Origin of the sequence: Kitasatospora sp. NPDC059722 (genome assembly GCF_042733235.1) — a bacterium.
Classification (GTDB): Bacteria; Actinomycetota; Actinomycetes; order Streptomycetales; family Streptomycetaceae; genus Kitasatospora.
Map to the genome: position 1 here is coordinate 102,897 of NZ_JBHWGD010000002.1, position 43,402 is coordinate 146,298.

Consider the following 43,402-nt stretch of genomic DNA (forward strand, 5'->3'; position numbering starts at 1 on the left):
GCCCCCCCGGGGGGCGCGGCGCCCCCCCGGGGGGGGGGGGGGGGGGGGGCGCGGGGGGGGCCGCGGGGGGGGGGCCCCCCCCCCCCGGCCCGGCACCGGCAGGCGTTACGCCTGGTAACCGAGGACCGTCATCATGCCCGTCTCGGCGTGGTAGACGTTGTGGCAGTGGACCATCCACAGGCCCGGGTTGTCGGCGTCGAAGTCGACGGCGAGCGTCGTGCCGGGCAGCACGATCGCGGTGTCCTTGCGCGGGCCGCCGCCCGCCGCTCCGACGAGCGCGAAGGTGTGCCCGTGCAGGTGGACCGGGTGCCACATGTCCGTCGAGTTCCGGAACTCCAGCCGCACCCGCTCCCCCGCCGCCACCGGGTGGCGCTGCGCGGGGTCGTACCTGCGGCCGTCGAAGGCCCAGTCGGCCTTCGCCATGCCTCCGGTCAGCTCCAGCCGCACCGTCCGGTCCGGCGCCTTGGCGGGCAGCCGGACGCCCGCGGCCGCCGTGAGCTGCGCGGCGGTCACCAGCCGGCCGTCCAGCTCGGCCGGGCGCACCGAGGCGTCGGGCGCGGCGCCGCCGCCGGTGCGCAGCAGCGCGAGCGCGGAGGCGCCCTTGCCCTCGGCGAGGGCGGTGAGGGGGAAGACGCCGTCCTTGACGGTCACCAGGACGTCGTAGCGCTCGCCCATGCCGAGCAGGAGCGCCCGGGTGGCGGCCGGCTCGACCGGGAAGCCGTCGGTGTGGGTGACGGTCAGCTCGTGGCCGCCGAGGGCGACCCGGTAGGCGGTGTCGCCGCCCGCGTTGATCAGCCGGATCCGGACCCGGTCGCCGGGCTTGGCGGTGAAGGTCTCGGGCGCGGTCGCGAGGCGGCCGTTGACCAGGTGGAACGGGTACGCGACGTCGCCCGCGTCACCGCCGAGCAGGTCACTGCGGGCACCCATGAGCATGCGCGAGGGGCCGGCCGTGCCCGCCGCGTCGTGGCCCCCCATGCCGGCCATGTCGTGCCCGCCCATGCCCGCCATGTCGTGCCCGCCCATGCCCTTGGACAGTTCGCTCAGGACGGCTTCGGGGGTGCTCCCGTCCACCCCGTCCAGCCAGTCGTCCAGGACGACGACCCACTCCTTGTCGTAGGCCAGCGGCTCCTTCGGGTCGTCGACGATCAGCGGCGCGTACAGCCCGCGGTCCTGCTGGACGCCGGAGTGCGGGTGGAGCCAGTACGTGCCCGGGCGGGTGAGCGCGAAGCGGTAGTCGAACGCTGCCCCGGCCCGGACCGGATCCTGCGTCACCCCCGGGACGCCGTCCATGTCGTTGCGCAGCGCGAGGCCGTGCCAGTGCAGCGAGGTCGGCTGCGGGAGGTGGTTGGCGAGGGTGAGCGCGAGCGTCTCGCCGGCGGTGGCGCGGACCTCGCGGCCGGGCAGCGCGTCGCCGTACGCCCAGCTGCGGACGGTGCGCCCGCCGAGGTCGAGGGTGGTCTCGGTGGCGGTGAGCGCGACCTTGCGCTCAGCCCCGGGGTTGCGCCGCGCCTCGGCGGCGGCGACCTCGGGACCGTCCGGACGGACGAAGCCGGCCGGCGCCGGAGCCTGCTTGCCGTGGTCCATGCCCTCCATGCCCTTCATGGAGTCCGAACAGGCGGCCAGGATCCCGGTCCCGGCAGCGGCGAGCGCCGCGCCGAGCACGGCGCGTCGAGAGGGTGTGCGCATGACGAAATGCACCTCGTGTGTAGGTGTGGGTCGGTGGACGTGCGAGGCAACCGCCACACGCCTACTGACGCAGCACCGACACCTCGGCGAGGACCGACCTCCCGCCCCGGGGCGGCGGAAGCGCCCGGACGGCGGCCAGCAGCAACGCCCGCACGGCAGCAGCAGAATCACCGGCCCGCCGCAACACGTACCCCCCGACGGCGAGCAGCACGAGTCCCCAACCGGCCGGCACGGCAAGGCAGACCGCCATCGGGTCCATCCCGCCGGGCATCCCGGGGTCGGCCGTGACGTCGTGCGACCGGTGCACCTGGACGGCGACATGCTCCCCGCCGTGCCGTCCTCCGTGCCCACCGGTCGGATGCCCGAGCGTGTGCATGGTCAGCACCCCGAACAGCAGGGCGGCGAGCAGAACTCCGCGCAGGACCCGCACCATGCCGTCCCGCACCGCCCACCTCCACTCCGCCATTTACCCCCACAGGGTATACCGCATCACCGTGTGACCCGTTGTTCGCACCCGTCCCGCCCCCGGTAGCATCCGGGCCGGGGGAGATCACGCACACCGACGCGCCCGACGGCGCGCACGTCGGGCTGCCCCGCGGCGGCCCCGTCCGGAGCCACCGGTTCCCGCGACACCCTGGAGCTGCACCCGATGGCCCTGCCACGACACCCGGCGACCCTCCTGCGGCGCGCGGGCCGCAGACTCGGCGCCGCCGCCACCCTGCTCTCCCTGGCCGTGGCGACGGCCGGGATCGGCGCAGCACCCTCGACAGCCGCCCCGGCAATAGCCGCTTCCGCCCCCGTCCCAGCGAACCTCACCGCCGCCGGCCCGTTCAGGGACTCCTTCCAGCAGGACCCGGCCCTCGACACCGACCCGCTGTACGGCCTGAACGTGGGCCTCGACCGACGGCAGAACGGCGTCCGGACCGCGTCGTGGACGCGCGTCTCCGGCCGCTGGGACACCACCACGGCACCGCCGCCCCACTACGTGCAGACGAGCCACCCCGCCCAGCCGAACCGCATGGTGTTCTCGCTCGGCGTCTCGGCCGTCATGCTCGGCGCCCCGGCCGTGGCCGACCAGGACGGCCGGTTCACCGTGTCCACGGTCGTCGACCCCGTCGTCGGCGACACCGCGAGCGCCGACTGGGCCTCGATCGTGCTCAGTCGCAGCCACCGCGCCACCGGCTACGTGACCAATTCCGACGTCGACCTCGGCTTCATCGTCTCCTCCTCCGGCAAGCTCTCGCTCTTCCACGGCGGGGGCGGCGAAACCCCGTTCTGGACGGGCACGGTGCCGGCCGCCGACAAGTACGCCGTCTCGCTGACCGTCTCCAGCGGCGCCGACCGGGCGCTCGCCCTGACCGTCAACGGCACCGTCTTCCCGGTCGCGGCGCCGGCCGGCGTCAACCGCTGGCCGAGCAGCGCGTTCCTCTACCTCGGGGCGTACCTGTCCGACCGGAACTCGGTGACCACCTTCGGCGACGGCGCCGGCACCGGCGTGAACGTCAGCCGGATCGACGCGAGCGCCACGGCGGGCGCCAAACCGTTCGTCGACACCTTCGACGGCTCCCCCGCCGGCGGCGACCACGGCCTCAACGACGACCTGAGCGCCCGTCAGCCGACCGTCGTCAGCGCCAACTACACTGCGGTGTCCGGCGTTCAGGGCCTCGCCGCCTCTCCGCCGACGGGCTCGGTGCGGGTCAACGACCCCGTCGCCCCGAACGCGCTCTCCTTCCCGCAGGGCACGGCCGCCGTACGGCTCGACAAGCCCGCCACGGCCGACCTTTCGGGCGCCTACACCGTCCACGCGCGCCTCACCCCGGCCGTCGGATCGACCGGCGGGACGGACGCGGCCTCGCTCCTCGTGAGCAACGGCTCGGGCAGCACCGGCGCCGTCGACGCCCGCGACGTGGCCCTGGGCCTCCAGGTCCAGGCCGGCGGCGCGCTGACGCTGTACCAGGGCGGCCGGCAACTCCCGCTCGCCGTCGGCTCGGTGACCCCGGCGTCGGACACCTACGACGTCTCGCTCGCGCTCGCGGCCGGAACGGCCGGGCAGGCGACCGTCACCGTCAACGGCACCACGGTGTTCGCCGGCCCCACCCCGGCCGCGCTCCCCCGCGACGGCTACGTGTACCTCGGCTCGCGGCGCACCACCCCCGGGGCCGTCGGCACGGCCGACGACCTGCGCGTCACCATGCTCGGCGGGCTCGACTACTACGGCTACTTCGACATCATGGATCCGCGCGACAACATCGACCACAGCCCCGAAGTGGCGCCGTGGACGAACATGAACAACTACATCGGCCAGGACCTCGCCAACCCCCGCTACTCGGGCTTCCTCGACTACTGCGGACCGGCCTCCTGCGTCCTCGACGTCTACAGCGTCGTCACGCTGAAGGACGCCCAGGGCAACATCACCGGGCCCGACCCGAACGCGGCGGCCAACCTCGCCGCGCTCCGCGGGCGGATCGGCTCCAACCTCGACAAGATCTCCATGATCTACCTGCTCGACGAGCCGTACTACCACGGCTTCACGGCCGACCAGGTGCAGACCGAGGCCGACCAGGTCCGGGCCGCCTTCCCCGACAAGCCGATCGCCTACACCACCGACGCCTACAACCTCACCCGGCCCGTCCCGCGCGCGGCCGACTTCGTCGGCTTCGACCACTACTGCGCCGGACGCGGCCGCCTCCAGCAGGAACTCGCCACCCTCCAGGGCGCCCTCGCCTCGCCCGACCAGCACCTCGTGCTCTTCCCCGAGTCCTTCATCACCGGCCTCGACCACCCGAACGGCTGCGAGAACTCCACCGACGCGGCCCTCGCCGCCGACAACGCCGACTACCGCGCGATGGCCGCCCAGAACCCGCGGATCGTCTACCTCCAGAACTTCCGCTGGCTCGACTCGAAGCAGCCGGGCACGATGCCGCTGACCACCGCGCGCCAGCAGGCCATCGGCAAGGCCGTCATCAACGCCACCCCGGCCGGCCCGGCGACCGGCGTCGGCGTCTACCGCCCCGGTGACCGCACCGTCAGCGAGAACAGCCACAACGACACCCTCCTCGGCGTCGGCTCGGTGGCCGGCCTCGTCACTGGGCCCGACGACGTCGTGCTGACCGGCCACTGGAACGGCCCCGGCACCGACACGGTCGCCGTCTACCACCGCGACACCGCGACCTTCGTCCTCACCGACGACAACGCCACCCCGGCCGCCACCGTCCGCTTCGGCGTCACCGGCGACATCCCCCTGGTCGGCGACTGGAGCGGCCGGGGCCGCACCACCGTCGGCGTCTACCGCCCGAGCGACCAGAACTTCTACCTCAGCGACGACAACGCCACCCCCACGTACACCGTCAAGTACGGCAACCCCGGCTGGACCCCGCTGGTCGGCAACTGGAGCGGCACCGGCACCACCACCATCGGCGCCTACGACCCCACCACCCAGATGTTCTACCTGCGCGACTCCAACACCCCCGGCGACGCCGACCACCGCTTCAAGTTCGGCAACCCCGGCGACACCCCCGTCAAGGGCGACTGGGACGGCACCGGGATCGACACCGTCGGCATCTACCGCTCCACCGACCGCTCCTTCTACGCCTCGGCCAACGAGGGCACCGTCATCCCCTACGCCGTCGTCTTCGGCAACCCCGGCGACATCCCCCTGACGGGCAACTGGGGCTGACCCCCCGACCCGGAACGGCCCCTGAGACACACCCCCTAAGGGCGTAGACACGGGAGCCGGCGGGCATCGCTGGTCGTAGGGTCCAACCGCCGCTCGTGAGAAGGTGCCAACCGTGAAGGTTATCGATCTCGTTCTCAATATCCTCTGGTTGATCTTCTGCGGCATCTGGATGGCGATCGGCTACGTCATCGCCGGAATCATCTGCTGCGTACTGATCATCACCATCCCGTTCGGCATTGCCTCGTTCCGCATCGCCGGCTACGTGCTGTGGCCGTTCGGGCGGACGGCGGTCGAGCGGCGGGACGCCGGGGCGGCGTCCTGTGTCGGGAACGTGATCTGGCTGGTGTTCGCGGGGTGGTGGCTGGCCCTCGGGCACCTGATCACCAGCATCCCGCTGTTCCTGTCGATCATCGGGATCCCCTTCGGGTGGGCCAACCTCAAGATGATCCCGATCTCCCTCACCCCGCTCGGGCGCGAGATCGTGTCGACGGACCAGCGCTTCGCCGGCTGGTAGGGGAACGGGCGCGCGACGGCCGACGAGGAGTGAAAAAAAGCAGGGCGCGGGCGGGGGCGGCCCCGACAGCATGTCGCAGGGGAAAGACGCCCCCAGCAACGAAGGGTGCGGAGGGGGGGGATGGGGGGGGGGCGAGTGTGGTGGCGGGTCACCCGGGTGGCGCGGTGTGGTGGGGTCGGGGCGGGCGCCGGCGCGCGGTGTATTAAACCCGTGGGCGCCCGTCGGCGTTCCTACAGGTCCAGGATGCCGATGGCCATGTCGCGCATCTCGACCTTGCGGATCTTGCCGGTGACGGTCATCGGGAACTCGTCGACGACGTGGACGTAGCGCGGGATCTTGAAGTGGGCGAGCCGGCCGGTGCAGTAGGCGCGGACGGCTTCGGGGGTGAGGGGTGCGGCGCCCTCGCGCATGCGGATCCAGGCCATCAGCTCCTCGCCGTACTTGGGGTCGGGGACGCCGATCACCTGGACGTCGAGGATGTCGGGGTGGGTGTAGAGGAACTCCTCGATCTCGCGCGGGTAGAGGTTCTCGCCGCCGCGGATGACCATGTCCTTGATGCGGCCGGTGATGGCGAGGTAGCCGTCCTCGTCCATGACGGCGAGGTCGCCGGTGTGCATCCAGCGGGCGGCGTCGACGGCCTCGGCGGTGCGCTCGGGCTCGCCCCAGTAGCCGAGCATGACGGAGTATCCGCGCGTGCAGAGCTCGCCGGGTTCGCCGCGCGGGACGGTGCGGCCGGTGGCGGGGTCGATGACCTTGACCTCCAGGTGCGGGCCGACCCGGCCGACGGTGGAGACGCGGCGCTCGACGGAGTCGTCGGTGCGGGTCTGGGTGGAGACGGGCGAGGTCTCCGTCATGCCGTAGCAGATGGAGACCTCGGCCATGCCCATCCGGTCGATGACGTCCTTCATGACCTCGGTCGGGCAGGGGGCGCCGGCCATGATGCCGGTGCGCAGGCTGGAGAGGTCGTGGCGCTCGAAGTCCGGGTCGGCGAGCTCGGCGATGAACATCGTGGGCACCCCGTAGAGGGAGGTGCAGCGCTCGGCGGCGACGGCGGCGAGGGTGGCGCCGGGCTCGAAGGAGGGGGCCGGAATGACCGTGCAGGCGCCGTGGGAGGTGGCGGCGAGGTTGCCCATGACCATGCCGAAGCAGTGGTAGAAGGGCACCGGGATGCAGATCCGGTCCTGCTCGGTGTAGTCGAGCAACTCGCCGACGAAGTAACCGTTGTTGAGGATGTTGTGGTGCGACAGCGTCGCGCCCTTGGGGAAGCCGGTCGTGCCGGAGGTGTACTGGATGTTGATCGGGTCGTCCGGCGCCAGTTCGGCCCCGCGGACGGCGAGGGGCTCGGGGTCGGCCCGGCGGCCGACGGTCAGCAGGTCGTCCCAGGCCGCACTGCCGATCAGGACGACGCGCTCCAATTCCGGGCAGCGCGGCCGGACTTCGTCGATCATCGCCGCGTAGTCCGAGGTCTTGAAGGACGGCGCCGCCACCAGCAGCCGGATCCCGGCCTGGTTGAGCACGTACTCCAACTCGTGCGAGCGGTAGGCCGGGTTGACCGTCACCAGGATCGTGCCGAGCTTGGCGGTGGCGTACTGGGTGAGCGTCCACTCGGCGCAGTTGGGGGCCCAGATGCCGACCCGGTCGCCCTTGGCGATGCCGAGGGCGAGCAGGCCGAGGGCCAGCGCGTCGACGTCGGCGGCGAGTTCGGCGTACGTCCAGCGGCGGGCGGTGGCGCGGTCCACCAGGGCGTCGCGCCCGGGGAAGGCGCGGACCGCGCGGTCGAGGTTCTCGCCGATCGTGTCGCCGAGCAGCGGCACGTCCGCGGTGCCGGATGAGTAGCTGCGACTGGTCGACGTGGTCCGCACGTGCTGCCTCCTGGCTGGGGATCGCGAGGGTCGGGGACCATGGTCCCGATCCCGCACCCCCGGCGCCACCCCCGAACGGGGGTACGGCCCCGGCCCGGACACGGCGAAGGGCCGCCCGCCGGAGTCGGCGGACGGCCCAGGGCCGTCGTCAGGCGTTGATGCAGGTGTTGCCGAACGCCGGGTTCAGGATCGAGACCACGCCGATCGAGTTGCCACAGACGTTGGCCTCGACGTTCACCGGGATCTGGATCTGGTTGCCGGACAGCACACCCGGCGAGCCGAACGCGACACCGTTGGCGGTGGCGTCGCCGGCCGCGGCGGTGCCGGCCCCGGCCAGGACGCACATCGCGGCGAGGGCGGTGGCGGCGAGGGTGGTGCGAATACGCATTGCGTCACTCCTTGTGAGGGTGGCGAAAAACCGTGTGACGATCACACTCGCCCCCGATCTCACTCGATCCGGTGCCCGAAATGCCGGTATTGCTCGCTACGACGGCGTGTCGTCCGACCACGTTACGTCACCGCTGCCCAGGGCCACGGAGGCGCGCGGGAGCATCGGCCCGTCGCCCCGCCGGGACAGCACCGTCAGCGCGCCGACCTGCGCGGACAAGCTGCCGAGCCGGGCCGCGCACTCGGCGGCGAGCTCCTTCGGGTGCTGCGTGCGGCCGAGCGACAGGTGCGGCGTGAAGCCGCCGGCGCGGCCGCGGCAGCGCGGGAAGCGCTCCAGGAGGTCCGCGTACAGCCGGACCCAGGGCGCGGACCCGGCGGCGGCCGGATCGAGCCAGACGGTCGCGTACGCGCGGTGCCGGAAGCTGCGCACCCCGCTCAGGCGGACCGGGAACGGCAAGGTGCGCGCCACGGCGGCGGAGAGCAGCGGGACCGCGCGGGCGAATTCACTCTCCGGGACGAATCCGAAGAGCACGTTGACGTGCGGCGGCCAGCGCCGGACCTGCGGGTCGTGCACCAGCCGGATCGCCTGGACGGCCGGCCACAGCTCGGGCGGCGGCAGCCAGGCGACGGCCGTGCGCGGTGTCGGCGGGAGGTCCAGGACGGCAGGACGGACGACGGCCCGGCCCGCCGCCCCGTCGTCCGTCCTGCCGTCCATGGGGCCAGGCTACGGACCCAGCCGCGCCTCCACCGCGTCCAGCAGCTCCCGGGCCGGGTGCAGGCCCGGCTCGGCCCGCAAGGCCCGGCGCAGGAGCACGCGCGCCGTCGGGTCGTCGCCCCCGCGGACGGCGTCGAGCGCCTCGTTGTAGTCGATCCGGCCCGCGTAGCGCAGCCGGACCAGGGCGACCAGGTCCTCCCGGCAGGACGGGCAGCGCAGGCTCTCCGGATCCGCCGGGACGGCGCACTGCGGGCAGGGCACCTCGATCGGCGGGACGGCGTCGTCGGGGTTCATCGGGGACCGGCCTCCTCGGGGCGCACCGGGCCGAGCGACTCCGGCGTCGGGTCGTTGCCCAGCTCCCGCTGCGCCTGGGCGTACAGCACCAGGAGCGCGGAGTTGTGCCGGTTGGCGGCCTCCATGTTGGCGGACTCCACGGCCGCGTCCAGGCCGCGCAGCTCGGCGATGATCTGCTGGGCGAGGCCGGGCGAGACCAGGTTCTGGCTCACGTAGACGTTGCACATGGTGAGCATGCGGAAGGTGTGGCCGAGCGAGTCGCACAGCTCGTCGGCGCGCTGGGCGGCGCGCATCGCGCCCTCCCAGTCGGCCGCCTCGCGGCGCAGCCGCAGGTCGGCGGCGACCGAGCGCAGGCGGTCGAGGTCGCTCGGGTCGAGGTGCTTCTCGCAGTAGTGGATGAACAGGCTCAGGTACGCCTCCGAACCGCGCACCCAGCGCTGGGCCTTGAGCTGGCGCTGGGCCCGCTCCAGGGCCTCGTCGACCGACTGGCCGCGGGTCTGGCCGGCCGCGAGGTCGTCGAGGGTGTCCATGAGGCGCTGGGCCTCGCGGAGTTCGGCCTCGGTGAGCTCGCCGCCCCAGCGGTCGGTGAAGGTCTCGATCTGCCGCTGCTGCTCCTCCACCTGGACCTTCAACTCGGGGTCGAGGGTGACCCGTTCGAGTTTGACGGTCTTCTCGCCGCCGCCCTGGATGCGCACCGACAGGGTGATGGTGCGGTCCCGGTCGAGGCCGAAGGAGACCGCCACGGGGGTGCGGCCGCCGAGGCCGGCGGGCAGGCGCAGGGTGAGGTGGCCGATCAGCTCGTTCTGCTGGGCGATCTCGTGTTCGCCCTCGTAGACGGCGACTTCGAGGCGCTGGCGGCCGCTGCCGGAGACGACGAATTCCCGGCTGACCGGCGAACTGGTCGGGTAGCTGGTGTTCTTGGGGATGATGACGGCGAGCCGGCCGTCGTTGAGCTCGATGCCGAGGTTCTTCGGGGTGATGTCGAACGGGTTGGTGACCTGCATCAACTCGCCGCATCCCGTGCAGACTTCGCTCCCGGGCCGGTTGACCACCCCGCAGGAGGCGCAGCGCAGGCCGACGTCCTCGGCGGCGCTGGAGGCGACCCTGGTCTGCCCGGGGGCGGCCGAGTTGAGCGGCTCGCCGCACAGTTCGCAGGCGGTGACGCCGGGGGCGGCCGGGGTGCCGCAGCGCGGGCAGTTGTCGCTGTGGGCGACGGTGGGCGCCTGGGACGGGGGCGTCACGGCGCCCGAACCGTCCAGCGCCTGGCTGCACTTGGGGCAGGCGGCGGCCTCGGCGTCGACCGGGACGTGACAGGTGGGGCAGGACACCCGGGGGCCGCCGAGCAGCGAGGTGGCGCAGTTGGCGCAGGCCGAGGCGGAGAGGTCGCCGGGCGCCCGGCACTCGGGGCACTCGACCTCGCCGACCAGCGCGGACTGCACGGCCGCGCCGAGCGCGACGCACTGCATCGGGTTGACGCCGCGCCGGATCCGGCGCGGCCCGAAGACCTCGCCCAGGCGCCGCGCCACCAGCGGGATCGCGGTGGAGCCGCCGACCAGCACGACCTCGTCGATGTCCCCGACGGTGAGGTTGGCCTGCATGATGGCCTTGTGGGTCAGCTCGATGGTGCGCTCGATGTGGCCCTCGATGAGCTCCTCGAAGCGGGTGCGCTCGAACTCCGTCTCCAGCACCAGCTGGCCGGCGCCGAGGCCGGGGAGGATGACCTCGGAGGACTCCTGGTGGGAGAGCTCGATCTTGACCGTCTCGGCGGTGGAGGCGATCTTCGGGCGGTCGCGCAGGTCGGGCTGGTAGTCCGAGCCGTACTCCTCGCGGATGTCGTCGAGCAGCGCGGTGGTGATCGCCCGGTCGAAGTCGTCGCCGCCGAGCAGGTTGTCGCCCTCGATGCCGAGCACCGAGACCGAGCCGGGCACCAGCAGCAGGATCGAGATGTCGAAGGTGCCGCCGCCGAGGTCGTAGACCAGGACGGTGCGGCCCTCGTCGCCGGCCTCCGAGGTGATCCCGTAGGCGAGGGCGGCGGCGGTCGGCTCGTTGATGATCCGCAGCACGTGCAGGCCGGCCAGCCGGCCCGCCTCCTGGGTGGCCGCGACCTGCCGCTCGCCGAAGTACGCCGGGACGGTGATGACGGCCCGGTGGAACGGCTCGCCGAAGCGCTGCTCGGCGTCCTCCTTGAGGCGGTGCAGGATGATCGCGGAGATCTCGATCGGGGTGTAGGAACGGCCGTTGAACCAGACGTTGACGTCGCCGTCGGTGCCGGCCGTGACCTTGTAGTCGACCTCCTTGAGGGCCGCCTGGACCTGCGGGTCCTTGAACTTGCGGCCCATGAAGCGCTTGACCGAGCGGATCACGTTCGCGCCGTCGATCGCGGTGCGGCTGCGCGCGGTGGAGCCGACCAGCAGCTCGCCCTTGCGGCCGGTGCCGACGACGGAGGGCGTGGCCTCCTGGTTCTGCCGGTTGAAGACGATCTCCGGCTCGCCCCGGCGCAGGTGGGCCACCACCGAGTTGGTGGTGCCCAGGTCGATGCCGAGTGTGCGGTACATGGTGTCCCCCTCTAGTTCTTTTTCCGCTTGCGGCGCGTACCGGAGCCCGTGCGGGCCCGCCGGGGCCTGGTGGGCGGCGTCTTCGGGCGGCCGGGGCCCGCCGACGCGGCGGGGCCGGGGCCGGGGTCGACGGGGTCGACGGGCTCGACGACGCGCTCGGGCTCGACGGCCTCCTCGGGCTTCGGCTCCGGGGTGAGCACCGCCTCCACGTACCCGGCGCCGAGCACGTACACGGACTCCGGCTCCGGCTCCGGCTCCGGCTCGGACACCGGCGCCGCGACCACGACCTGGGCCCGGCGCAGCACCTCGTCCCCCCAGAAGAACCCGGTGACGACCGTCTGCACGACCGTCTCCGGCGCCACCCCCGGCCGCGGCTCGGTGCCGACGATCTCGGCCAGCACCGGGTCCGCGGTCAGCCCTTCGAGCCGCATCGGCCGCACCCCGGCCCTGGCCAGCCGTCCCAGCAGGCGCCGCCTGGTCGCCTCGATCCCGGCGCCCCGCCCGAGGTGGACGAGCTCCGGGTCGAGGCCGAGCGAGGCGAGCGCGTCGTCCACCTCGACGAGCGCGCCGAGCAGTTCCTGCTGCGCGGCCCGGGCGGCCTGCGCCTCCTCCTCGCGCTTGCGCGTCAGCATCGAGGCGCGGAACAGCAGTTGAGTGAAGCTCTGCCCGAGGTCGAGCGCCCGGGCGCGCTCGGGCACCGGCAGCGGCGCCGGCAGCCGCCCGGGCAGGGCGGCCGGGGCCGGTGCCTGGTCCGATGCCTGGTCCGGCGCCTGGTCCGACGTCGGCGACGGGGCGGACGGTTCGGGGCTCGGGGCGTGGTGGGTGGTCATTCGGGGACCTCGATCTGCGGCAGCACGGACAGGTCGGCGGCGAAGCGGGCGGGGACGGGCGGTTCGGGGGCGGTGCCCGGCGGGGCGGGCTCGGCGAAGTCGGCGGCCAGCTCGGCCCGGTGGAGCGCCAGGAAGGAGGCAGCAGGCGGCGGCTGGGGCCGCTCGACGACGAGCAGCGGGTCGGCGAGGGCCGGCGCCAGCAGCCCGGCGGCGCGGTCGACCGGCTCCGGCGGGAGGGGCTGCTGGAGGTCCAGCTCCAGGCGCTTGTCCGGGTTGCGCAGCAGGGCGGCGGCCTCCTGGACCTGCTGGCGGGTGTGGCGACCGGACTTCGTCGCCGGGCCGACGGCGAGGAGGATCTCGCGCGCACTGGCGGTCGGCGGGACGCCCAGGATCTCGTACGGCGACGGTTCTTCCAGTGGCATGGCGCGGGTTGCTCTCCTTCGGCCGCGGCCCGGGACCGCGGTGTGGACGACGGCCGGGTCAGTACAGCGAGTTGATCTTGCGCTGGAGGGCGCGCAGTTCCGCGTCCTGCGGGTTGTGCTCGACGGCCTGCTTGATCAGCTGCCGGGCCTCCCGGTAGGCGCGGGCGTTGGCCCTGGCCACGGCGTGGGCACTGAGGACGATCCCGAGCTCGGTGTGCAGCTTCGCCGTGTCCTCCGCCGAGCCGGACAGCCCCAGCGCCTCCTCCAGCAGCCGGACGGCCCCGGGGTAGCGCCTCGCCTCGTACTGCTCGACGGCCTCGCTGCGCCACACGCTGACGGCCAGCTTGCGGACGTCGGCGGCCTGGCCGTCGTACTCCATCGCCTTGCGCAGCATCGCGGAGCGCTCGGCGAAGGGGCGGTCCTGGAGGTTGTCCAGCATGTGGTTGGCCAGCATGACGGCGACCCGGCGCGGGGCCTCCGTCTCGGCCCGGCCGGTGAACTCCGGGTCGGCGCGCAGGGCTTCGGTCATCCGGGACACCGCCACCGTGCTGCGGCCGGCCAGCGCCGCGGTGAGCGCGAGGCGGCGCAGCGCGAAGGCGAGGCCGAGCCGGTGGTCCGGGTCGGGGTTGAGGTCGATCAGCTCGCGCCACAGCTCCACGGCCTCTTCCAGCTGGCGGACCGGGGCGTCGGGCTGGGTGAGCTGGTTGGCCCGGTTGCCGAGCGCGGCGGCGAGGAACTGCCGGGCGGTCTGGTCGCCGGGGTTGAGGGTGAGGCTCTTGCGCAGCAGGGTGAGGGCGCGGGGGTAGTCCTTGGTCTCGTTGTTGATCTTCCGGGCCCACTGGGCGTAGGTGGCGCCGAGGTCGCTGCGCACGTCGGCGTGGTCGGGGGCCAGCGCCAGGGCGCGTTCGAGGAGTTCGGCCGCGCCCTGCTGGTCGTCGTCGCTGCTCTTGAGCAGGGCGCGGGCCGCGCGCAGACCGGACTCGGCGGCGATGCCGGGCGCGTCGGAGGGCAGTGCGGCCCCGGGGACGGCGTGGGCGCGGGTGAGGCAGTCGAGGGCCTCGCGCCAGTTCTGGTTGCGGTGGTGCCCGCGGGCCTCGTCGACCAGGGTCGCCACCAGCAGGCCGCGCCAGGCGTCGTCGCGCTGCGCCTCCGGTACGGCGTCCAGCGCCTCGACGGCGGCGGACTGGAAGCCCTGGATCAGGAGGTAGCGCTGCGGGCCGAGGGGTCCGAACAGGTCGAGCGCCTGGTCGAGCGGATGCGGCTCGGGGCGGGACGCGCGCTTCCAGCCCTGTACGGCCCGGTCGAACTGCTCGCCCCACCAGGGGAGTTCCGGTGCCGAGCGGAGGAGTCCGGTCAGCGTCGGACCGTGCGCGAGGTGGCCGGCCGTGGCCCGTCCGGGCCGACGGACCGTCAGGCCGGCCTGGACGAAGGCCTCGGCGCAGTGCGACTCCATGGCGAGGCGGAGCGTCCAGCTCGCCGCGTCCTCGCCGGTGCGGCCCTCGGCCTCGTCGAGCGCGCGCAGGTCGACGCGCAGCCGTTCGACGAGCGCGGCGCGCGCGGCGGCGACGCGCGCCGGTTCGGCCGGGCGGCCGGTGATCCGGGCGGACTCGGCCCACAGGGCGGGCAGGTGCAGGGCGGCGGCCAGGCAGCCGATCGTCCAGCGCCAGACCTGCGGATCGGCGGTCCCGCCCTCCGGACCGGGCGCGGTCGCCAGGCGGTACCCGGCGAGGCCGAGGGCGTGCAGCAGGCGGGCGTCGGTCGGGTCGGCGAGCAGCAGCGCGTGGTAGGCGTTCCAGGCCTCCCAGCGACGGCCCTCCAAGGCGTGCCGATGGGCCTCGTGCTCGGCCAGCATGCCGAGGGTGGCGGCGGCCTGCGGGTGGCCCGGCGACAGCCGCAGGACCTCGCGGAGGTCACCGGCGGCCGCACCGGGCTCGCCCGCGTCGAGGCGGCCCGCCGCGCGGCGGACCAGCACGGCGGCGCGCTCCCGGGCGGCCGCCTCCGGCAGCTCGGCCAACGCCTCGTCCAGCCGCCCGAGTTCGGCACGCAGCAGGGCGAGGTCGAGCCGGACGGGCGCGGCGGGGGCGCCGTCGCCGAACGCGTCGGCCCAGGCGGCGAGCACCGGCTCGGCCTGCTCGGGCACACCGGCGCGGCGCGCGCAGTCCAGGACGGCCCGCAGGGCGGGGCCGGCGCAGCGGACGCAGCGCGGGGAGGCGGCGTCGGCGGGCCGGTAGAGGTGCGCGTCGCACGCCTCCCGGCCGCAGCCGCCGCACGAGCCGGTGGCGGGGGCCTCGCAGACGGGGCAGTCGGCGGGCGGGGCGGGGACCGGTTCGGACGCGGGTGCAGGCGCAGGGGCGGCCGGACCGCCCGCCACCGGGCCGGTGGCGTACGGGTTCGGCGCAGCACCCTGCGTCGGGCCGTCGGCCCCGACCGGTCCGGTGACGTACGGGTTCACCGGCCCGCCGGTCACCGGGCCCGTCGCGTACGGGTTCGGCGCAGCACCCTGCGTCGGGCCGTCGGCCCCGACCGGTCCCGTGACGTACGGGTTCACCGGCCCGCCGGCCACCGGGCCCACGACGTGCACGGCCGGGACCACGCCCGGAGCGGCGCCCGGGCGCACAGCCGCCGTGGCGCCGTCCGCCGCCGCACCGGTGCACCCGACGCAGCGCGGCACGCCCGCCGTACCGCGCGCCTCGCCCGCCTCGCCCGCGCGGTCGAAGTGCGCGTCGCACGTCTCGCGCCCGCAGCCGCCGCACACACCGGACGCCCGACGCCCGCAGATCGCGCACCCGACGGACGGCACCGCAGGAACGGCACCGGGCGCGGCCGCCCCCGGAACCGCCCGCGGCGGCGGGACCGCACCCGAACCGGCGGCGGGCACAACGACGCGCGGCGCAGGCGCCGACAGGAAGTGCCGGTGCCACTCCAGCGCCGTCGCCCAGTTCCCGGCGCGCTCCGCGAGGGCCGCGCGCAGGCGGGCGACGGCCGGGTCGCCCGCCGGGTCGGCGTCCAGCGGTGCGAGCAGGGCGACCGTCTGCACCGGGCGGCCGGCCAGGAGCGCCGCGGCGGCCAGGTGGTAGCGGTCGCGCGGGCCCGCGTGGGCGTCGATCAGGCCTGGCAGGGTCTCCGTCGCGCCCCCGGCCAGGGCGAGCGCGGCCCGCAGCCGTCCCTGCCGGGCACCGACCGCGCCCGGGAGGCCGTCCGCGAGGGCGAGCGCCTCGGCCGCGCGCGTCCGCGCCTCGGGGCGGTCGCGGCCCGTGACGAGCAGGTGGGCCGCCTCGCGCAGCGCGGCCTCGCGCAGGGCGGGCCGGTAGCCGGGCGCGTGCGGGTCGTCGTCGGCGGCCCGCTGCCACAGCTCGCGCGCCGCGGTGGGGTCGGTGGCCAGGCTCCGCCGGGCCAGCCGGTCGCGGACGACGGCCAGCCACGTGCGCAGGTCGCCGTCGCGCAGCCACTCGAAGGCGGTCAGCGCGCTCGTCAGGTCGCCGGAGCGGACGCCGGCGAGGCCGTGGTGGAACGCGGCGATCCGCCCCCACCGGGAGTCGTCGCCCGCCTCGGCGCGCAGCAGCGGCTCGGCCTCGGCGGTCCGTCCGGCGGCGAGCAGGGCGGCGCCGAGCCGGACGCGGGCCGGGCGCCAGCCGGAGTCCAGCTCAAGACCGGCGCGGTAGTCGGCGGCGGCCTCCGCGGCGCGGTCGGCCCGCTCGTGGACCAGGGCCAGGCCGAACCTGGCCGGGGCGAAGGCGGGTTGGGCGGCGAGCGCGGCGGTGAACTGCTCCTCGGCCTGGTCGTCGGCGCCGAGCAGCAGCGCGAGGCGGCCGAGCGCGTAGCGGGGGCGGGGGTCCCACGAGGCCTCGCCGGCGGCGGCCTGGAAGTCGCCCCAGGCGGCCTCGGTCTCACCGAGCCGCTGGCGGGCCAGGCCGCGGAACAGCAGGCTCTCGGCGCGCAGGGCGGGTCCGCGGGACCACCGGTAGGCCTCGCCCGGCGCGCGCCGCAGCGCCTCGTCGAAGGCGGCGACGGCGGGGGCGTCCCGGTGCAGGGCGAGGAGCTGCGCGCCCCAGCGGAACCACAGTTCACCGCCACCACCGGGCGCGGCCGACGCGAGCAGGGCCTCGGCCTCCTCGGCGCGCTCGGTGCCGCGCAGGACGGCCGCCCGGGCCAGCACTGGCCAGTCCCGGCCCGGCAGGGCGGCGAGGACCTCCGCGGTGGCGCCGTCGCGCTGCTCGGGCGGGCCGTCGTGGCACAGGCGCTGGAGCCAGTCCAGGGCCCGGGCCGCCGCCTGGGCCTCGGCGCCCGGCTCGGCGCCGCCGGCCGTCGCCCGCAGGAAGGCGAGCACCGGCGCGAGGGAGCCGGCCGCAGCCGACATCCGCTCCTCGGCGAGGCGTTGCAGGCTCCACCGGGGCAATTGCCGGGCCGGGTCGGCGAGCAGCGGGAACGCCTCGTGGTGCAGGGCCAGGGCGGCCTGCGGGTCACCGATGGCGACCGTGGCCTCGGCCTGGCCGAGCAGGGCGAGGCCGCGCTGCTCCGAGAGCGCCCCGGGCGCCCCGGCGAGCCGGCCGGCCAGCTTCGCGTAACGCCGCCTGGCCTGCTGCGCCTTGCCGGCCGCGAGCCGCTCGGCCGCCCCGGCCAGGGCCTTCGCCACCGCCTGCGGGTCGAGCGCCCGCCGGCGGCGGACCACCAGGACGCCCGCCACAGCGGCCAGTGCCACCACGATCAGCACCACCGCGAGCTGCGCCATGCACCGTCCCCCTGTGCTCCCCGACCGCCCCCATCATGATCAAATAGGCATGTTCGATCATGAGTTGACGCTATTTCATGATGTTGCTCGGCGAGCATCAGGATAGGCCCTCGGCGGGGCCGCCGAACAGGAACGAGCACTATCCTGGGCACCGCGAACAGCCGGGCCGCCGTCGGTGGCCCGGCGTCAGGCAGCAAACGGGGGTGGCGTGTCCGAGTCGCGTTGGGTGCCCGGGCTCCGGTTCGGGCCGGAGTTCGACCCCGAGCAGTACGAGCTCCTCGAATTCCACCACCGGGGCGGGGAGGCCGAGGTGTGGCGGGCCGTTCGTACCGGCCACAACGGGCGCAAGGAGCTCGTCGCCGCCAAGATCATGCTCGAACGGGACCCGTCCGAGGTCCGCCGCTGGCTCGGCCGCTGGGACGACGTCTCGCACAACGCCCACCGCCTCGGCATCACCGACCTCGTCGTACCGAGCTTCCTCCTCGGCCCCTCCCCGCACCGGCCCGGCTCCGCGCCCACCAGCGGGCTGCTCGCCTACCAGATCTCCCCCTGGGTCGACGGCGTCCCGCTGCACACCTGGGCCGGTGCGAACCGCGCCGGGCCCTCGGCGGCGGCCGAGGTGCTCGCGCGGCTGTGCCGCATCGTCGACGAGTTGCACCGCAAGCGCTGGGTGCACCGCGACATCTCCCCCGCCAACGTCCTCGTCGACGCGGCCGGCCAGGTCAAGCTCATCGACCTCACCTTCCTCGCCCCGCTCGACCACACCCTCACCGTCGCCGTGTTCACCCCGGGGCACGTGCCGCCCGAGGCCGAGCAGGTCGGCGGGTTCCCGACCACCGCCAAGGACCTGTTCGCCGTCGGCACCCTGGCCCGCGCCCTCCTGCTGCCCGACCACGGCCGCCTCGACCACCGGCTGGCCGTCGAACAGGCCCGCGCCGAACTCCTCGCCGCCGGCTACGGCGAGGAACTCGCCGACTGGGCCTGCGAACCGCTCGCCCGCGACCCCGACCGGCGCCCCGCCCCGCTCGGCCCCTGGGCCGCCCGCGGACGCGAACTGCTGCGCGCGCACCGGCCGCGGCCCCGCACGACCGGCCTGGCCGTGCTGCCGGGTTCGGCCGGCACCCCGCTGGTCGCCGCCGCGCGGGCGGACGGAGGCGTCCTGCTGGCGGGCGCACAAGGGCTTCCGCCCGGGCAGGGGCCGGAAGCCGTACGGGAGTTGGTGTGCGGACGGGCCGGGCTCCGCAGTGAACTCGTCCTGTGCGCCGAGGACGGCACCGGCACCCTGTGGGTCGGCACCACGACGGGCTGGTGGGAGGCCGCGCGCGGCGTCACCGGCCTCGCGGGCGGCGTCGACGCCACCGGCGAACTGACCGTCTGGACGGCCGCCGGCGGCGCGCTGCAGTCCTTCCGCTGGGCCCCCGGGCGCACCCTCACCGGCCGCGAACTGCCCGACTGCCCCGCCGACCGGGTCCTCGCCGCCGTCGAGGAGCGGCCCGGCGCGTGGCTCGTCCTCGTCGAGCACCGGGACCGCGCCCTGTGGTGGCGCACCGGCACCGGCACCGCCCCCACGCCGCTCGGCCCGTCCGGACCACTCCGCGCCGCCGCCCTCGCCCGCACGTCGGCGGGACCGCAGGCCGCCACGCTGCGCGCCGACGGCTCCGTCCAGCTGCACACCCTCGGCGCCGCCGGCCACGCCCCCGAGGTCGGCGACGGCGAGCCCGCTCACGCCCTCGCCCTGGCCGGCCACCGCGGCGGGCCGACGCTCGCCCTGGCCGGCGAGGGCGGCGTCCGCCTGCGCACGGCCACCCCGGCCCGCCACCCGCGCTGGTGGCGCCCCACCCTGCGCCCGGCGACCCGCGTCGCACTGGCCGTCGGGGACGACTGGCGGCTGTGCCTGGCGGCCGTGGTCGAGGGCGAGCTGCAGTGCTGGCAGGAGGACACGGCCTACCGCTGGCAGGCGGTGGCGCTGCCGCCCCAGTGACTCCTGCGGGCCGCCGGCGGCGTGAATAGCCCGGCCGTCCCGACGCCGTGGGCCGTCAGCTCCTCGACCACGACCCGGAGCACGGCTGCGGCCATCAGCGGCATGACGGCGTCCTTGCAGTTCAGGGAGAGTTCGAGCGAATCCGGCCGCAGCGTCACGCCGTTGGGCGTGTAGCAGTCGGGAGCCTGGCAGAACTCCCGGAACTCGGCTTCACCGAGCTCCCTCCCGTCCTCGGTGACCCGGTACAGGCGCTCCCGAGCGGCCGTGAGCGCGGCCAGCGTCCGGGGGCCGTCCCCGTGCCGGACGGCGAGCCGCCACACCTGGTCGACCGGATACCCCTGCGACACGACGATCGGCAGGGTGTCGGGGTCGACCACGATCCCGTCCGGCACGCTCAGCGACGCGACGGCCCGGCGCTGCCAGTCCGCCGCCCGTCCGTCGAACGCGTCGTTGAAGGCACCGGCCGCACGCCACAGGTACACCGGACCGCCCAGCCGGACGGCCAGTTCGAAGCACCGCTCCACCTCCCCGCCGTCACCGCCCCCGAGCGCCGCCCGCCCCGACGCGAACGCGGCCTCGGCCCCATTGACCGCCATGCCACAGGAGTACCACGCCCCACCGACAACCGGCCCGCGGCGAACGCCGCCACGACCCCTCGGTCCGTCAACTCCACTGCCGGAAGCGGCCGTCCGGCTCGTCAGGCCTGGTCCGGGAGGGCGTGGGCCGGGCCCTCGACGGTGACGTAGGCCTCGCCCTGGGGCCAGGGGTGGGGGGTGTAGGCGATCAACGTGGGCGGGAGGGTTTCGGATTCGGGGCGGAGTTCGATCCGGTGGTCGTGGCCGCGGAAGTCGGACGTCACCACGTGGGCGCGGACGGAGTCGGGGGAAGCCTCGGCGCTCAGGCGGAGTTGATGGGGGCGCACCAGGGCCAGCGTCCCAGAGGTGACGGAGGCGGGCTCCGCCAGGGCCAGGGCCCCGAACGGGGTGCGGGTGGCCGGCACCAGGTTGGCCTCGCCCAGCACGCGCGCCACGGCGGCGTCGGCCGGGCGGTGGTACAACACGTCCGGCGTGCCAGCCTGGGCGATGCGGCCCTCGCGCAGCACCGCGATGGTGTCGGCGAAGGCCAATGCCTCGTCCTGGTCGTGGGTGACCAGGATCGCCGTCGTCCCGGCCTTCCGCAGGGTCGAGGCAACCTCGCGCCGCAACTCGGCCCGCAGCGCGGCATCGAGGGCCGCGAACGGTTCGTCCAGCAGCAGGAGTTGAGGACGAGGAGCCAGTGCCCGGGCAAGGGCGACGCGCTGCTGCTGCCCGCCGGAGAGCTGGTGCGGGCGGCGGTCGCCCAGGCCTGCGAGGCCGATCAGGTCGAGCAACTCGGCCACGCGGGAGCGGCGCTCCGCTCGCGGCAGGCCGAACCCGATGTTCCCGGCCACCGTGAGGTGTGGGAACAGCGCGCCGTCCTGCGGGACGAGGCCGATGTTGCGGCGCTCGGCGGCGACCCGGCTCCGCCCGTCGTCCAGCGTCCGCCCGTGCAGCACGACGCTGCCCGAGGCGGCCGGGTGGAAGCCGGCCACGACCCGCAGCAGGGTCGACTTGCCGCAGCCGGACGGCCCGAGGATGCAGGCGAGGGCGCCCTCCTCCACGCTCAGGTCGATGCCGGAGAGGACCGGGCTGCGCCCGTGGGTGGCGTGCAGATCGACGACGGACAGTCCGGTCATGAGTTCTTCCCTGGGCGGCCGAGGGTGCGGTGGGTCAGCAGGAGCACGGACGGGACGGACAGCGCGACCATGAGGGCCGCGTACGGCGCCGCGGCCCCGTACGCGAGTCCGCTGGTGTACACCCAGAACTGGGTGGCCAGGGTCTGGGTGCCGGTGGGACGCAGCAGCAGGGTCGCGGTCAGCTCGGTGGAGGCGGTGAGGCCGACCATCGCGACGGCCGTTCCGAGTCCGGGCAGGACGAGCGGCAGGGTGACGCGTGCGAGCACGGCGAGCGGCCGGGTGCCGAGCGAGCGGGCGGCCTCCTCGACGCCGGGCGGCACCTGGGCGAGGGCGGCGCGGACGGCGGTGAGGGCGAGCGGGAAGAACAGCACGACGTACCCGGCGACGAGCATCGGCGGCTGCTGGTACAGGGGTTGGGCGTAGCGGACGGCGAAGAACACGACCGACAGGGCGACCGCGATGCCGGGCAGCGCCCGGGTGAGGTAGGCGGCGCGCTCCACGAGCAGCGCGGGCCTGCTGCCGCGCCGCCACGCGTACAGGGCGACGGGGACCGCCGCCGCGGTGGCGACGAGGGCGGCGCCGAGCGCGTACCCGAGGGTGGCGAGGGTCGCGCCGACGACCGACGCGGAGGGCAGGGTCGTCGAACTGCCCTTCACCAGCCAGTACCCGAGCGCGTACACCGGCACGCCGAGCGCGACCCCGACGAGCGCCGTGAGGCCGGCCAGCGCCGGCGCCGTCCACCGGCCGAGGCGCACGGGCCGCGCGGTGCGGGCGACGGCGCCGTGCCGGGTGACGCGGGCGTTCCGTCCGGCCCAGGCCTCCAGGCCGACGAGCAGCAGCGCGAGCGCCACCAGCACGAGGGTGAGCAGGGAGGCGGAGGCGGCGTCGAAGCCGAGCTTGTACTGGGTGAAGACGGCGGTGGCGAAGGTGGTGTAGCGCAGCATCGCGAACGCGCCGTACTCGCCGAGCAGGTAGAGCGAGACGAGCAGGACGCCGCCGGCCAGGGCGGGCCGGGTGAGCGGGAGGGTGACGCGCCACAGGGTGGCGAGGCGGCCGCGGCCGAGCGAGCGGGAGACCTCCTCGGCGGCGGCGTCGCCGTGCCGCAGGGCCGCCGCCACGGGCAGGAACACGAGCGGGTAGAGCGAGCAGGTCATCACGAGCACCGCGCCCCAGTAGCCGTGCACGGAGCGGAACAGCGAGACCCAGGAGTAGCCGCGGACGAACTCCGGCACGGCGAGCGGCAGGGCGAGCGCGACGGTCCAGGCGCGGCGGCCGGGCAGGGTGGTGCGTTCGACCAGGTAGGCGGCGCCGAAGCCGAGGACGGCGGTGAGGAAGGTGACGGCGGCGGCCAGGGTGACGGTGTGCCACAGCAGGGTCGCGATCAGCGGGCGGCCGAGGAGGCGCCGGGCCTGGTCCCACCCGCCCTGCGCGGCCTGGGCGACGACGAAGCCGAGCGGCGAGGCGACGACGGCGACGACGGCCACCGCGACGGGCGCGAGCAGGCCGGCGGCCCGCCACCGCGCGGACGCGGACAGGCCGGTGGCCCGCCACCGCCGGAGCGGGGACGGGCCGTCGGCACGGACGGGTGCGGTCACTGGAGCAGACCGGCGTCCTGGAGCAGCGACAGCGCCTGCTTGCCGTCGCCGAGCTGGGCCGGGTCGGCGACGGTGCCGATGCCGTCCAGGGCGGGCAGGTCGGGCTTGCCCTGGACGCCGGTGACGAGCGGGTACTCGTAGCTCGCGGAGTTCGCGATGACGGTCTGGGCCGGGGCGCTCGCGAGGTAGGCGAGGAGGGCCTGGGCGGCGGCCTGGTGCTTGCCGCTCTTCAGCACGGCGGCGCCGGAGACGTCGACGAGGGAGCCCGGGTCGCCCTTGGGGAAGTAGTGCAGGGTGCTGTGGGTGCCGCCCGCGCCCTTCTCGTCGCGCATCCGGTAGAAGTAGTAGTGGTCGATGACGCCGCCCTCGACCTCGCCGCTGTTGATCGCGGCGGACAGGGTCTCGTTGCTGTCGTAGACCTTGGCGTTGTCCTTGAGGCCCTTGAGCCACTGCTTGGCGGCGTCCTCGCCCTTGGCCTTGAGGACCTGGGTGACGACGGGGGCGAAGTCGGTCTCGCTGGGGGCGATGCCGAGCCGGCCCTTCCACTCGGGCTTGGCGAGGTCCAGGACGGAGGCGGGCGGCGCGGTGTCGGCGCCCTTGCCGGTGGCGGTGAGGAAGGCGGAGGTGCGGGCCGAGATGCCGACCCAGTCGCCCTTCGGCGAGCTGTCCGTGGCCGGGACCGCCTTGAGGGTGTCGGCGGCGACCGGGGCGAGCAGGCCCTTGTCGTCGAGGACGGTCAGGGCGGGCGGGTTCTCGGCGTAGAAGACGTCGGCCGGGGAGGCGGTGCCCTCCTGGAGGATCTGGTTGGCGAGCTCGGCCTCGTCGCCGGAGCGCAGCTCGACCTTGATCCCGGTGCGCTTGGTGAAGTCGTCGGTCAGCGCCTTGACGGTCTGCTCGTGCTGACCGCTGTAGAGGGTGACGGTCTGGCCCGCGAGGGCCGTGCCGGAGGGAGCGGGAGAGCCGTCGGAGCCACTGGAGCCGGAGCTGCCGCACGCCGTGAGGGCGAGGGCGCAGGCGGCGACGAGGGACAGGGCCGCGAGGGGCCGGACGGTTCCGGGCATGGTGAGGGCTCCTCCGAGGTGGCGGGGGTTTCGGCCGTACGCACGCCTCCACGGCCCGGTTCGGGCCGTCGGGACGCTGGCTGCGGTGGCCTGACGGCACGAGAACCTAGGGCAGGGAAGGCTTGCCTAACAAGTTTCGGAGCGTCACATCTCGACCCGGTCTCGTCCGGGTCGCGCTTCGGTGGACAAACCGCCAAGGCCGGGCAAACCGGCCTTCAAGCGCAGGTCAGAGCGAGGGTGTACGACGGATCGTCAGCCGGGGGCTCCCGGAGGGTGGCTACCTTGCGTGACCGGCAGCCGGTCGTACCGGGACGGTCCGGCCCTGCCAAAGGGCCCCGGAACCAGGAGGTTCCGGGGCCCTTGCCACAAGCGGTCGCGCGGATCAGCGGAAGCGGCGGAGCCGGAGGCTGTTGCCGACCACGAAGACCGAGGAGAAGGCCATCGCGGCGCCCGCGATCATCGGGTTGAGCATCCCGGCCGCCGCGAGCGGCAGGGCGGCGACGTTGTAGCCGAAGGCCCAGAACAGGTTGCCCTTGATCGTCGCCAGGGTCCGGCGGGAGAGCCGGATCGCGTCGGCGGCGGCCATCAGGTCCCCGCGGACCAGGGTCAGGTCGCCGGCCTCGATGGCGGCGTCGGTGCCGGTGCCCATCGCCAGGCCCAGGTCGGCCCGGGCCAGCGCGGCCGCGTCGTTGACGCCGTCGCCGACCATCGCGACGACCTTGCCCTCGGCCTGGAGGCGCTTGACGGTGTCCACCTTGTCCTGCGGCATGACCTCGGCGATCACGTGCTCCGGCGCGATCCCGACCTCGGCGGCGACGGCCTCGGCCACCGCCCGGTTGTCACCGGTGAGCAGCACCGGGGTCAGGCCCAGGCGGCGCAGTTCGGCGATGGCGGCCGCGCTGGTCGGCTTGACCGCGTCGGCCACCTCCAGGACGGCCCGGGCCTCGCCGTCCCAGCCGACCGCGATCACCGTCCGCCCGGCCGCCTCGGCGGTCCGCTTGGCCGCGGCGAGGCCCTCGGGCAGGTACTGGGCCCACTCGTTCAGCAGCGCCTCCCGGCCGGCGACCACCGCGTGGCCGTCGACGACGCCCTGGACGCCGAGGCCGGGGACGTTCTCGAAGCCCTCGACCGGCGGCAGTTCGCCCGCCTTCGCGGCGGCGGTGGCGATCGCCCGGGCGATCGGGTGCTCGGAGGCGTGCTCCAGGGCGCCGGCCAGGCGCAGCGCCTCGGCCTCGGTGACGCCCTCGGCGGTGTGCACGGCGAGCAGGGTCATCCGGCCGGTGGTGACGGTGCCGGTCTTGTCGAGGACGACGGTGTCGACCTTGCGGGTGGACTCCAGCACCTCCGGGCCCTTGATCAGCACGCCGAGCTGGGCGCCGCGGCCGGTGCCGACCAGCAGCGCGGTCGGGGTGGCCAGGCCCAGGGCGCACGGGCAGGCGATGATCAGCACGGCGACGGCGGCGGTGAAGGCGGCGGTCCAGCCCTCGCCGGTGCCGAGCCAGTAGCCGAGGGTCGCGATCGCGAGGGTGATCACGACCGGCACGAAGACCGCCGAGATCCGGTCGGCGAGGCGCTGGGCGGCGGCCTTCCCGTTCTGCGCGCCCTCCACCAGCTTGGCCATGCGGGAGAGCTGGGTGTCCGCGCCGACCCTGGTCGCCTCGACGACGAGCCGGCCGCCCGCGTTGACGGTGGCACCGGTGACGGCGTCGCCGGCGGCGACCTCGACCGGGACGGACTCGCCGGTGAGCATCGACGCGTCCACGGCGGACGCGCCCTCGACCACGACGCCGTCGGTGGCGATCTTCTCGCCGGGACGGACCACGAACCGGTCCCCCACCGCGAGTTCGGCGATCGGAACCCGCACCTCGCGGCCGGCCCGGAGCACCGCCACGTCCTTCGCCCCGAGCTCCAGCAGCGCCTTGAGCGCCGCCCCGGCGGTCCGCTTCGAGCGGGCCTCGAAGTAGCGGCCGGCCAGGATGAAGGCGGTGACGCCGGCCGCCGCCTCCAGGTAGATGTTGCCCGCGCCGTCGCTGCGGCCGATGGTCAGCTCGAACCCGTGCCGCATGCCCGGCATGCCGGCCGTGCCGAAGAACAGCGCCCACAGCGACCACAGGAACGCGGCGCCGGTGCCGAGCGAGACCAGGGTGTCCATCGTCGCGGCGCCGTGCCGGGCGTTGGTGAACGCGGCCCGGTGGAACGGCCAGGCGGCGTAGGTGACCACCGGGGCGGCGAGGGTCAGCGACAGCCACTGCCAGTTGTCGAACTGCAGGGCCGGCACCATCGCCATCGCGATCACCGGGACGGCCAGCGCCACCGCGGTGATCAGCCGCTGGCGCAGCGGCGCCAGCTCTTCGGCTTCACCGGTGTCCTCGCCGGCGGCGGGGCCGACGACGGCCGGGGGCTTCGGAAGGGCGGCGGTGTAGCCGGTCGCCTCGACGGTGGCGATCAGGTCGGCGACCTCGACCGTGCCCTCGAAGCTGACCTTCGCCTTCTCGGTGGCGTAGTTGACGCTCGCCGAGACCCCGTCCATCCGGTTGAGCTTCTTCTCGATCCGCGCGGCGCACGATGCGCACGTCATGCCGCCGATCGAGAGTTCCACCTCCGTGGAGGCGGGTGCCTGCGTGCTCATCGTTGCTCCTCGCGTCCGTGGCGCTGCGGGATCGGTACCCGGGAGGGGTATCCGGTGACGCCGGGGCGGCGCCGGATTCCTTTATACCCCTGGGGGGTACCTGCCGCAAGACGTCGCCGGATACCCCCCATGGGTATTTCTGGAGCACGGGAACGTCTTGACTCGATACCCCATGGGGGTATTAACTCGGCGGCGTCGAACAGACCGGCGCCGGCCCGGCGCCCATCCCGAGTCCCGAGGAGAGAGCGTCATGAACACCGGCCAGACCATGAGCAAGGCCACCGCCACCATCGACCCGTCAGCCGCCGGGGCGACCGCCTCCTCCTGCTGCGGCTCGTGCGGCACCGGCGCCGCGGCCGCCCCGGCCCCCGCCGTCGCCGTCGCGGGCCGCGCGGTCTTCCAGGTGCAGGGCATGACCTGCGGCCACTGCGTCTCGTCCGTGACCGCCGAGCTGAAGAAGATCGACGGCGTCACCGACGTCGCCGTGGACCTCGCCACCGGCCGCGTCACCGTCGAGGCCACCGCGCCGCTCGCCGACGAGGCCGTCGCCGCCGCGATCGACGAGGCCGGCTACGACCTCGCCGGCCGCCTCGACGGCTGACGATCGGCACCCGCACCGCACCACGACGCGTCGGCCCCCGGACCGCCGCATCGAGGCGACTCAGTGGGCGAGCTTCACCGCGCCCGCCGTCATGGCCAGCCAGGCGCCGGTGATCAGCGCGATCGCCACGGCGAGCGGCAGGTGGACGGCACCGAAGAACAGGTCGAACACCCACCCCGCGAAGAAGAACGGCACCAGGCCCACGCCCCCGAGCCACCGGACGTCCTCGTCGATCCCCGGCAGACCGGCCACCACCAGGCCGGTGCCCACGGCGATCAGCAGCGCGAGCAACGCCAGGAGGCCGAAGCGGAATTGCGGGAACACCGACTTGTGGCCCCGGTACTCGACTTGGGCGACGTCGCCCCGCCAGACCTTCAGCTGCACGTACGTGCCGACGTCCGCGTCGTCGTAGAACGCCTCGCCGACGTCGTAGTCCTTGCCCCCGGGATCCGACTCGCGCGCCACCGTGAGGTTGTGGGTGGTCGAGTCCCCGCTGCGGCCCACCCACCGGTCCGTCACCCGGCCGCTCTCCAGCCGCACGCAGACCGACCCCGCCGGCGGGTTGCCGGTGCTGCAGACGGGGGCGCGGGTGTACGCGCCCACGTCCTGGTTCACGGCGACGGTCCGCTCGATGCCGAACCCGACCGCGCACAGGCCGATCACGAGGAGCACCCCGCGCGCCAGCACCACGAGGGCCGTCCGCCATGCGCGCCGCGGCCGTGCGTCCCTCACGTCCCCCACCGTCCTCGCCACCCCCTGCTCCCCCTCGGGATGATGCCAAACAACGAGCGGCCCGGGGCCGGAACCCCGACATCCCCCGCCCTTTCCCCCAGGGGTCCCGCACCCTTCCGTACGACCACGGTGGGAGCCGGTCCGGCACCTGAGGTGCACGGACGCCGTCCGGCGCGCCACCGAGGATGGAGAGGCCAACACCGGCCCCCACACCCAGGAGCGTGACCCATGGCCATCCGACGAAACGCGGTGATCGGCGGCGCGGCGGCCCTGATCGGACTCGGCGCACTCGCCGCCTTCGCCGTCCCGACCCTGAACGGCCTGCGGGAGGGCCGGCACGTCGAGGAGTCCGCCTACGCCACCGGCGCCAAGGCGAAGGCCGACCGCACGTCGATGCCGGCCTGGCTCCCCGACAGCGCGACGACCGTCAACTACCGTATGTCCACCACGGGTTACGACCGTCTGCTGGCCGCCACCGTCCCCGACGGCCGGCTGCCCGAGGGCTGCACCCCGGGCGAACCGCGCGGCGGCGTCAACCTGACGGCGGCCTGGTTCCCCGGCGACACGCGCGCCAAGGCGACGGCGAGCTGCGGCAGCTACGACGCGGCCCTGGTCGGCGACCGGCTGTACGCCTGGCAGGACCACGCCGTCGAACTCGCGGCCCTGCGGGCGGGTTGAGCCCTCCCCCGTTGAACTCCCCGCGCGCTACGGCGCCTTGAGCAGGGGTAGGACGACGTCGTCGAGGATCTCGTCGACGACCTGATCCGACGGCACGCCGCCGCCCAGGAGGAACGCGTCGCGCAGGAGGTCGAGCGGGAGGGAGGCCGTGCGCGGGTTGATGCGCGCGGCGTTGATCTGCCCGCGGTCGGCGGCGCGGCGCATCATCGCCTCCAGCGCGTCCACCGCCCCGAAGGCCGTCAGCCCGGCGCGGAACCGCGCGCGCAGCTCGGGGTCGCGCATCAGGTCGATGAGGAAGCCGTGAACGGCGTCCGTGGGCAGGTCGTCGAAGCGGTGCAGCAGGCTGAGCAGGAAGGCGGCCAGGTCGGCCCTCAACTCGCCGGTGTCCGGCGGTTCCTGGAAGTCGGGGGCGTTGCGGCCGAGCGCGGCGATGACGAGGGCGGGCCGATTGGGCCACCGGCGGTAGAGGACCGGCTTGCTGGTCCGGGCGCGCGCGGCGACGCCGTCCATGGTGAGCCGGTCGTAGCCGTGCTCGGCCAGTTCCGCCCACACCGCGTCGAGGATCGCGCGCTCAAGCTCGTCGCCCCGCCGGCGTGACGCCCGGCCGACTTCCACCCCGCCCACCGCTGCTCTGCCCATCACCGGATCCCGTAGATACGTTGCGTTTCTTATGGGGGCCAGTCTACAGTCGGAAGCAAGAAACGCGCCGTATCTTATGGGCCCGTACCCGAGGGAGACCGCCATGCCTGGCTCCGAAACACAGGTCGAAACCACCGACGTCCTCGTCGTCGGCGCCGGACCGGTGGGCCTCGCGCTCGCCGTCGGCCTGGCCCGCGCGGGCGTCGACTGCCGGATCGTCGAACGCGACCCGGACTTCCGCGACCGCGGCGTGCGCGGCAAGGGGGTCAACCCGAGGACGCTGGAGGTGCTCGACGACCTCGGCGCCGCCGACGGGATCCTCGCCCGCAGCCTGCTGAACCCCAAGCTCCGCACGTACGAAGGCAGTCGGGTCGTCCACGAGGTCGACCCGGTCGCCGCCAACACCGCGACGCCCGACCGCCCGTACGCCGGCATGGTCCTGCTCGCGCAGCACCACACCGAGGCGGTGCTGCGCGACCGGCTCGCGGAGCACGGCGGGAAGGTCGAGCTCGGGACGGAACTCGTGGACTGCGCCCAGGACGGCGAAGGCGTGCTCGCGACACTCCGCCGTTCCGACGCCGGCACCTCCGCGATCCGCGCACGGTACGTCGTCGGCTGCGACGGCGGGCGCAGCACCGTCCGCAAGCTCACCGGCATCCCGTTCCTCGGCGAGACCTGGGAGGAGGAGCGGTTCATCATGGCGTCGATGCGCATCGACGGCCTCGCCCCCGACCGGAGGCACATCTGGACCGAGGCCCGGGGCGGGGCGGGGGCCCGCGTGGCGCGCGGGCGGGCGCACCACCGACCGCCCGCTCCCCGGCTGCACCGTACTCGGCGTCTCCGGGGATGAGGAGCGCATCATCCCGCCGACCACCCCCCCCCCCGGCCTCGCCCCCGACCGGATGCACATCTGGAACGACGCCCGGTTCGGCGCCGGCGCCCTCGCCATCGTGCCGCTGCGCCAGGACGACACGTGGGCCGTCCACGCCGCCGTCATCCCCGACGAGGACGGCGTGCTGCCCGCGCCCACCCTCGACACCTTCCGCCGCGTCTTCGCCGAGCGCGCCGGCCTGCCCGGCGTCACCCTCCACGACCTCACCTGGGCGAGCACCTGGCGCCCCACCGTCCGCATGGTCGAGCGCTACCGCAGCGGCCGGATCCTGCTCGCCGGCGACGCCGCGCACTGCCACTCCGCGGCCGGCGGACAGGGCATGAACACCGGCATCCAGGACGCCCACAACCTGGCCTGGAAACTCGCCGCCACGCTGCGCGGCGCCCCGGACGCCCTCCTCGACAGCTACGAGGCCGAGCGCCTGCCCGTCGCCCGCGCCGTCCTCGCCGCCACCTCCGCCCAGCACCGCACGCTCTTCTCGGACGGCGGAGCCCGGGCCCTGGCCGCCCAGTTCGCCGACCTGACGGCCACCGCGGGCGGCGACTTCACCGGCCTCTCCCTCGGCTACCGCGGCGGCCCGCTCGGCCGCGACCTCGACGACGCCACCGGCATCCGCGCCGGCGACCGCGCCCCCGACGCCCCCTGCCGCACCACCGACGGCCCCACCCGCCTGTTCGACCTGTTCCGCGGAGCGCACTTCACCCTGCTGAGGTTCACCGACCGCCCCGGCCCGCCGCTCCTCCCCCCGCTCCCCGGCCTCCGCGAGGCCGCCGTCCAGGACCCGGACGGCCACGCGCGCCGCGCCTACGGCCTCACCGGCGACGCCACCGTCCTCGTCCGCCCGGACGGCTACGTCACCCTGACGGCGGGCACCCCCGACGCCGAGCAACTCCGCCACCACCTGCGCCAGTTCGCCATCTGACCGACACCAGCGCGACGACGGGCGAATCACCCCCGGCCCTCGCTTCGCTCGGCCGGTGGCTTCGCCAAGGGGCCTCTTCTTCTGGTCGCTCGCTCATCATCGGATGATCAGGTGGTCGAGGTAGCCCTGCACGTTGCGGCGCGTCTCCGAGACGTGGTCGCCGCCGAACTTCTCGTTGACCGCGTCGGCCAGCACCAGCGCGACCATCGCCTCCGCGACGATGCCCGCGGCCGGCACCGCGCAGACGTCGGAGCGCTGGTGATGCGCCTTCGCCGGCTCACCCGTACGCACGTCCAGCGTCTGCAACGCCCGCGGCACCGTCGCGATCGGCTTCATCGCCGCACGCACCCGCAGCAGCTCACCCGTCGACAACCCGCCCTCGGTGCCGCCCGAGCGGCCGGAGGTGCGCTTCACACCCTCCGCCGTCGGGACGATCTCGTCGTGCGCCTTCGACCCCGGCACCCGGGCCAGCTCGAAGCCGTCCCCGACCTCGACGCCCTTGATCGCCTGGATCCCCATCAACGCAGCCGCCAGCCGCGCGTCCAGACGCCGGTCCCAGTGCACATGCGAACCCAGACCCACCGGCACCCCGTACGCCAGCACCTCGACCACACCACCGAGCGTGTCACCGTCCCGGTGCGCCTGGTCGATCTCCGCGACCATCGCCTTCGACGCATCCGCGTCCAGGCAGCGCACCGGGTCCGCGTCCAGCCGCGCCTCGTCCGACGGCAGCGGCAGCACACCGGCCGGCGCCTTCGCCGCGGCCAGCTCCACCACGTGGCTGACGATCTCGATCCCGCACGTCTCCTTCAGGTACGCGCGGGCCACCGCGCCCAGCGCGACCCGGGCCGCCGTCTCACGGGCACTCGCCCGCTCCAGGATCGGACGGGCCTCCTCGATCGAGTACTTCTGCATGCCCGCCAGATCGGCGTGGCCCGGACGCGGACGGGTCAGCGCCTCGTTGCGGGCCAGGCCCGCCAGCACCTCGGGATCGACCGGGTCGGCCGACATGACCTGCTCCCACTTCGGCCACTCCGTGTTGCCGACCATGACCGCCACCGGGCTGCCCATGGTCAGACCGTGCCGGACACCGCCGAGGAACGTCACCTCGTCCCGCTCGAACTTCATCCGCGCGCCACGACCGTAACCGAGCCGGCGACGCGCCAGCGCGTCGGCCACCACGGCGGTGGTGACCGGTACACCAGCGGGCAGGCCCTCCAGCGTCGCGACCAGTGCGGGGCCGTGCGACTCCCCCGCCGTCAGCCAGCGCAGCCCGGTCAACGTCGTTCTCCTTCCAGAGGTGCCGGGAACAGCCGGCGCAGTTCGGCGTGGAAGCCGGGAAAGGTCTTGGTCACGCACGAGGGGTCGTCGAGCTCGATCCCGGGCGCGCGCAGCCCGAGGACGGAGAACGCCATCGCGATCCGGTGGTCGCGGTGGCACCTGATCCGGGCCGGCCGGACCGGCCCCGGATGCACGGTGATCCGGTCCTGGGCCGTCTCGACCGTCACGCCGCAGGCGGCCAGGTTCCCGGCGACCGCCTCGATCCGGTCCGACTCCTTGAGGCGCGCGTGGGCGATGCCGCGGATCGTGATCGGCGCGTCGGCCAGCGGCGCGATCGCGGCCAGCGTCATGAAGGTGTCCGAGATCGCGCCCATGTCGACCTCGAAGCCGCCGCGCAGCCGCCCGCTACCGGTGACCGTCGTCGCGTCCGCGCCGACCTCGACCCGGGCGCCCGCCGTGCGCAGCACCTCGACGAAGCCGAGGTCGCCCTGGAGGCTGTCGCGGCCCAGGCCCGGGACGGTGACCGCGCGCCCGGTGACCGCGGCGGCGGCGAAGACGTACGAGGCCGTCGAGGCGTCCGGTTCGATCGCCAGGTCGGTCGCGGTGTAGCCGCCGGTGCCGATCCCGATGACCCCGGGGGCCTCCTCGGTCACCCGGGCGCCGAAGCGGCGCATCAGCGCGACGGTCATGTCGATGTACGGCCGGCTGACCAGGTCCCGCACGGTCACGGTCAGCGGGGTGTCCAGCAGCGGCGCCGCCATCAGCAGACCGCTCAGGAACTGGCTGCTGTGCCGGCCGTCCACGGCGAGCTCACCGCCGCGCAGCCCGTCGGCGTCCACCAGCAGTGGCAGGCCGCCGCTTCCGGCGGCGCGGACGTCCGCGCCGAGGCGTCGCAGGGCGTCGGCCAGCGGGCGCAGCGGGCGGGCGCGCAACTGGTCGGAGCCGTCGAAGAGGTAGCGGCCCCGGCCGGTCGCGGCGAACGGGGGCAGGAACCGGGCGGCGGTCCCGGCGTCGGCGCACCGGATCGTGGCGCCGCCGGACGGGCCCCCGCCGATCCCGGTGACCCGCCATTCGCCGTCCTGCGGGCCGGTTGCGACGGGCACGCCCAGGTCGGTCAGCGCGGTCCGGAAGGCGAGCGTGTCGTCGCTGGTCAGCGGTGCCCGCAGCCGGCTGGTGCCGGTGGCGGCCGCGGCGAGCAGCAGGACCCGGTTGGTGATGCTCTTGGAGCCCGGGATCCGGGCGGTGAGCGCGGGGCCGGCGGGAGCCGTCACCGGTGCACCCCCCGGGCCGGTCCGGTCAGCGGTCGCACGAGCGCACCACCTCGGTCAGTAGGCCGGCGACGATGCGCACGCCGTCCCGGGTGAGCACCGACTCGGCGTGGAACTGCATCGACGCGAAGCCCCGGCCCCGCAGCGCATGCACCTCGCCGGTGGCGGCGTCCCGGCTGAGCTCGACGACGCCGAACTCGGGGTGCGTGATCTTGTCCTCGTCGCTCCGCGCGGCGAACGTGTTGTAGAAGCCGACCCGCTCGCGCGCGCCGAACAGGTCGATCTCCGTCTGGACGCCCTGGTTGGGCACGTCCCGCCGGGCCAGTTCGAGGCCGAGCAGCGTGGACAGCACCTGGTGGCTGAGGCAGACCGCGAGGAACGGCCGCTGCTCCCGCAGGAGCCGGGAGACCGCGGCCCGCAGGTGGGCGATCTTGGGGTGGCCGGTGTCCCGCGGGTCGCCGGGGCCCGGGCCCATCACGACCAGGTCGTGGTCGTCGACGTCGTACGGCTCGTCGAACCGCCGGACCGTCACCTCCAGGCCCATGGAGGCGAGTTGGTGGCCGATCATCGAGGTGAAGGTGTCCTCGGCGTCCACGATCAGCACGCTGCGGCCGGCCAGCTCCGCGACCCCGTCCGCCCCGTCCGCGCTCTCCCGCAGCCAGAAGTCGGCGATGCCGGCGTTGCGCTGCTCCAGCGCCTCGCGGACCCGGGGGTGATCGGCGAACCGGCCGGTGCCGCCGGCTTCGAGCGCGGCCAGCAGCCCGGCCGCCTTGGCCCGGGTCTCGGCGACCTCGCTCTGCGGGTCGGAGTGCCGCACCAGGGTCGCGCCGACCCCGATCCGCACCAGGCCGCCGCGGTCGATGTCGGCGGTGCGGATCAGGATGGCCGAGTCCATGGTGCGGGCGCCGTCCTCGTCGTGGCCGATCAGCGCCATCACGCCGCTGTAGTAGCCCCGTCCCTCGGGCTCGTACCGGCTGATCACCTTGCAGGCGCTCTCCAGCGGGCTGCCGGTGACGGTGGGGGCGAACATCGTCTCGCGCAGGATGTCCCGGACGTCGTGGGAGGTCCTGCCCTCGATGAAGTACTCGGTGTGCGCGAGCCGGGCCATCTCCTTGAGGTGGGGGCCGACGACGCGGCCGCCCCGCTCGCAGATCCGGGCCATCATCTTCAGCTCTTCGTCCACCACCATGTAGAGCTCGTCGGCCTCCTTCCGGTCCGCGAGGAAGGCCATGACGCCCGCCAGGTCGGGGCCGGCCGCCGGATACCGGTAGGTGCCGCTGATCGGGTTCATCACGGCGGTGCCGTCGCGCAGGCTGACGTGCCGCTCCGGGCTGGCGCCGACGAAGGTGCGGTCGCCGGCCCGGACCAGGAAGGTCCAGTAGGCGCCGGACTCGCGCTCCACCAGGCGCCGGAAGAACGACAGGGCGCTGCGCGGCGTGTAGTCGGTGATCTCGGCGACGAACGAGCGCTTGATGACGAAGTTCGCGCCCTCGCCGTTGCCGATCTCCCGGTCGATGACCCGGCGCACGGTGGCCGCGTACGTCTCGTCGTCCACGTCGAAGCGGCCGCCGGCCAGGGTGATCGGGTCGTTCGGCAGCCTGCGCAGCACGTGGGCGAGCGGCAGGGCGGCCTGCTCGGCGACCGCGAGCGTGATCAGCGGCGCGCCGTCGTCCACGCCGGCGAAGCCGCGTTCGGTGATCTGCCGGTACGGGACGACGGCCAGCACCTCGTGCCGGGCACCCCCGTGCGCGGCGGCGGACCCCGGTGCGTCCGGCACGGGGATCCCGGCGAGCGTGTCCACCGCGGACGCCTCGCCGAGCAGCACCTCGATCACGTCCGGCCCGGCCGCCTCGGGGCGGTACAGCAGGGCGTAGGCACCGGGGGCCCCGGTGAGCACCCGGTCCAGCAGGTCCGCCCCCATCGGGCTCTCCTCCCGTTCTGCCGGCCGGCTCACCGGGCCGCCCCCACGGACGGGGCGAGCCCGGCGAGCACGGACTTGGTCGAGGTGACCACCGCGCAGCGCTCCGCCGCGTAGGTGAGCGCCAGCCGGTGGTAGGCCTCCGAGAAATCGGCCACCGCGTCGGCGACCAGGAAGGTCTGGATGTCGTTGGTGAAGGCCTCCACGGCCGTCATCAGCACTCCGACGTGGGCGTACACGCCGCAGACGACGAGCTGGTCCCGGCCGTGGGCGCGCATCCGCTCCAGCAGGTCCGACTTGTGGAACGCGCTGTAGCGCCACTTGGTGAACACCCAGTCGGACGGCCCGGGTCCGAGCGGGTCGACGACCTGCCGGTCCTCCGGCGACACCTCCATGCCGGGCCCCCAGAAGTCCTTGAGGAGGCCGCGCTGCTCGGCGGTCATGCCGCCCGGCTGCGCCGTGTAGGCGACCGGGGCGCCGAGCGCCGCGAACTCCTCGCGCAGCAGCGCGGTGTTCTGCACCAGGGGCCGCCCGGGGGATTCGCTCGCCGGGAACGGCCTCAGGAAGTAGCGCTGCATGTCGTGGATCAGCAGGACCGCCCGGTCGGGGTCGACCGTCCAGCGCGCGGTGTTGGCCGGCAGGTCGCTCTCGGAGGGCATCGGGTAGGGGTCGATGGACGGAAGGCCCGCCATGGTCGTCCTTTCACTGGGCAGCCCGCTGCTTGGGGAGGCTGCGTGGGGGCTTGGGGGGTGGCCGGGCGTCAGCCGAGCCAGGCGGACACGACCGAGACGGCCTGGCGCGGGTTCAGCCGCGGGTCGCAGAAGCTCGTGTACTTGCCGCCGACCTCGTGGAGCCGGTCCCGGTCGGCGACGCACTCGGTGACCTCGTCCGGCGTCGTCTCCAGGTGGATGCCGCCCGCCGTGCCGCCCGCGCACGTGACGGCCCGGTGGAAGTCCACGACCTCCTTGACGACCGTCGTCACCAGCCGCGTCTTGAGCCCCCCGGGGCCGCTGACGGTGTTGCCGTGCATCGGGTCGGTCAGCCAGACGACCGGGTGGCCGGCCAGGCGGACGGCCCTGACCAGGTCGGGGAGCCGCTCGCCCACCGTGTCCGCGCCCATCCGGGCGATCAGCGTGAGGCGGCCCGGGGTCCGCTCCGGGTCGAGCTTCGCGCACAGGGCCAGCAGCTCGTCGGCGGTCATGGTCGGACCGACCTTGCAGGCGACCGGGTTCGCCACGGCCGCGAGCATCGCGACGTGGGCGCCGTCCACCTGCCGGGTGCGCTCGCCGATCCACGGCCAGTGGGTGGAGCCGAGGAGCAGCCGGCCGTCCGGCTGGGTGCGCAGCATGGGGAGCTCGTAGTCGAGCAGCAGCGCCTCGTGGCTGGTCCACGCCGGGGTGTCCGGCCGGGTGCGCCGGTCCCGGCCGTTCCAGCCCAGCAGCCCGACGACCTCGCGCGCGGACTGGTAGCCGGTCAGCATCCGCTTCGGGTCCGGCCGCCGCAGTTCGGCGTCCGGTTCCGGCGAGTTGACCATGTGGCCCCGGTAGACCGGGAGTTCGACGTCGCCGACGGTCTCGGTCGGCTTCGAGCGGGGCTTGGCGTACTGGCCGGCCAGCCGGCCCACCCGCAGGACCGGCTTGTGCGAGGTCATCCTCATGACACCCGCCAGCACCTCCAACAGGCCCGCCTTGCGGGCGACATCGCCCGGCGTGGCCTCCGCCCAGTCCTCGGCGCAGTCGCCGGACTGGATGATCTGTATTCGGCCGACCGCGGCCTCGGCGAGCAGCGTCCGGAGGACGTCGGTGTCCTCGACGGTGACGAGCGGTGGCAGCGAGGCGAGTTCGGCCCTGACCGGACCGAGTTCCGGGTGGCCAGCCCAGTCCGGCTGCTGGACCACGGGCAACGAGCGGAGGAATTCGTCGACACTGGGCACCTGATACCTCCAAGGAGAGGGGAAACCGCTCGTTCGGCATCTCCGGAGCGGCTGCGCCCCGACTCTCCGGGAGACGACGGGCCGACCGGAAGCCGCGGACCCGGACTCCGTCACATGGCAACGGACTTCGTCCCGACTTGACGGAGTCCCGCGGCCGGCGTTGCGGACGGGGCACCGCCCGAACAGAGTCCACTGCGGCGGTCCCCGAACGGCCGCCGGAATTCCCCGATCCCCGTGGAGGTCACCGATGTCCGAGGCCGAGCAGCCGCCGGCGTTCCGCAACGACGACGAGATCCGCCGGCACAACCGGTCGATCGTCGAGCAGTACATGAACACCCGCGGCGAGGACCGCCTCAAGCGGCACCTGCTGTTCACCGAGGACGGCTGCGGCGGACTGTGGACCACCGACACCGGCGAGCCGATCGTCACCCACGGCCGGGACCGGCTGGGCGAGCACGCGGTGTGGTCGCTGCAGTGCTTCCCGGACTGGGTGTGGACCAACATCGAGATCTTCGAGACCCAGGACCCGAACCGCTTCTGGGTCGAGTGCGACGGCGAGGGGAAGATCCTGTTCCCCGGCTATCCGGAGGGCCACTACCGCAACCACTTCATCCACTCGTTCGAGTTCGAGAACGGGAAGATCAAGCGGGAGCGGGAGTTCATGAACCCGAACCAGCAGCTGCGCGCGCTCGGAATCCCGGTGCCGGCCGTCCGGCGCGAGGGAATCCCCACCTGAGCCGGCCGGGAACGGCCGGAGGAAGCGGACCCATGAAGGCCGACATCGCCTGGTGGGAGCTGGACGGCTCCCCGCAGACCATCGAGTCGCTCGCCGAGCACCTACGGGACGGCGCCGTACAACCGTGGGCCGACGTGCCCGGGCTGCGCGTGAAGTTCTGGATCGCCGACCGGGAGAACAACCGCTGGGGCGCGGTCATGGTCTGGGAGACGGACCGGCCCGCGGACCGGCCGCTGCCGCCGAACCGCGCGGCCGAGCTGATCGGCGGCCCACCCACCCACCGGATGCGGTTCGACGTCGAGGCCGTCGCCGAGGGCGTCCACTCCCTTCCGGTGCTGCACGGCCTCGGCACCGCCCTGACGCCCTGACGGGATCCGGCAACGATCCGTCAGGGATCCGTCAGGGATCCACTGCACCACCTCTCCAGGAGACCCCTTGCACGACTACATCGTTGTGGACGCCTTCTCCCGCAAGCCGCTGGAGGGCAATCCGGTGGCCGTCTTCTTCGACGCCGCGGACCTGCCGGCGGAGCGGATGCAGCAGATCGCGAAGGAGATGAACCTCTCCGAGTGCACCTTCGTGCTCCCGGCCGAGCAGGGCGGCGACGCACGCATCCGGATCTTCACCCCGGTCAACGAACTCCCGTTCGCCGGGCACCCCATGCTGGGCACCTCGGTCGCCCTCGGCCGGACGTGGAAGGCCGACCGGCTGCGGCTGGAGACCGCCATGGGCGTCATCCCGTTCGAGCTCGACCACGGCGAGGACTCCAGCTCCTCCCGGATGCAGCAGCCGATCCCCACCTGGGAGCCGTACGAGCACGCGGAGGAGCTGCTCGCGGCGCTCGGCGTGACGGATCCGGTCACCCCGGTGGTGGCGTACCGCAACGGCCCGCGCCACGTGTTCGTCGGCCTGGAGAGCGTCGAGGCGCTCTCGGCGCTGCGCCCGGACCACCGCGCGCTCACGCGGTTCCCCGACATGGCCGCCAACTGCTTCGCCGGCTCGGGCACCGCGTGGCGCACCCGCATGTTCTCGCCCGCCTACGGCGTGGTCGAGGACGCGGCGACCGGCTCGGCGGCCGGCCCGCTCGCCATCCACCTGGCCCGGTTCGGGCTCGCCGCGTACGGGCAGGAGCTGGAGATCCTCCAGGGGGTCGAGATGGGCCGCCCCTCGCTCATGCTCGCGCACGCCGAGGGCGACGGCGACCGGCCCCGCGTCGTCCACGTCGGCGGCCACGGCACCGTCGTCGCCCGCGGCACCATCTACGTCTAGGAGATTCCGGTGAGCACCACCGCCAACCACACCGCGACCGGCAACTCCAGCAGGTTCGAGTCGCTCAGCGGGGAGACCGACCTCCCCTTCCCCGAGTACGACGCCCCGCCGGCCGAGCCGATCGGGCTGCTGCAGTCCTGGCTGGCGCGGGCCGCCGAGCGCGGCGTCCGGGAGCCCCGGGCACTCGCCCTGGCCACCGCCGACGCCAAGGGCCGCCCCTCCACCCGGATCATCGCGATCAGCCGGGTGACCGAGCGGGGCCTGGTCTTCCTGAGCCACACCAGCAGCCAGAAGGGCCGGGAGATCGCCGAGACCGGCTGGGCGTCGGGCCTGCTGTACTGGCGGGAGACGGCGCAGCAGGTGTCCGTCTCCGGGCCGGTCGAACGGCTCGACGACGCCGAGTCCGACGCGATGTGGTCGGCCCGGCCGGTGCCGATGCACGCGATGTCCACGGCCGCCCACCAGAGCGACCCGCTGGCCGACGTGGCCGCGTTGCGGGCCGAGGCCGAGCGGCTGGAGGCCACCGGCACCCCGCTGCCGCGGCCCGAGCGCTTCGTCGGCTACCTGCTGACGCCCGCCGCGATCGAGTTCTGGGCCGCCAGTTCCGACCGGCTGCACCGCCGGCTCCGCTACGACCGCCAGGACGACCTGAGCTGGACCACCACCAAGCTGCAGCCGTGAGCTGACGGAAGGCGCGAGAAGGAGAGGGCCGGGACATGGACGTGATCATCATCGGAGGCGGGATCGGTGGCCTGACCACCGCGCTCAGCCTCCACGCGGCGGGCATCCGCGCGACCGTGCTGGAGCGGACCCGGGAGATCCGTCCGCTCGGCGTGGGCATCAACGTGCAGCCGCACGCGGTGCGGGAGTTGACGGAGCTGGGGCTCGGCGACGAACTCGCCGCGCTCGGCGTGCCCACCGCCGACATGGTCTGGGTCGACGGCAGCGGCGAGGCCCAGCACCGGGAGGACCGCGGACTCGCCCGGGGCTACCGGTGGCCGCAGTACTCGATCCACCGCGGCGAGCTCCAGCTGATGCTGCTCGACGCGGTCCGGGCACGGCTGGGCGCCGACGCGGTCCGGACCGGCACGACGTTCGAGGCCGTCGAGCAGATCCCGGACGGCGTGCGGGTCCGGGTGACCGACCGGACGACCGGGGAGCCCGGCCTGCTCGGCGCCGACCTGCTCGTCGGGGCGGACGGGCTGCACTCCGCCGTGCGGGCCCGGCTCCACCCCGGCGAAGGGCCGCTGCACTGGTCCGGCGTCATGATGTGGCGCGGTGTGACGCCGACCGAGCCGTTCCTCACCGGCCGGACGATGATCCACGCCGACGCCGGCCGCGGCGCCCGGCTGATCGCGTACCCGATCGGCCCAGCCGCCGCGGAGCAGGGCCGGTCGCTGACCAACTGGGTGTGCATGGTCTCGGTGGCCGAACCGCAGCCGCTCGGCGGCGACGCGCGGTGGAACCGGGCGGGCGAACTGGAGGACTTCCTCCCGCACTTCGCCGACTGGGACCTCGGCTGGCTGGACGTGCCGGCCCTGCTGAGCGGCAGCACCGGCATCCTGGAGTACCCGATGGTCGACCGCGACCCGCTCGACCGGTGGGGCGAGGGACGGGTGACGCTGCTGGGCGACGCCGCGCACCCGATGTACCCCGTCGGCGCGAACGGCGCCTCACAGGCCATCGTCGACGCCCGCGTCCTCGCCTACCGGCTCGCGACGACCGAGGACCCCGTGGCCGCGCTGCGCGGCTACGAGGACGAGCGGCGCGAGGCCACGACCGCCGTCGTGCTCGCGAACCGGCGGATGGACCGGTCGAAGCCGGGGAACCCGGGCGACGCCGCGGGCGGCGCGCCCGCCAAGGGCGTCTACACCACCATCGCCAAGACGTACGGCCGGGCCACCGGCGACGACGCGGCCGAACTCAACACCCGGGCCTCGCTGAACCCGCCGGTGCGGGCATCCGCCGGCGGGGCCCGCACCGAAGGACGAGAGGAAGCGACGACATGAGCGTCAACCCCGTGGACGTGACCGCGACGTACTACGCGGCCTGGAAGGCCAAGGACTACGACACCCTGCGCTCGGTGCTGGCCGACGACATCGAGTTCACCGGCCCGTTCGGCAACGCCAGCGGCGGCGACGACCTCCGGGAGAAGATCGAGAAGGCGCCGGGCTCCTTCACCGACATCGTCATCCGGAAGGTCTTCAGCGACGGCCCCGACGTCGTCACGTGGTTCGAGATGCACACCAGCTTCGCGCCCCCGGTCCAGGTCGCCGCCTGGAGCCACGTCGTGGACGGGAAGATCACGCGCCACCAGGCCGCCCTGGACCCGCGGGCACTGCTCGGGCTCGGACAGGAGTAGCCCGGCCACACCACTGCGCGCGACCGCCGGGCGAGGCGGTGGCCGGGTCCGCCCGCCACCCGGCCCGGCGGTCGCGCGCAGTGCCGGGACACCCGCCCGCCGGCGCTACGGGGTGGCCCCTGCACCTGGCCCGCACCACCCGCCCCGGGCCACCCTGGAGGGGCTTAAGCAAGCCTCAAGGGCAGTGCATAGAGGGGGATTCTGTGAACGCTGCTGGCAATATCAGGGCTGTCCGGCACCGACGTACCGCCCCGTTCCGACTCGGCTCGGTGCGACCGGTGTCCGACGGCGAGCTCCTCCTGAAGGACCTGAGCACCACCCTCTTCGCGTCGCTTCCGCGAAGGGACCAACGGCACAAGGGGGAACAGTACCTCCGTGGACTGCTGGCCGCGCAGGGCCGCAGGTCGATCAGGAACATCGCGGCCTGCCTCGGGGACCCGGCGCTCGACCAGAGCCTGCACCACTTCATCTGCAGTTCCACCTGGGACTGGATGCCGATGCGCGAGGCGCTCGCGGACTGGCTCGAACCGAACGTCCGGCCGCAGGCCTGGGTGGTGCGCCAGCTGTCGATCCCGAAGTCGGGACGGCACTCCGTGGGCGTGGGCCGGGGCTTCGACCACCACCTGGACCAGGAGTTCCACGGACAGCGGGCGTTCGGCCTGTGGGCCGCCTCGGAGCGGGCCAGCGCCCCGGTCAACTGGCGGCTGCTGTGCGCGGACCGGCCGACGGCGGACGGCGGCGGCCCGAGCCCGTCCGCGCAGCCCCAGCGGATCGGGGAACCGCGGTACGGGGAGACCACCGACGACTGCGCCACCGCCGTGGCACTGGACTTCGCCCGGCTCCACGACGCCGCCCGGCGTCCGGTCGTGCTCGACGTACCGGTCGAGGACCCGGCCGGCGTGATCCGGCGCTTCGACCGGGCCGGCGTGCGCGCGCTCGTCCGCGTCGCCGGCACCGAGCGGCTCTCCGTCGAGGACCCGACCCTGCCCGGCCACGGCCTCGGAGCGCTGGAAGCGCGACGGATCCTCGACTCGGCCGGGGGACTTCGCCGGCTCGTCGGCTGGCCCGACCCGACGGCGCCGTCCGGCGTGCGGCGGGCCTCGGCGGCCGCGGTGCGGGTGGGCCTGCCGGGCGCGGACCCCGGCCTGCCCGGCGGGCGCGACAGCGGGCTCGTCCTGGTCGGGGAGTGGGACGACCCGCGGCGCCGGCCCACCGGGCTGTGGCTCGGCAACCTGGCCGGGGCGCCCGCGAGCACGCTGCTGCGGCTGACGAAGCTGGCCGACCGGGTCGGGCGCGACCTGGCCGGCTTCGGGGACCGGGCCGGCCTGCGGGACTTCGAGGGGCGCTCGCTGCGGGGCTGGCACTGCCACAGCACGCTGGCGTCCGCGGCGCACGCCGTGGAGGTGCTGATGGCGGCCCACGGCGAGACCGAGGACCACGCCCCCAAGATCCCCGCCTGAAACGCCCGGCCGGGGGGGGGGGGGGAAGGGGCCCCACCCCCCCCAGCCCGACCCCCCCCCC

36 protein-coding genes are annotated in these 43,402 nt (G+C 74.4%); 14 read left to right on the forward strand and 22 right to left on the reverse strand.

What is annotated here, in order from left to right; genetic code table 11:
- Positions 1-105: 105 nt before the first annotated feature.
- Together ACFV4F_RS01730 and ACFV4F_RS01735 are read right to left on the reverse strand one after the other, a co-directional pair.
- Complete coding sequence (locus ACFV4F_RS01730) at positions 106-1,686, reverse strand: multicopper oxidase family protein (protein ID WP_380500073.1); 1,581 nt, start codon at positions 1,684-1,686, stop codon at positions 106-108.
- 61 nt (positions 1,687-1,747) lie between these two features.
- Positions 1,748-2,152, reverse strand: a complete 405-nt coding sequence (locus ACFV4F_RS01735; protein WP_380500074.1) for a DUF6153 family protein — start codon at positions 2,150-2,152, stop codon at positions 1,748-1,750.
- A 183-nt stretch (positions 2,153-2,335) separates the two neighbouring features.
- Between ACFV4F_RS01735 and ACFV4F_RS01740 the strand changes: the two genes are divergently transcribed.
- Positions 2,336-5,362 (forward strand): hypothetical protein, encoded by a 3,027-nt coding sequence (locus ACFV4F_RS01740; protein ID WP_380500075.1) that lies wholly within the window; start codon positions 2,336-2,338, stop codon positions 5,360-5,362.
- 112 nt (positions 5,363-5,474) lie between these two features.
- Positions 5,475-5,876, forward strand: a complete 402-nt coding sequence (locus tag ACFV4F_RS01745) for a YccF domain-containing protein (RefSeq protein WP_380436608.1) — start codon at positions 5,475-5,477, stop codon at positions 5,874-5,876.
- Between the two features lie 230 nt (positions 5,877-6,106).
- Here ACFV4F_RS01745 and ACFV4F_RS01750 read toward each other — a convergent pair whose 3' ends face one another.
- From ACFV4F_RS01750 to ACFV4F_RS01785, 8 genes are all read right to left on the reverse strand, one after another.
- Positions 6,107-7,738: an AMP-binding protein gene (locus ACFV4F_RS01750; RefSeq protein WP_380500076.1), complete on the reverse strand. Its 1,632-nt coding sequence runs from the start codon at positions 7,736-7,738 to the stop codon at positions 6,107-6,109.
- Between the two features lie 148 nt (positions 7,739-7,886).
- Complete coding sequence (locus ACFV4F_RS01755) at positions 7,887-8,126, reverse strand: chaplin (protein ID WP_380436612.1); 240 nt, start codon at positions 8,124-8,126, stop codon at positions 7,887-7,889.
- Positions 8,127-8,222: 96 nt separating this feature from the next.
- The gene (locus ACFV4F_RS01760; protein ID WP_380500077.1) at positions 8,223-8,840 is read right to left on the reverse strand and encodes a 2'-5' RNA ligase family protein; all 618 of its coding nucleotides are present in this window, start codon (positions 8,838-8,840) and stop codon (positions 8,223-8,225) included.
- A gap of 9 nt (positions 8,841-8,849) precedes the next feature.
- Positions 8,850-9,134, reverse strand: a complete 285-nt coding sequence (locus ACFV4F_RS01765; protein ID WP_380498893.1) for a hypothetical protein — start codon at positions 9,132-9,134, stop codon at positions 8,850-8,852.
- A complete protein-coding gene (locus ACFV4F_RS01770) occupies positions 9,131-11,689 on the reverse strand; it encodes an Hsp70 family protein (protein ID WP_380436618.1) in 2,559 nt (852 codons plus the stop codon). The genes ACFV4F_RS01765 and ACFV4F_RS01770 overlap by 4 nt, the downstream gene beginning before the upstream one ends.
- An 11-nt stretch (positions 11,690-11,700) precedes the next feature.
- Positions 11,701-12,519, reverse strand: coding sequence for a nucleotide exchange factor GrpE (locus ACFV4F_RS01775; protein WP_380500078.1), 819 nt, complete (start codon positions 12,517-12,519; stop codon positions 11,701-11,703).
- Positions 12,516-12,941, reverse strand: coding sequence for a hypothetical protein (locus ACFV4F_RS01780; protein WP_380500079.1), 426 nt, complete (start codon positions 12,939-12,941; stop codon positions 12,516-12,518). The genes ACFV4F_RS01775 and ACFV4F_RS01780 overlap by 4 nt, the downstream gene beginning before the upstream one ends.
- 58 nt (positions 12,942-12,999) lie before the next feature.
- On the reverse strand, positions 13,000-17,670 hold the full coding sequence (locus ACFV4F_RS01785) for a hypothetical protein (RefSeq protein ID WP_380500081.1): 4,671 nt from the start codon (positions 17,668-17,670) through the stop codon (positions 13,000-13,002).
- A 208-nt stretch (positions 17,671-17,878) separates the two neighbouring features.
- Here ACFV4F_RS01785 and ACFV4F_RS01790 point away from each other — a divergent pair, with 208 nt between their 5' ends.
- Positions 17,879-19,651, forward strand: coding sequence for a hypothetical protein (locus ACFV4F_RS01790; RefSeq protein WP_380500082.1), 1,773 nt, complete (start codon positions 17,879-17,881; stop codon positions 19,649-19,651).
- Here the strand turns inward: ACFV4F_RS01790 and ACFV4F_RS01795 are convergent.
- From ACFV4F_RS01795 to ACFV4F_RS01815, 5 genes are all read right to left on the reverse strand, one after another.
- A complete protein-coding gene (locus tag ACFV4F_RS01795) occupies positions 19,615-20,247 on the reverse strand; it encodes a hypothetical protein (protein ID WP_380500083.1) in 633 nt (210 codons plus the stop codon). The two genes, ACFV4F_RS01790 and ACFV4F_RS01795, sit on opposite strands and share 37 nt — an antisense overlap.
- A gap of 101 nt (positions 20,248-20,348) precedes the next feature.
- A complete protein-coding gene (locus ACFV4F_RS01800; RefSeq protein ID WP_380500084.1) occupies positions 20,349-21,365 on the reverse strand; it encodes an ABC transporter ATP-binding protein in 1,017 nt (338 codons plus the stop codon).
- Positions 21,362-22,960, reverse strand: coding sequence for an ABC transporter permease (locus ACFV4F_RS01805; RefSeq protein WP_380500085.1), 1,599 nt, complete (start codon positions 22,958-22,960; stop codon positions 21,362-21,364). Before ACFV4F_RS01805 ends, ACFV4F_RS01800 begins: the two co-directional genes overlap by 4 nt.
- Complete coding sequence (locus ACFV4F_RS01810; protein WP_380500086.1) at positions 22,957-24,021, reverse strand: extracellular solute-binding protein; 1,065 nt, start codon at positions 24,019-24,021, stop codon at positions 22,957-22,959. The genes ACFV4F_RS01805 and ACFV4F_RS01810 overlap by 4 nt, the downstream gene beginning before the upstream one ends.
- 382 nt (positions 24,022-24,403) lie before the next feature.
- Positions 24,404-26,650 carry a heavy metal translocating P-type ATPase gene (locus ACFV4F_RS01815; RefSeq protein ID WP_380500087.1) on the reverse strand — a complete coding sequence of 749 codons (2,247 nt, stop codon included), beginning with the start codon at positions 26,648-26,650 and terminating at the stop codon, positions 24,404-24,406.
- 250 nt (positions 26,651-26,900) lie between these two features.
- On the opposite strand from ACFV4F_RS01815, the gene ACFV4F_RS01820 reads away from it, so the two are divergent.
- Positions 26,901-27,251 carry a heavy-metal-associated domain-containing protein gene (locus ACFV4F_RS01820; RefSeq protein WP_380500088.1) on the forward strand — a complete coding sequence of 117 codons (351 nt, stop codon included), beginning with the start codon at positions 26,901-26,903 and terminating at the stop codon, positions 27,249-27,251.
- Between the two features lie 60 nt (positions 27,252-27,311).
- Here the strand turns inward: ACFV4F_RS01820 and ACFV4F_RS01825 are convergent, their stop codons facing one another.
- Positions 27,312-27,983, reverse strand: coding sequence for a hypothetical protein (locus ACFV4F_RS01825; protein ID WP_380500089.1), 672 nt, complete (start codon positions 27,981-27,983; stop codon positions 27,312-27,314).
- A 228-nt stretch (positions 27,984-28,211) separates the two neighbouring features.
- Here ACFV4F_RS01825 and ACFV4F_RS01830 point away from each other — a divergent pair, with 228 nt between their 5' ends.
- Positions 28,212-28,661, forward strand: coding sequence for a hypothetical protein (locus ACFV4F_RS01830; protein ID WP_380500090.1), 450 nt, complete (start codon positions 28,212-28,214; stop codon positions 28,659-28,661).
- Positions 28,662-28,688: 27 nt separating this feature from the next.
- Here the strand turns inward: ACFV4F_RS01830 and ACFV4F_RS01835 are convergent, their stop codons facing one another.
- Positions 28,689-29,300, reverse strand: coding sequence for a TetR/AcrR family transcriptional regulator (locus ACFV4F_RS01835; RefSeq protein ID WP_380500091.1), 612 nt, complete (start codon positions 29,298-29,300; stop codon positions 28,689-28,691).
- A gap of 103 nt (positions 29,301-29,403) precedes the next feature.
- On the opposite strand from ACFV4F_RS01835, the gene ACFV4F_RS01840 reads away from it, so the two are divergent.
- Positions 29,404-30,150 carry an FAD-dependent monooxygenase gene (locus tag ACFV4F_RS01840; protein ID WP_380500093.1) on the forward strand — a complete coding sequence of 249 codons (747 nt, stop codon included), beginning with the start codon at positions 29,404-29,406 and terminating at the stop codon, positions 30,148-30,150.
- Between the two features lie 52 nt (positions 30,151-30,202).
- Positions 30,203-31,114 (forward strand): FAD-dependent monooxygenase, encoded by a 912-nt coding sequence (locus ACFV4F_RS01845; protein ID WP_380500094.1) that lies wholly within the window; start codon positions 30,203-30,205, stop codon positions 31,112-31,114.
- Positions 31,115-31,210: 96 nt separating this feature from the next.
- Here ACFV4F_RS01845 and aroC read toward each other — a convergent pair whose 3' ends face one another.
- The 5 genes from aroC to ACFV4F_RS01870 all read right to left on the reverse strand — a co-directional run bounded on the left by aroC (position 31,211) and on the right by ACFV4F_RS01870 (position 37,514).
- Positions 31,211-32,395, reverse strand: coding sequence for a chorismate synthase (gene aroC / locus ACFV4F_RS01850; protein WP_380500095.1), 1,185 nt, complete (start codon positions 32,393-32,395; stop codon positions 31,211-31,213).
- A complete protein-coding gene (aroA, locus tag ACFV4F_RS01855) occupies positions 32,392-33,666 on the reverse strand; it encodes a 3-phosphoshikimate 1-carboxyvinyltransferase (RefSeq protein WP_380500096.1) in 1,275 nt (424 codons plus the stop codon). Before aroA ends, aroC begins: the two co-directional genes overlap by 4 nt.
- A gap of 25 nt (positions 33,667-33,691) precedes the next feature.
- The gene (locus tag ACFV4F_RS01860) at positions 33,692-35,584 is read right to left on the reverse strand and encodes an anthranilate synthase family protein (RefSeq protein WP_380500097.1); all 1,893 of its coding nucleotides are present in this window, start codon (positions 35,582-35,584) and stop codon (positions 33,692-33,694) included.
- A 29-nt stretch (positions 35,585-35,613) separates the two neighbouring features.
- Complete coding sequence (locus tag ACFV4F_RS01865) at positions 35,614-36,273, reverse strand: isochorismatase family protein (protein ID WP_380444594.1); 660 nt, start codon at positions 36,271-36,273, stop codon at positions 35,614-35,616.
- Positions 36,274-36,341: 68 nt separating this feature from the next.
- Positions 36,342-37,514, reverse strand: coding sequence for a 3-deoxy-7-phosphoheptulonate synthase (locus ACFV4F_RS01870; RefSeq protein ID WP_380444596.1), 1,173 nt, complete (start codon positions 37,512-37,514; stop codon positions 36,342-36,344).
- Between the two features lie 247 nt (positions 37,515-37,761).
- Here ACFV4F_RS01870 and ACFV4F_RS01875 point away from each other — a divergent pair, with 247 nt between their 5' ends.
- From ACFV4F_RS01875 to ACFV4F_RS01905, 7 genes are all read left to right on the forward strand, one after another.
- The gene (locus ACFV4F_RS01875; protein WP_380444597.1) at positions 37,762-38,250 is read left to right on the forward strand and encodes a PhzA/PhzB family protein; all 489 of its coding nucleotides are present in this window, start codon (positions 37,762-37,764) and stop codon (positions 38,248-38,250) included.
- A 32-nt stretch (positions 38,251-38,282) separates the two neighbouring features.
- The gene (locus ACFV4F_RS01880) at positions 38,283-38,618 is read left to right on the forward strand and encodes a hypothetical protein (protein ID WP_380444599.1); all 336 of its coding nucleotides are present in this window, start codon (positions 38,283-38,285) and stop codon (positions 38,616-38,618) included.
- A gap of 67 nt (positions 38,619-38,685) precedes the next feature.
- Positions 38,686-39,519, forward strand: coding sequence for a PhzF family phenazine biosynthesis protein (locus ACFV4F_RS01885; RefSeq protein ID WP_380444601.1), 834 nt, complete (start codon positions 38,686-38,688; stop codon positions 39,517-39,519).
- A 9-nt stretch (positions 39,520-39,528) separates the two neighbouring features.
- The gene (phzG, locus tag ACFV4F_RS01890) at positions 39,529-40,200 is read left to right on the forward strand and encodes a phenazine biosynthesis FMN-dependent oxidase PhzG (RefSeq protein ID WP_380444603.1); all 672 of its coding nucleotides are present in this window, start codon (positions 39,529-39,531) and stop codon (positions 40,198-40,200) included.
- A 35-nt stretch (positions 40,201-40,235) separates the two neighbouring features.
- Complete coding sequence (locus tag ACFV4F_RS01895) at positions 40,236-41,528, forward strand: flavin-dependent oxidoreductase (RefSeq protein WP_380500098.1); 1,293 nt, start codon at positions 40,236-40,238, stop codon at positions 41,526-41,528.
- Positions 41,525-41,881 (forward strand): nuclear transport factor 2 family protein, encoded by a 357-nt coding sequence (locus ACFV4F_RS01900; protein WP_380444606.1) that lies wholly within the window; start codon positions 41,525-41,527, stop codon positions 41,879-41,881. Before ACFV4F_RS01895 ends, ACFV4F_RS01900 begins: the two co-directional genes overlap by 4 nt.
- A 269-nt stretch (positions 41,882-42,150) precedes the next feature.
- Complete coding sequence (locus ACFV4F_RS01905) at positions 42,151-43,341, forward strand: IS701 family transposase (RefSeq protein WP_380500099.1); 1,191 nt, start codon at positions 42,151-42,153, stop codon at positions 43,339-43,341.
- Positions 43,342-43,402: the final 61 nt, after the last annotated feature.

Coding starts and splice junctions, on each gene's coding strand:
- ACFV4F_RS01730 (WP_380500073.1), bottom strand. CDS start 1,686: ATGCGCACACCCTCTCGACGCGCCGTGCTCGGCGCGGCGCTCGCCGCT.
- ACFV4F_RS01735 (WP_380500074.1), bottom strand. CDS start 2,152: ATGGCGGAGTGGAGGTGGGCGGTGCGGGACGGCATGGTGCGGGTCCTG.
- ACFV4F_RS01740 (WP_380500075.1), top strand. CDS start 2,336: ATGGCCCTGCCACGACACCCGGCGACCCTCCTGCGGCGCGCGGGCCGC.
- ACFV4F_RS01755 (WP_380436612.1), bottom strand. CDS start 8,126: ATGCGTATTCGCACCACCCTCGCCGCCACCGCCCTCGCCGCGATGTGC.
- ACFV4F_RS01760 (WP_380500077.1), bottom strand. CDS start 8,840: ATGGACGGCAGGACGGACGACGGGGCGGCGGGCCGGGCCGTCGTCCGT.
- ACFV4F_RS01765 (WP_380498893.1), bottom strand. CDS start 9,134: ATGAACCCCGACGACGCCGTCCCGCCGATCGAGGTGCCCTGCCCGCAG.
- ACFV4F_RS01770 (WP_380436618.1), bottom strand. CDS start 11,689: ATGTACCGCACACTCGGCATCGACCTGGGCACCACCAACTCGGTGGTG.
- ACFV4F_RS01775 (WP_380500078.1), bottom strand. CDS start 12,519: ATGACCACCCACCACGCCCCGAGCCCCGAACCGTCCGCCCCGTCGCCG.
- ACFV4F_RS01780 (WP_380500079.1), bottom strand. CDS start 12,941: ATGCCACTGGAAGAACCGTCGCCGTACGAGATCCTGGGCGTCCCGCCG.
- ACFV4F_RS01785 (WP_380500081.1), bottom strand. CDS start 17,670: ATGGCGCAGCTCGCGGTGGTGCTGATCGTGGTGGCACTGGCCGCTGTG.
- ACFV4F_RS01795 (WP_380500083.1), bottom strand. CDS start 20,247: ATGGCGGTCAATGGGGCCGAGGCCGCGTTCGCGTCGGGGCGGGCGGCG.
- ACFV4F_RS01800 (WP_380500084.1), bottom strand. CDS start 21,365: ATGACCGGACTGTCCGTCGTCGATCTGCACGCCACCCACGGGCGCAGC.
- ACFV4F_RS01810 (WP_380500086.1), bottom strand. CDS start 24,021: ATGCCCGGAACCGTCCGGCCCCTCGCGGCCCTGTCCCTCGTCGCCGCC.
- ACFV4F_RS01815 (WP_380500087.1), bottom strand. CDS start 26,650: ATGAGCACGCAGGCACCCGCCTCCACGGAGGTGGAACTCTCGATCGGC.
- ACFV4F_RS01820 (WP_380500088.1), top strand. CDS start 26,901: ATGAACACCGGCCAGACCATGAGCAAGGCCACCGCCACCATCGACCCG.
- ACFV4F_RS01830 (WP_380500090.1), top strand. CDS start 28,212: ATGGCCATCCGACGAAACGCGGTGATCGGCGGCGCGGCGGCCCTGATC.
- ACFV4F_RS01835 (WP_380500091.1), bottom strand. CDS start 29,300: ATGGGCAGAGCAGCGGTGGGCGGGGTGGAAGTCGGCCGGGCGTCACGC.
- ACFV4F_RS01840 (WP_380500093.1), top strand. CDS start 29,404: ATGCCTGGCTCCGAAACACAGGTCGAAACCACCGACGTCCTCGTCGTC.
- ACFV4F_RS01845 (WP_380500094.1), top strand. CDS start 30,203: ATGCACATCTGGAACGACGCCCGGTTCGGCGCCGGCGCCCTCGCCATC.
- ACFV4F_RS01860 (WP_380500097.1), bottom strand. CDS start 35,584: ATGGGGGCGGACCTGCTGGACCGGGTGCTCACCGGGGCCCCCGGTGCC.
- ACFV4F_RS01865 (WP_380444594.1), bottom strand. CDS start 36,273: ATGGCGGGCCTTCCGTCCATCGACCCCTACCCGATGCCCTCCGAGAGC.
- ACFV4F_RS01875 (WP_380444597.1), top strand. CDS start 37,762: ATGTCCGAGGCCGAGCAGCCGCCGGCGTTCCGCAACGACGACGAGATC.
- ACFV4F_RS01880 (WP_380444599.1), top strand. CDS start 38,283: ATGAAGGCCGACATCGCCTGGTGGGAGCTGGACGGCTCCCCGCAGACC.
- ACFV4F_RS01895 (WP_380500098.1), top strand. CDS start 40,236: ATGGACGTGATCATCATCGGAGGCGGGATCGGTGGCCTGACCACCGCG.
- ACFV4F_RS01900 (WP_380444606.1), top strand. CDS start 41,525: ATGAGCGTCAACCCCGTGGACGTGACCGCGACGTACTACGCGGCCTGG.